This is a genomic window from Sphingobacterium chungjuense (assembly GCF_011316935.1).
In the GTDB taxonomy this organism is placed as follows: Bacteria; Bacteroidota; Bacteroidia; order Sphingobacteriales; family Sphingobacteriaceae; genus Sphingobacterium; species Sphingobacterium chungjuense.
In genome coordinates this window covers 173015-230685 of sequence record NZ_WLYS01000004.1, presented here as the reverse complement: position 1 = coordinate 230685, position 57671 = coordinate 173015, and the positions used below count along the sequence as shown (strand labels likewise).

General features: G+C 41.6%; 43 protein-coding genes (2 of these 43 running past the window's edge). 28 read left to right on the top strand and 15 right to left on the bottom strand.

Annotated elements, in window-relative coordinates; translation table 11 throughout:
- Positions 1–65, top strand: partial view of an APC family permease gene (locus tag GKO22_RS11635; RefSeq protein WP_166335222.1) — the 3' portion only. Its footprint begins 1336 nt before the window's first position; the window shows 65 of its 1401 coding nt (coding positions 1337–1401); its start codon lies off the left edge, out of view; it ends in the stop codon at positions 63–65.
- 177 nt (positions 66–242) lie between these two features.
- Here the strand turns inward: GKO22_RS11635 and GKO22_RS11630 are convergent, their stop codons facing one another.
- Complete coding sequence (locus GKO22_RS11630) at positions 243–650, bottom strand: hypothetical protein (protein ID WP_166335220.1); 408 nt, start codon at positions 648–650, stop codon at positions 243–245.
- Between the two features lie 493 nt (positions 651–1143).
- Between GKO22_RS11630 and GKO22_RS11625 the strand changes: the two genes are divergently transcribed.
- Complete coding sequence (locus tag GKO22_RS11625; protein WP_166335218.1) at positions 1144–1461, top strand: DMT family transporter; 318 nt, start codon at positions 1144–1146, stop codon at positions 1459–1461.
- A gap of 98 nt (positions 1462–1559) precedes the next feature.
- Here the strand turns inward: GKO22_RS11625 and GKO22_RS11620 are convergent, their stop codons facing one another.
- From GKO22_RS11620 to rplM, 7 genes are all read right to left on the bottom strand, one after another.
- Positions 1560–2249, bottom strand: coding sequence for a DUF3823 domain-containing protein (locus GKO22_RS11620; RefSeq protein ID WP_166335216.1), 690 nt, complete (start codon positions 2247–2249; stop codon positions 1560–1562).
- Positions 2250–2265: 16 nt separating this feature from the next.
- A complete protein-coding gene (locus GKO22_RS11615) occupies positions 2266–4059 on the bottom strand; it encodes a RagB/SusD family nutrient uptake outer membrane protein (RefSeq protein WP_240920279.1) in 1794 nt (597 codons plus the stop codon).
- A 91-nt stretch (positions 4060–4150) separates the two neighbouring features.
- Positions 4151–7246 (bottom strand): SusC/RagA family TonB-linked outer membrane protein, encoded by a 3096-nt coding sequence (locus GKO22_RS11610; protein ID WP_206367887.1) that lies wholly within the window; start codon positions 7244–7246, stop codon positions 4151–4153.
- A 793-nt stretch (positions 7247–8039) separates the two neighbouring features.
- Positions 8040–8876: a translation elongation factor Ts gene (tsf, locus tag GKO22_RS11605; protein WP_166335210.1), complete on the bottom strand. Its 837-nt coding sequence runs from the start codon at positions 8874–8876 to the stop codon at positions 8040–8042.
- A 176-nt stretch (positions 8877–9052) separates the two neighbouring features.
- Positions 9053–9865: a 30S ribosomal protein S2 gene (rpsB, locus tag GKO22_RS11600; RefSeq protein ID WP_116774196.1), complete on the bottom strand. Its 813-nt coding sequence runs from the start codon at positions 9863–9865 to the stop codon at positions 9053–9055.
- A gap of 18 nt (positions 9866–9883) precedes the next feature.
- On the bottom strand, positions 9884–10270 hold the full coding sequence (gene rpsI / locus GKO22_RS11595; protein ID WP_116774197.1) for a 30S ribosomal protein S9: 387 nt from the start codon (positions 10268–10270) through the stop codon (positions 9884–9886).
- 11 nt (positions 10271–10281) lie between these two features.
- Positions 10282–10725: a 50S ribosomal protein L13 gene (rplM, locus tag GKO22_RS11590; RefSeq protein ID WP_166335208.1), complete on the bottom strand. Its 444-nt coding sequence runs from the start codon at positions 10723–10725 to the stop codon at positions 10282–10284.
- Positions 10726–11045: 320 nt separating this feature from the next.
- Here rplM and GKO22_RS11585 point away from each other — a divergent pair, with 320 nt between their 5' ends.
- From GKO22_RS11585 to GKO22_RS11550, 8 genes are all read left to right on the top strand, one after another.
- Positions 11046–12434: a porin gene (locus tag GKO22_RS11585; RefSeq protein ID WP_166335206.1), complete on the top strand. Its 1389-nt coding sequence runs from the start codon at positions 11046–11048 to the stop codon at positions 12432–12434.
- Positions 12435–12490: 56 nt separating this feature from the next.
- On the top strand, positions 12491–14035 hold the full coding sequence (locus GKO22_RS11580) for an MFS transporter (RefSeq protein WP_166335204.1): 1545 nt from the start codon (positions 12491–12493) through the stop codon (positions 14033–14035).
- 40 nt (positions 14036–14075) lie between these two features.
- Positions 14076–14297 carry a DUF6814 family protein gene (locus tag GKO22_RS11575; protein WP_166335203.1) on the top strand — a complete coding sequence of 74 codons (222 nt, stop codon included), beginning with the start codon at positions 14076–14078 and terminating at the stop codon, positions 14295–14297.
- A gap of 303 nt (positions 14298–14600) precedes the next feature.
- Positions 14601–16256 carry a tetratricopeptide repeat protein gene (locus tag GKO22_RS11570; RefSeq protein ID WP_166335201.1) on the top strand — a complete coding sequence of 552 codons (1656 nt, stop codon included), beginning with the start codon at positions 14601–14603 and terminating at the stop codon, positions 16254–16256.
- Positions 16234–16995, top strand: a complete 762-nt coding sequence (locus tag GKO22_RS11565; protein ID WP_166335199.1) for a DUF4292 domain-containing protein — start codon at positions 16234–16236, stop codon at positions 16993–16995. The genes GKO22_RS11570 and GKO22_RS11565 overlap by 23 nt, the downstream gene beginning before the upstream one ends.
- Positions 16996–17129: 134 nt before the next feature.
- Positions 17130–18395, top strand: a complete 1266-nt coding sequence (locus GKO22_RS11560; RefSeq protein ID WP_166335197.1) for a murein hydrolase activator EnvC family protein — start codon at positions 17130–17132, stop codon at positions 18393–18395.
- Between the two features lie 101 nt (positions 18396–18496).
- Positions 18497–18715, top strand: coding sequence for a twin-arginine translocase TatA/TatE family subunit (locus GKO22_RS11555; protein WP_166335195.1), 219 nt, complete (start codon positions 18497–18499; stop codon positions 18713–18715).
- 136 nt (positions 18716–18851) lie between these two features.
- Positions 18852–20294 (top strand): lytic transglycosylase domain-containing protein, encoded by a 1443-nt coding sequence (locus GKO22_RS11550; RefSeq protein ID WP_166335193.1) that lies wholly within the window; start codon positions 18852–18854, stop codon positions 20292–20294.
- A gap of 5 nt (positions 20295–20299) precedes the next feature.
- Here the strand turns inward: GKO22_RS11550 and GKO22_RS11545 are convergent, their stop codons facing one another.
- Together GKO22_RS11545 and GKO22_RS11540 are read right to left on the bottom strand one after the other, a co-directional pair.
- Positions 20300–20818 carry a phosphoribosyltransferase family protein gene (locus GKO22_RS11545; protein WP_166335191.1) on the bottom strand — a complete coding sequence of 173 codons (519 nt, stop codon included), beginning with the start codon at positions 20816–20818 and terminating at the stop codon, positions 20300–20302.
- A gap of 109 nt (positions 20819–20927) precedes the next feature.
- Positions 20928–21503: a C40 family peptidase gene (locus GKO22_RS11540; protein ID WP_116774211.1), complete on the bottom strand. Its 576-nt coding sequence runs from the start codon at positions 21501–21503 to the stop codon at positions 20928–20930.
- A 431-nt stretch (positions 21504–21934) separates the two neighbouring features.
- Between GKO22_RS11540 and thrA the strand changes: the two genes are divergently transcribed.
- The 3 genes from thrA to thrC all read left to right on the top strand — a co-directional run bounded on the left by thrA (position 21935) and on the right by thrC (position 26738).
- Positions 21935–24382 carry a bifunctional aspartate kinase/homoserine dehydrogenase I gene (gene thrA, locus GKO22_RS11535; protein WP_166335190.1) on the top strand — a complete coding sequence of 816 codons (2448 nt, stop codon included), beginning with the start codon at positions 21935–21937 and terminating at the stop codon, positions 24380–24382.
- An 86-nt stretch (positions 24383–24468) separates the two neighbouring features.
- Positions 24469–25416: a homoserine kinase gene (locus GKO22_RS11530; protein ID WP_240920278.1), complete on the top strand. Its 948-nt coding sequence runs from the start codon at positions 24469–24471 to the stop codon at positions 25414–25416.
- 14 nt (positions 25417–25430) lie between these two features.
- Positions 25431–26738 (top strand): threonine synthase, encoded by a 1308-nt coding sequence (gene thrC / locus GKO22_RS11525; protein ID WP_166335188.1) that lies wholly within the window; start codon positions 25431–25433, stop codon positions 26736–26738.
- 14 nt (positions 26739–26752) lie between these two features.
- Here the strand turns inward: thrC and GKO22_RS11520 are convergent, their stop codons facing one another.
- Positions 26753–28015 (bottom strand): DUF819 family protein, encoded by a 1263-nt coding sequence (locus GKO22_RS11520; RefSeq protein WP_166335186.1) that lies wholly within the window; start codon positions 28013–28015, stop codon positions 26753–26755.
- A gap of 100 nt (positions 28016–28115) precedes the next feature.
- On the opposite strand from GKO22_RS11520, the gene GKO22_RS11515 reads away from it, so the two are divergent.
- From GKO22_RS11515 to GKO22_RS11495, 5 genes are read left to right on the top strand one after another with little or no spacing between them, the layout of a single operon-like run.
- Positions 28116–29099 (top strand): 2-hydroxyacid dehydrogenase, encoded by a 984-nt coding sequence (locus GKO22_RS11515; RefSeq protein ID WP_166335185.1) that lies wholly within the window; start codon positions 28116–28118, stop codon positions 29097–29099.
- Between the two features lie 49 nt (positions 29100–29148).
- Complete coding sequence (locus tag GKO22_RS11510; protein ID WP_166335183.1) at positions 29149–29949, top strand: PorV/PorQ family protein; 801 nt, start codon at positions 29149–29151, stop codon at positions 29947–29949.
- Positions 29939–31993, top strand: coding sequence for a ComEA family DNA-binding protein (locus GKO22_RS11505; RefSeq protein ID WP_166335181.1), 2055 nt, complete (start codon positions 29939–29941; stop codon positions 31991–31993). Before GKO22_RS11510 ends, GKO22_RS11505 begins: the two co-directional genes overlap by 11 nt.
- Positions 31987–34050, top strand: coding sequence for a ComEC/Rec2 family competence protein (locus GKO22_RS11500; RefSeq protein ID WP_166335180.1), 2064 nt, complete (start codon positions 31987–31989; stop codon positions 34048–34050). Before GKO22_RS11505 ends, GKO22_RS11500 begins: the two co-directional genes overlap by 7 nt.
- Positions 34051–35952, top strand: a complete 1902-nt coding sequence (locus GKO22_RS11495; protein ID WP_166335178.1) for a RecQ family ATP-dependent DNA helicase — start codon at positions 34051–34053, stop codon at positions 35950–35952.
- Positions 35953–35966: 14 nt separating this feature from the next.
- Here the strand turns inward: GKO22_RS11495 and GKO22_RS11490 are convergent, their stop codons facing one another.
- The 3 genes from GKO22_RS11490 to GKO22_RS11480 are packed head-to-tail and all read right to left on the bottom strand — an operon-like array spanning position 35967 to position 38637.
- Positions 35967–36713: a LytR/AlgR family response regulator transcription factor gene (locus GKO22_RS11490; RefSeq protein WP_166335176.1), complete on the bottom strand. Its 747-nt coding sequence runs from the start codon at positions 36711–36713 to the stop codon at positions 35967–35969.
- Entirely contained in the window at positions 36706–37749 is a 1044-nt protein-coding gene (locus GKO22_RS11485; protein ID WP_166335175.1) for a sensor histidine kinase, read from the bottom strand. The genes GKO22_RS11490 and GKO22_RS11485 overlap by 8 nt, the downstream gene beginning before the upstream one ends.
- 12 nt (positions 37750–37761) lie before the next feature.
- Positions 37762–38637 (bottom strand): LiaF transmembrane domain-containing protein, encoded by an 876-nt coding sequence (locus GKO22_RS11480; protein WP_166335173.1) that lies wholly within the window; start codon positions 38635–38637, stop codon positions 37762–37764.
- 273 nt (positions 38638–38910) lie between these two features.
- Between GKO22_RS11480 and GKO22_RS11475 the strand changes: the two genes are divergently transcribed.
- The 5 genes from GKO22_RS11475 to rseP all read left to right on the top strand — a co-directional run bounded on the left by GKO22_RS11475 (position 38911) and on the right by rseP (position 44873).
- Positions 38911–39252: a DUF3276 family protein gene (locus GKO22_RS11475; protein ID WP_166335171.1), complete on the top strand. Its 342-nt coding sequence runs from the start codon at positions 38911–38913 to the stop codon at positions 39250–39252.
- Between the two features lie 126 nt (positions 39253–39378).
- A complete protein-coding gene (locus tag GKO22_RS11470; protein WP_166335169.1) occupies positions 39379–41496 on the top strand; it encodes a S9 family peptidase in 2118 nt (705 codons plus the stop codon).
- Between the two features lie 23 nt (positions 41497–41519).
- A complete protein-coding gene (locus GKO22_RS11465) occupies positions 41520–42314 on the top strand; it encodes a hypothetical protein (protein ID WP_166335168.1) in 795 nt (264 codons plus the stop codon).
- 11 nt (positions 42315–42325) lie between these two features.
- Positions 42326–43480 carry a 1-deoxy-D-xylulose-5-phosphate reductoisomerase gene (locus tag GKO22_RS11460; protein ID WP_166335166.1) on the top strand — a complete coding sequence of 385 codons (1155 nt, stop codon included), beginning with the start codon at positions 42326–42328 and terminating at the stop codon, positions 43478–43480.
- Positions 43481–43541: 61 nt separating this feature from the next.
- Positions 43542–44873: an RIP metalloprotease RseP gene (rseP, locus tag GKO22_RS11455; protein ID WP_166335164.1), complete on the top strand. Its 1332-nt coding sequence runs from the start codon at positions 43542–43544 to the stop codon at positions 44871–44873.
- Positions 44874–44963: 90 nt separating this feature from the next.
- On the opposite strand, the gene trmD is transcribed toward rseP, so the two are convergent.
- Positions 44964–45641 (bottom strand): tRNA (guanosine(37)-N1)-methyltransferase TrmD, encoded by a 678-nt coding sequence (gene trmD, locus GKO22_RS11450; protein ID WP_166335162.1) that lies wholly within the window; start codon positions 45639–45641, stop codon positions 44964–44966.
- A gap of 390 nt (positions 45642–46031) precedes the next feature.
- On the opposite strand from trmD, the gene GKO22_RS11445 reads away from it, so the two are divergent.
- The 5 genes from GKO22_RS11445 to GKO22_RS11425 all read left to right on the top strand — a co-directional run.
- On the top strand, positions 46032–49163 hold the full coding sequence (locus tag GKO22_RS11445; protein ID WP_166335160.1) for a SusC/RagA family TonB-linked outer membrane protein: 3132 nt from the start codon (positions 46032–46034) through the stop codon (positions 49161–49163).
- Between the two features lie 15 nt (positions 49164–49178).
- A complete protein-coding gene (locus GKO22_RS11440; RefSeq protein ID WP_166335158.1) occupies positions 49179–50672 on the top strand; it encodes a RagB/SusD family nutrient uptake outer membrane protein in 1494 nt (497 codons plus the stop codon).
- An 860-nt stretch (positions 50673–51532) separates the two neighbouring features.
- The gene (locus GKO22_RS11435) at positions 51533–54538 is read left to right on the top strand and encodes a SusC/RagA family TonB-linked outer membrane protein (protein ID WP_166335157.1); all 3006 of its coding nucleotides are present in this window, start codon (positions 51533–51535) and stop codon (positions 54536–54538) included.
- Positions 54539–54550: 12 nt separating this feature from the next.
- Positions 54551–55915, top strand: a complete 1365-nt coding sequence (locus tag GKO22_RS11430; protein ID WP_166335155.1) for a RagB/SusD family nutrient uptake outer membrane protein — start codon at positions 54551–54553, stop codon at positions 55913–55915.
- 312 nt (positions 55916–56227) lie between these two features.
- On the top strand, positions 56228–57671 hold the beginning of the coding sequence (locus GKO22_RS11425) for a SusC/RagA family TonB-linked outer membrane protein (protein WP_166335153.1). The gene runs 1628 nt beyond the window's last position; only the first 1444 of its 3072 coding nucleotides appear in the window; the start codon lies at positions 56228–56230; the stop codon falls past the right edge of the window.

Here is a 57671-nt window from a genome sequence, read left to right as displayed (position 1 = left end):
CAGGCTTAATGATTGCAATGACGGGCATACCTATTTATTTCCTGCTCCAGCGAAAGCGAACCTGAAATAAACTGAAGGTTATCATTCCTGTACAGAATAAGCGGAATTGCTAAAATATGGTTTCTGAAAATCCAATCTAAGTATATCAGGGCAGTAATCCGCCAAATAATAATGGTTGGAGAGCCGATTTACGATTTGGTTTGATAATCAAAAATGCTAATACGACCTTGCAATCAGTCGTATCAGTTTAATATTTCTTTCTTTTGATTTCGTAGATACATCGCATGCAATCCCATCTCTTGATTGGTGGATACCGCTACAGAGAACGATTGGTCTGGCGCTTCAAACATGTACATATCACCGATCTTGCCCGATAGTTTGTAACGCTCGGCATAAAATCTAGCTACGTCTGATGCAATATTTATCTCCTGCATATTAAACATCAAAATGCAAGAGTTTAGCTCACCATCTTGAAATGCATACAGCAGTTCTCTAACTTTAGTACTCTGGCCTGAATATAATATTCCGCCTGCACTTTCGCGTAACAAACCTCTGGTCTCAAAAGATTTGATTTGATATTTTTGGAGACCAAAGCCTACGAGGGGTTCCATAATATCATGGAAGTGTTGCTCAACCGCTGTTTTTCCCATAATCTAATAATTATAAATATTGTATTAATTGCTTTGATTTAGTGCTGGTCTATTTCGTTTTTGTCGCCGATCATCTACGTACGGGCTACTCAATTATTCGTAATAACGAGATGCGACAAAATTGAATTTGGAGTTATTTAAATTCCAATTGAACTTTGGCAATACCTACTTTAAACGTTGTGTGATTATAAACCTTAAAAAATTATTATTGCTTCAGTTTGCAGTAGCAAATGAAGTGATTTTACTTGTATATATGAATTTTTACTTTAAAAAAGGTTTAATCTTGTACGTAAATAATTTAATACTATATGCAATATTTGCACTTATGAGTCCTTATGATGATTTAAACTTAACGGTAAGATTGTAACAATTTACTCTGTATCTCGTGGTCTTATCGACGCTTCGGTGTCTAAGTCGGAAGTTTCGGTCAGAATTTTTAGTGTTACTAAGTTCAATTGTCGATTATTGTGCCAGTATTCAAATAATAAATTTCATGAATTGGTTAGCATTAGTTTTCGCAGGGCTATTCGAGATTGGATGGCCAATTGGTTTGAAGATGGCGCAAAATCCCGGAGCCAATAAGTTGCCGTGGATTGCATTAGCCATATTTTCGATGGCGGTGAGTGGTACACTTCTTTTTATGGCGCAGAAGACGATTCCTATAGGTACAGCCTATGCGGTATGGACAGGAATTGGTGCCGTCGGAACGCTTGTTGTAGGTATATTGTTCTTTGGTGATTCTGCCAATATAGCTCGTATGCTATCAGCGTCACTTATTGTAGCCGGTATTATAGGCTTGAAACTGTTTTAGCAGATAATTTATAGGAATAGTAACTAAAAAGACTCTTAGCGAAAACTAAGAGTCTTTTTAATTTGAGCTATTGATTTACAATCTATAAATCAATTTCTTTATTCTATTAGCGATCTGATTTTGATTACTTGCGAATAAATAGACTGATCTTTACCGGCTGCTCGTAGCCCAATTCTAGCATACAATGCTCGGCCATTTTTGAAATCAGCATTCTCGGTCAAATCTAATGATTCCGTTATGAGTACCCCAGTGTTTACATTGCTTAAGTCGCGTCTGGCAGTGTAAGAAACATCATCTACAAATAAGGTTCGTCCAACCACAATCGTGGCATAATCGATATCCCATCCCTGCGTTACTTGGTTGACCTGAAAGCTTGCGGACAAACTTCCTCCATTGAGCGCTAGCGAGACGTTAGACAACGTAAATAATGGTGTGACTTCTAGATCCACATCGGTAACGCCTTGAAGGCGAACTACGGTCGTATCCCGATCGTTTACCCAGGGTCCATTATTATTTCTTGTTACTAGTTTATATTCTCCATCAAATATTTTGATTTCAAAAGTTCCGTCTTGTGTAACGTATACGGGGACAGGATTTCTTAACTCATAGCCATCTTGGAATAGCTGCAATTGTACAGCTTCACCTGTGCCTCTTACGCCAACCGCCTCGCCATTGTAGACTACGCGTCCGCGAATAGTCGATTCAGGTTCGTCACGATTGTCCAATCCACAACTAACAATCGTTAGTACAGTAAAGATGGATAAGGTATATAATATATTTTTCATCATAATTCAAATTAATAGGCTACTGAAAAGGGTTTAGTACAATCTTTGGATTCGCATTCTGCCAGCCCAAATCAATGAAATTATAGTAGTTGCGCAATTCGAAAAACCTTGGATGTAACGAATTACTGAACGTTAGGCGATCAAATACGTATTTTCCATCATTTGGCGTGCCAGGAGCGACCACAAGGTAAGGGAACAATGCCCAGTGCTGAGCGGTAGCACTATTCACCACGCCATTCCAGATGATATGTGCGCGGCGGAAACGCTTCAAATCCCAATAACGATGGTTTTCAAAAGCAAATTCTACACGTCTTTCTTGGATAATATCGTCTATAGATATGGCGGCCAAAGGTTGGATGCCCGCCCGACTGCGAATTTGATTGATATAACTCAATGCAATACTCTGTTGTCCTAATTCTAAAGCAGCTTCTGCAGCAATTAATACGGCTTCCGCGAACCGGAATCTGGGAAACCACATATCACTATTGCGCCCTCGGGTGGAAGCGCCGGGCGTCTCGTCTAAAAACTTGCGGAAGAAGAAACCACTCTTATTGATGAACTGTTCGTTAGAACGGTTTGGGCCGTTGGCTGATGTAATTACTCGGCCAGCATTATCCGTTTCTCCTGGCGTGCTGGTCACCGTTTGCCAAGTACCATTGTTCCAAACTTTTTGTCCTGCTTGGATTTCGACGGCAGTACCCCGAAATAAAGCATTCGGCAAGATGACCGAACCGCCTAAGCGCGCATCCTTATTGGCAAAGGCATCCAATGGATCATCGTAAAAAATAAAATTACCTTGATCGTCTCGAATTTTGATATCACCATTGCGATTATTCACATATTCGAAATCTTCTACCAGATTTAAGATAGGGCCTGCTGCGGCACGATCAATATCTTCGGCATGAGATCCAGGGATATTCATGGTCGTAAAATTAACCTGCTGTCCCTCGCCTGGATAGCCGTGATCTCGTGCCCAAATCACTTCCGTATTATTGGTTTTGACACTAAGCGCCTCATAGAAATTGCGCTCTAGATCATCAGGCTTAGTTAGTTGTAGGCTATAAGGACTCGTATTGATGACTTCTTGCGCCGCTTGCAATGCCGTTTCGTAATAGCCATTCGCTAAGTTTGCCGGAATACCCACTTCACCGCCTGACGTCCGGATAGGACTTGTCATTTTATTATTGTAATTCGCTAGCGAGCCGGCATAGATGGCCGATCTAGCTTTCAACATCAGTGCTACCCAGCGATTGGCGCGTGCCGCATTGGTATTGGTGCTTGCAGGAAGCATAAGCGATGCTGCTTCACATTCGGCAATGATATAATCATACATTTCGGCTTCCGTAGCGCGCGGATACTGTAATGAGCCTACATCCATGCCGCTGATGTACTCAAACACTTCATCGCCGACAATAGGCATGCCGCCAAGTCCGCGGCACATGTTGAAATAGGTCCATGCGCGCAGAAATCTCACCTCGCCTTCATATTCTTGTTTTTCGGTATCATTTAATACAGTTGATTCGCGCAGACCCTTTAGGAATTGATTGAAGTTGCGTATCAATTCATAGTTGGATACGCGCCAATGCTCGTTGCCGAAGTTTTGCATATTGTCTGGTCCTTGATCGGATTTTCCCGCTTCGTCTAAAACTGTAAACGAGTACCAGTCACCGATATGCTGCCCCCAAGTCACTCGGCCATAAAAATTGGCCAATACGGATCGTATCATAACTTTGTCGCCAAAGATCTGATCGTCTGTAAGAATTTGATCGGGCTGCCTTTCTAGAAAGTCTGAACAACTTTGTAGATGTATCATGCTACAGAAGAGCAATATTATCTTGAAAATTGATATAGAAGTAGTTTTCATATTCATTTCTTTTTATGCTAATACGGATTATCCCAATATCTTAAAACCTAATATTGACCCCTAAGTTCATGATGCGAAAGGTCGGATAGCCTAAGCCATTGGTAGCATCCATTTCTGGATCAATTCCAATCAGGTTTGTCCAAGTAAATAAGTTCTGTCCAGAAAAATATACACGAAGTCCAGACATGGATAGAGGCTCTAATAAACGTTGTGGGAGCGAATAGCCGAAATCTAGGTTCCTCAATTTGATGTATCGTACAGATTGCTTCCAGAAGTCGCTGTTCCAGTAATTGCTGTGTGCACTATTACCAATGAGTGGCATAGGATAATCTCCGGGGATCAATTCGCTGTTGGCGTCCCAGATATCGGATAGTTTCCACGTGTTATCAAAATAATATTGTGGATTATTTCCACCATCATGGAATGGATTACGCATTTCCCATTCTTTGTAAAAGGTGTTGAGGCCACCTCCTGAAAAATCCAATGCCAAATCAAATCCTTTATACCCAAATGAAAAATTAAGACCAAAATTAAGAATCGGTGTAGAGTCTTGACGGTATCCGATAGGGCGTTCGTCCAAATGATTGATCACACCATCACCGTTCTGATCTACATACTTGATATCACCCGGTCTTAGCGTACGGTTACCTTGTCTGTCATTATCTACTGACCAGCTAGCGATCTCTTCCCAACTTTGGAATTGACCGTCCGACTCTAAACCCCAATTGAGGTAACCATATCGTTGTACGAGCGAACTGCGGTATTCATCCCACGAATTACTAAAACGCGGGCGATAGCGATTCCAATCATAAAAGCGTGAATAGGTTACGTTACCCGCAAGGGAGTAAGTGAAATCATTAAGTCGATCTGTCCACCGTACAACTCCTTCAAATCCTCTCAGTTTATCCGAGTTTAGGTTCTCGTTTGGTAAACCAAATCCGACTTCCATAGGCAACAAAACATCATAGCGAGCGGCAGGCAAGCCAGTAAGATGTCTTTGAAATAGTTCAAAAGTTGTCGTTAAACGGTTTTGTAACATGCCCGCATCAAAAGCGATATTCACCATTTCGGCGCGTAACCAAGATAGCGTAGTTACGGGCAATCCGCGGGGTTGTGTACCTAGCACATATTCTCCATCGATGATTGCTCCCCCTTGACGGTAATTGTAGCCTGCTAAATAATCGAATGGTGCATACCCTGGCGTATCATCTTGTCCCACGATTCCGTAGGAACCTCTCAGTTTAAAGTGATTAACGAACTTTCCGATGCGGCTATTTTTCCAAAAATTTTCTTCAGAAGGAACCCAACCCGCCGTGACACCGGGGAAGAATCCCCACCGATCGTTAGTCGGAAATTTCCAAGAACCGTCCAATCGGCCAATAAGTTCCAACAAATACTTTCCTTGATAATCATAATTGATTTTACTGATGTAACCAAGTCGTGCTTGCGGATTGTCGCCCACATCCGAATACTGATCCATATTGTGGAAATAAATCAAATTCAATGCATTGGCATCCGGTATGGTGTGTAACCAACTGGTGGGTTCTGTACGGAGAATGCTCTCCATACCTGCAAGTACGGACAGGTTGTGCCCACTAAAGTTTTTGTCATATTGTAATTGGATGTTGGAAATCATCTCTTCCTCGTGTCCCATTCTGCGTTCGCGCCATGGATTGTTGTTTTGAAAGATCACCGGATAGGTGTCTGTCGCTTCATCATAACCATACAATTGATAGGTAAATTCGTGATTTTCCATCCGCTGATTGTTGTAAGAATACCCGACTAATCCTCTTGCTTTCAGCCCTTCGAATATTTCATAAGAAGCATCAAAATTCAATTGAATTACACGCCTAGTATCTTTAAATTTTCCAGCAAGATCATAAGTTAACCAACCGAAATTGGTGCCCGGATCATTGGACGTTAATGTTGGATAATCAGGATTGCCATTGGCAAACGGACCAATGGTGGGTAAGTTTCTGAATGTAGCAAAGCGCGGTAGCCACAAGTCATCTTCGCCCGGTACGCCCGGGTTCACTTTTGTCTGATGTCTGGCATTCATGGTAGCGCGTACCTGAAATTTATCCGTTATGTTGGTGGTGATGTTCATTTGTACGTTTGTACGGTTGAAACCACCATAATTCTTAATGACATCTTTCTGATTAAGATTACCTACACTAAAAAAATAGCTGATCTTGTCTGAACCACCCGAAACGTTAGCATTGATGTAGTTTTGAGGAGCAGTTTTCCAGATGAAGTCGTACCAGTCAAATGGTTCATATCCTTTTTCTGTACCCATGCGCCATTTTGCTAAGTCGCTTTCCGTATACCTATAATTACTTACTCCTTGTACCGTTTCTGATTGGATGTAATTTTCGATATAGGTTACGGCATCTGCTGGTCGTGGAAATGTGGATAGATTCTGTAATCCAAAATTAGAGGTCAAACTGACGGTATTTTTCGTATTGAGTCCACCACGCTTGGTCGTAACGACTATAACGCCATTGGCGGCGCGCACACCGTATATGGCTGCTGAGGCATCTTTTAACACCGAAATGGACTCTATATCATTGAAGTCTAAATTGTTGAATTGAGCAGCATCTTTTTGCACACCATCAATCACATATAATGGATTGCCCATGTTACGTATTTGAATATTGGTCGTAGCTCCAGGTCTACCGTCGGTTTGTCGAAAATTCAAACCCGGAATTTTACCAACGAGTGCTCCAGATACATTAGGCGATAGAGATCTACTGATATCTTTGGATCCGATCACCGAAATAGAACCGGTTAGCGATTCTTTCTTTTGCGTCATTCCGAAACCCGTGACCACCACTTCTTCGAGTGCAGTTTCATCTTCTTCCATCACTACGTTGATACTGTTGCTGCCTGCTGTTACGTTGCGTTCTACAGGATGGTGTCCTATATATTGGAAAACCAAGACGGCATTTTGAGGATTTCTAAGCGTAATGTTGTATGCTCCATTTTGATCTGTAGTTACGCTATTATTAGTTCCTTTTTCGGTTACGGTGACACCAGTCAAAGTCGCATTTTGAGTATTGGTAACTACACCGCTAAATGGACGTTGAACAGCAAGTAGTTTTGATTCAATTTTCCGCTCGCCCCGAGCAAGTGCCACATGAGTAGGGATTAGAAAGTATAAACACAGTATAGGTAAGAGTTTGAGTATAATGCCGCATCTCTTACAGCACATTTTGCAGCGTACCCTTTGATTTTGATTCAAATCATTTACATTCATAATCTATTAGGTTAATTATTAGTAATAACAGCTTGTTCATGAGCATGAACAAATTTGTTTAATGATTGTACTAACTCTCGAAAGCAGATGGAGAGTAGCCTATGATTAGCTTTATTTTGGAGTTGATTTTATCCGGAGCGTGATCGTCCCTTTCTGTATACATAATTCAAAACCTGTCTTGCAACAGCCGACGCAGTCGTCAAATAATAAAAGGTTTTAGCTCTCATAAGTCATATTTAGCAAGTAGTTTATTTTGGCGTTAGTATGCAATGAACTTCGCCGATGTCTAGCCATCGTTCGGGGTTTATTACTTTATTACAGGTACTCTTTTAGGAAAATGATTTACTAAAGAAACACGTGGTTTACTGGGTTAGCAGTTTTGAAAACCACCATCAATTGCAATGGTCTTCAAGTACTAAATTTCATGAAGTGCAGATAAATAAAATTGCACATCTGTCTCAAATACTTACCATTCCGTCTCATGTGTGTCTCAAATGAGAAAACGGTATTCGCCTGCGTGATACGAAAAGTATTTCAGTGAGGGGAGCTACTGAGTGGATAATTCAGCCATCATTTGGTTGATGTTTGGTGGTATTTATGAGGTTGCTCTACGCAAAAAAAAACCCTGTATCGGTATTCCGATACAGGGTTTTCAAGGTTATTTTCTTTAAAACTATGCGCCTAATTGCACGCGTTTGAAAGCAGTAACTGTCAAACCTTTGCTTACGCTATCTAAGAATTGAGCGATAGATTTCGAAGAATCTTTCACAAATTCTTGGTTCAACAAGGTGTTGTCTTTGTAGAATTTGTTCAATTTTCCAGAAGCGATTTTTTCTACCATTTCTTCTGGTTTACCTTCCGCACGGATTTGCTCTTTCGCAATTTCCAACTCACGCTCGATCGTTTGAGAATCTACGCCGTCTTTGTCGATTGCTACAGGGTTCATTGCTGCAATTTGCATGGCTACATCTCTACCAGCTTCTTCTACGCCAGCAGCATCAGCAGAAAGACCTACTAATACGCCCAAACGGTAGTTACCGTGAACGTAAGCTACTACTTTATCAGCAGTTACTACTTCGTATTTAGAAACGTCGATTTTCTCACCGATTACACCAGTTTGCTCGATCAAGTATTCTGCTACTTTGCGACCGTCCAATTCAAGACCTTTCAACTCTTCTAAAGATGCAGGTTGGCTAGTCAATGCTAAGTCAGCGATTTTTTCAGCGAAAGCGACGAAGTCAGCATTTTTAGCTACGAAGTCAGTCTCACAGTTTACTTCTACTACGATACCTGATTTGCCATCAGCAGTAGATTTAGCAATGATAACACCTTCGTTAGAGTCACGATCTTGACGGCTAGCAGCTACTTTAGCACCTTTTTTACGAAGGTAATCTACTGCAGCTTCGAAGTCACCATTAGCCTCTACTAAAGCTTTTTTACAATCCATCATACCTGCGCCGGTTTGTTGACGCAATTTGTTTACATCTGATGCAGAAATTTGTACTGACATGATATGTTTATTTTATAGTTTAGATCTGTTTCCTGACCAACAAAATAAGGTACTGATATGACCTGATTGTTAGCCTAATAATGAATAAGTAAAAAACCGGAGAGGCAAGCTAGTTTACAGAAGCAGAAGCTTCCAGAAACGAGCACTTGTCTGTCCGGCTTTAGTCGGTAGAATGATTATTCTACGTCTTTTGCTTTACGAGTGCGTTTTCCGGCAGTTGCATCTTCCGCAACTTCTGCGCCGTTATCGATAGCTGCTTTAGAAGCGGCTGCTTCTTTCTCAGCCTCATCTTCTTTATCGCGCTTACGCTCATCAAGACCTTCTTGAATTGCTTTACCAATTACTTCTGCAATCAGGTTGATCGACTTAGTCGCGTCATCATTCGCAGGGATTGGGAAATCAATGTTAGTAGGGTCAGAGTTGGTATCAACCATCGCAAAAGTAGGAATGTTTAATTTCATTGCTTCTGCAACGGCGATGTGCTCTTTCTTAACGTCTACGATGAATAATGCAGCTGGAAGACGGTTTAGGTCAGCAATACCTCCAAGAAGGTTTTCTAACTTGATACGCTCACGCTGAATCATTAATTTCTCTTTTTTAGATAATACGTCGTAAGTACCGTCTTTTTGCATCTTGTCAATGTTACCCATCTTCTTGATAGACTTGCGTACGGTTGCGAAGTTGGTAAGCATACCACCTAACCAACGCTCTGTAACGAAAGGCATGCTAACATCTTTCGCTTGTTGCGCGATGATTTCTTTAGCTTGTTTTTTCGTTGCTACGAATAATACTTTACGACCTGATTTTACGATTTGTTTGATAGCTGAAGCAGCTTCTTCCAATTTCGTAAGTGTTTTGTTCAAGTCAATGATGTGGATGCCATTACGCTCCATGAAAATGTACTTAGACATTTTCGGATCCCATTTACGGGTAAGGTGACCAAAGTGCACACCTGCATCCAATAAATCTTGATATGTTGTTCTTGCCATTTTGTGATCCTCCTTTGATTAACGTTTACTGAATTGGAATCTTCTACGCGCTTTGCGACGTCCTGGTTTCTTACGCTCAACCATACGGTCATCGCGTGTCATCAAACCTTTAGCACGTAAAGCTGGTTTCACTTCCGGGTCTAATTCTACCAATGCTTTAGCGATTGCCAGACGTACAGCTTCTGCTTGTCCTTTAACGCCTCCACCTTGTACGTTTACTTTAACATCAAAGTTGGCCAATGATTCTGCTACATTCAAAGATTGAGTAGCAATGTATTGCAATGGCAAAGTTGGAAAATATACCGTGTAGTCTTTACCGTTCACGGTAATGTTACCGCTACCTGCAGCTAAGTAGATGCGGGCAACAGCAGTCTTTCTTCTACCTGAAGTATTAGTTGTTGACATAATGAATCTCCTTAAAATTTAACAGTTTTTGGATTTTGTGCCTCGTGCTTGTGCTCAGAACCAGCATAAACAAAAAGGTTTCTGAATAGCTCACGGCCCAAACGGTTTTTAGGCAACATACCACGTACCGCTTTCTCAATGATGCGCTCTGGGTGTTTTGCCATTAATTCTTTTGGAGAAACAAAACGTTGACCACCTGGGTAGCCTGTGTAGCGAACATATACTTTGTCGCCCAATTTGTTTCCTGTCAACTTAATTTTGTCTGCGTTGATAACGATTACATTATCTCCACAGTCTACGTGTGGGGTGAATGTAGGCTTGTGTTTGCCGCGGATCACTTTCGCAATCTCGCTTGCCAAGCGCCCCAAAATCTCTCCTTCAGCGTCAACAACGATCCATTCCTTGTTTACGGTGTTTTTGTTAGCAGAGACAGTTTTGTAACTTAACGTATTCACTTGCTTTTGTTTTAATAAATTAATTGATAAATTCTATCCTTCCTGTACTCACTACAATAAGGTCTGCAAAGGTAAGCAATAATTCTTAGATCATACAATGAATTTTAATAATGTAAAACTGTTTTCGACGTAGCTGTCAATTCAGACATGCAACATTATATTTAATGATATTAAATTTTCTAATTTATTATTTAATTATTAAATTGGTTTATTATTTTAATTCATAATGGTTTTCGCTATTATGTTTAATCTTCGCAAGATACTATCACAGCTAGTATATAGTTGCACGCTAACCAATTTGATAACCAACACGATTCGATATGAAGTTTTTTATGGGTATACTATGTTTGGTTTTTCTGAGCCAAGCAGGTTTTGGGCAGGGATCTTCGGAGTACGATTCTGGCATCAAATTAGACTTAAATGAAGATGGATCAAAATACGTCCGATTTGTAATCTGGAATCAGATATGGGCAAGATCTACCCAAAGCAATCCAGGATCAATGATTAATGGCGAAGAGGCTAATAGAAGTTATGATGTCGCCAATCGCCGCCTAAGGTTCCTGATGTATGCGCAACTCACGCCTCGTTATCTTGTATTTACACATGTTGGTGTCAACAATCAGTCTTTTGTAGGAGGCGGTGCGCCTGGTCCCGATGCACTTGGAACGGGTGCAAATGGTGCCGGCAAAAAGCCTGGAATATTTTTCCACGACGCATGGAATGAATATGCTGTCATATTACCGTCTGCTGATAAGCCTTTTAGTTTGTCGATCGGTGGTGGTCTGCATTATTACACAGGGCTATCACGATCTACGATGACTTCAACACTGAATATCATGACGCTCGACGCGCCGATATTCAATTGGCCACTAATCGAAAATTCGGATCAGTTTGCACGTCAGATGGGTTTATTTGCAAAAGGTAAATATGGCCCTTTAGAATATCGATTTAGTGTGAATAAACCATTCGCTACGAATCTAACTCCTTTAAACGCCGCAAGCCCAGATCAGGCCATCGCAGTCGACAATAATGGAAACGCGCGACTATCCACGGGTGGCTATGTGGAATACCAATTTTTGGAAAGAGAATCTAACCTATTGCCGTTCAAAACCGGATCGTATCTCGGCACGAAAAGAGTATTTAATCTGGGAGTCGGTTTTTACAATGCAGCAAGATCTACCCGTAGTATGGTAGCTGGAGACATCCGTCAACACGCTATGAAATTATATTCTGCAGATGCTTTCTTGGATTTGCCGATTGGCACGCCAGAACGAAAAGCTGCCTTAACGATGTATTCTGTATTCTACAATTACAACATGGGGCCAAACTACCTTAGGAATTTGGGGCTTATGAATTTAGCCGTCGAAGATCCAAATTTTACTGGATCTCGTGCGTTGGCAGGTCCGGGCAACCTCCAACCCATGATTGGTACCGGCAATATATGGTATACACAGGCGGGTTATCTTATCCCGACATGGAAAGAAAAGCCAAAAGTTCGTTTGCAGCCTTTCGGAGCTTATACGTACAAAAATTTTGAACAATTGCAATCCGCAAGTTCGCAGTTCGATATAGGTGCTAATCTGCTCTTAGATGGACATCACGCCAAAATTACGGGACAATACTCTACAAGACCTATCTTTCGTGCAATTGGTGGCGAGCGAGATGGGTCTCGAGGAGATTTTATCGTCCAGTTACATATTTATTTATAAAACCAGATCTATTCGAGAAGATTTTTAACTTTAAATAACCAAAAAAACTAAATTTTATGAGCAATGCTAATCCGCAGAAGCCTAGTAGTATATGGAGCGTTATTACCGCTTCTTCTATGGGCACGTTGATCGAATGGTACGATTTCTATATTTTCGGAAGTCTAGCCGTTGTGCTTTCTACTAAGTTTTTTCCTGCAGACAATCCTACCGCAGCATTTCTGTCTACATTAGCCACCTTTGCGGCTGGTTTTGTCGTTCGCCCTTTTGGTGCGTTGTTCTTTGGTCGTTTAGGTGATATCATCGGCCGAAAGTACACGTTCATGGTCACCTTGTTATTGATGGGTGGAGCCACCTTCATTATCGGCTGTGTACCGAGTTTTGAAACTATTGGATATGCCGCACCATTTATTGTCTTATTGATGCGTTTGCTCCAAGGTTTAGCCTTGGGGGGCGAATACGGTGGAGCAGCTACGTACGTAGCTGAACACGCGCCTAAAGGACAGAAAGGATTTTGGACTTCTTGGATTCAAACGACAGCTACGGTCGGTCTATTTATATCGCTGCTAGTCATTCTGTTTACCAGAACCATGCTCACGCCAGAGCAATTTGATTTGTGGGGCTGGCGTATCCCTTTTTGGGTATCAATCTTGATGGTCTACGTGTCTTACCTGATTCGTAAGAATATGAGCGAATCCCCAGCCTTTGCGAAAGCAAAATCGGAAGGTAAAACATCTTCTAACCCGCTCAAAGAAAGTTTTGGCAACAGATACAATCTCAAGTTTGTATTGCTTGCTTTGTTTGGTGCAGCCATGGGGCAAGGAGTGATCTGGTATACCGGTCAGTTTTATGCTATGAGCTTTTTAGAACGCGTCATGTCTGTAAACCCCGAACAGGTGATTACGATTTTAGTGATGGCTTTGTTAGGAGGCACACCTTTCTTCATCTTCTTTGGTTGGTTGAGTGATAAAATTGGTCGAAAGGCGGTGATGATGTCTGGTATGCTGATCGCTATTCTATCGTACCGCGCGATTTATGAAAAAATGTACCAAACGACCAATCTGGAGCATAAAACAGAAATGGTAGAACAACGAACGGAAACCAATGCGCTAAAGAAGTTGGGAGATACGCAGGATTCGGTGTTTACAACGACACGGTATTTTGAAGACGGTACTACCGTTAAGGAAACGCGTACCTTACATCTGGAAAATGGTGTGGCGAAGATCGTTAGTGGAAAAACGCAGATAACACAGGCTAAATCTATAGAGGTGAATAGTGCTGACAAATGGAGTTTGACTTTTCTGGTTTGGATACAGGTACTGTTTGTGACAATGGTTTATGGGCCAATTGCAGCTTTTTTGGTCGAACTCTTTCCAGTACGCATACGGTATACTTCGATGTCTTTGCCTTATCATATTGGAAACGGAATTTTTGGAGGGTTGTTGCCTGCGATCTCAACCTACTTCGTTTCCAATGCGCAAAGTGAGGGTAAGATCGATTTTTATCTAGAAGGACTTTGGTATCCAATTATTATAGGTGCTATCTGTTTTGTAATCGGAGTAATCTATATCACCAAAAAGATGACCACGCGGTATACAGATTAACGAATTGATTTTTTTAATAGTTGATGTAAACGAAATTAATATGAATGCGATAAAAAGATTTTTAGGAATAGTTTGGATTCTTTTGGCTGTGGGCATGGGCTATTTTCTAGTCACTTTTGGCTGGCCAAAATTCGTGTCGGGTACGCAAGATGGCCTCGTTTTTGGAATTATTATTTTGTTTGTGCTATTGCCTCTGATTGTGCTCGGACTCCTAGTATTTGGTTATTATGCGCTAATTGGTGAGTACACACAAGAAGAATAAGGGTAAATTGGTTGTTGTACTAATTGCTGCGCAGCAACCAATTTTTCTAATGCCACGTCCGATGTGATTCTGCTCAGGACAGGATAGTTGTATTTGCCGTTTTTTCGGTCATTTGTTAATTTTTTGCTAAACCAAAAAACGAGATGCTGTTTAGAACTTTATTATTTTACTTTTGTTTAAACTATCTTTAGGATAATTTAATAAATAAGATTCCAATAATATTAGTTCAAGTTCAATCCATATATGTTTTCAAATTCTTTTCAACGGATTCTTCTGTTATCAGTCCTGTTCGTATGCACGATTTTGACCAAATCAGAGGCACAACAAGCAACGCCAGATTCTGCTTATCAGCAGAAATTGATCGAATTCCAACAATTACTGCAAGCAGGACAGGTAAACGAGGGTGCTGAGTTATTGGATAACCTTATTCAGGAATATCCCGAATACTCGGAAGCATATTACGCGAAGTCCTTATTGTATGCGCAAATGGGCGATGTAGAAGGCAGCTTGCCATTTGCCCAACAAGCTATTCGTCTCAAACCCAAAGATCTCACCTACAATAATCACCTACTTGGTATTTACAAAACGATGGGAGATGGCGAGGCGATCGTGCGTACGCTCAATGAGCTTTTACAGTATTATCCGAACAATCCGGTGATCCTGCGCGAAAAGATGTTGATGCTGCATGCATCCGATAAATCCGAAGAAGCATTGGCTGTATATGACGAAGCGATTGAAGCAATTGGTGATTCGGATACGCTAGATGTGGTAAAAGCCGAAGTGTTGATTGATATGGGTAAGCTGAAAGAAGCACGCACCTTATTACAGAAATGGTATCACGAACGTTCACCGATACGCGAGGTGTATGGTACATTGGCTTTCGTAAACAATAACCTGGGGCAAGGAAAACAATCTATCCAAGTGTTGGAAGACGGTTTGACTTTTACGAAGAATGATTTTCTATATTTTGACTTAGCTGATATTTATAATAATCAGAAAAAGCCGCAGCGAGCATATGCGGCACTGCAAGAAGCTTTTCGTTCGGAAAGCATTCCTTATCCCGAAAAACACCGCGTGATGACGCAGATCGCAGCTAGTCCAGATATGTTGACCTTGCCGCAAAAACAAGATTTGGCGAATATGCTGGTGTTGAAATACCCCCGCATAGCAGAGAACTATAATTTTAAGGCAGACATCCTTTGGCAAAGTCAAAATTTGGCGGAGGCCAAATCATTGTATCTGACCTCGTTGGGTATCAATCCACGGCAGGCAGATACGTGGAGGAAATTGATGAATGTGGAGATGGCGGCCAATCAACTCAGCGAAAGTATTATGCACGGGCAAGAAGCTTTGATCCATTTTCCGGATAATGCGATCTTGTTTTACTTTACTGGAGTTGCTTATTTCATGAATAACGATACGACTGCAGCACGTGAATATTTAGAAGCAGCCTTGGATAATAGTGCCAATGAAAATGATTATGTTAAATCGATGATCTACGGCTCGCTAGGCGATTTGTACCACTCTCTAGATATGATAAAGGTGTCTGATGCCGCTTATCAGGAAGCTATTGCGTTGGATAGCACGAATGCATCTGCTTTAAATAACTTGGCTTATTACTGGTCAATTCGCAAAGAAAATTTGGATCAAGCTGCTGCATATGCTAAGCAAGCCACTGAGCTAGAGCCAACTTCCAATACGTTTATGGATACCTATGCTTGGGTATTATTTCAGCAAGGAAATTACCAAGAAGCACAGGTCTGGATTGAAAAAGCGATGAAAGGCGAAAAGCCTTCTGCTGTCTTGCTAGAGCATCATGGCGATATTCTAGCTAAACTAGGCAAAACGAAAAATGCGGTTGCACAATGGCAGAAAGCATTAAACCTAGCCCATGAAGACAAGTCTGTAGATGTAGATAAATTAAAAGAAAAGATCCGTGAGAAGAAGTTTATTGACTAAATACATTTGCGCGTTGCTTGCTGTTGTGGTTTTCGCGTCGTCCTGTTCATCTCGCCGGAAGACGGCAAAAGGAGCAGAAGTGCCGACAGCAGATGTCGCTACGGATAACTCCATCAAGACATTTGAGATGAGCAATCTCGATTATTTTACATTCTCTGGCAGAGCAAAGGCCAAGGTGACGATGGATAAAAATAGCCACGATGCGACCACCCACATTCGAATAGAGCGAGATAAAGCCATTTGGATATCCGTTACGGCCTTACTAAATATTGAAGTAGCACGTGTATTAATCACGCCAGATAGTATCAAGATACAGACGAAGTATCCGAAAAAGGAATTAATTACGCGCCCATTCTCTTATGTATATAACTACGTCAATCCCGGATTGACTTTTAAGGCATTGCAAGATATTTTGGTAGGAAATCTTTCGCCTGAACTTTTGCGCTCATCACAGGTTCAGGTTGCTAGTAGCGGCGATGACGTCATCATTGTAGGATCGAAGAACAATGTGACATTCCAATACGGTATGAATCCACAAAATCGACCTTATGCCACCAAAATAGAAGACAAGCAATTAGGTCAAATCTTGGACGCGTCGTACGATCAATATGGCTCATTCGATGGGCACGTATTTCCACAGCGCTTTATCCTGAACGTGCAGGGAGAAGGTTTGCAGGTTAAAGCAGATTTACAATACAACCGTGTACAATTCAATGAAAAGTTGGATATGCCTTTTTAGACTTTCAAATGCGGATGTTCTGTTAAATTTCGTAAAATGTCAAAAAAAGACCTATCCCCGTGTCAGCTTAACTGATTAATATCGTTAATTTTGCCTCTTTACAAATGATTGGATAGCTAGTTCCGGTAACTCTTATGATCAAAAAAATAATCTTCAGTATAGCTTTCGTGTGTTTTGCAGTGGGTTTGTCCTTCGGACAAAGCAGTGCTGAGCTGAAGAAGCAAAGAGAAAGAATCGATGCTGAAATCGCGACGATACAGAAAGGATTACGTGCCAAATTGCAAGAGAAGTTGCTTTCCCAAAATGAAGTAACTGCATTGAGCAAGCAGTTGAATTTGCGCGAAGATAAAATCGGAACGATCAATAAAGAGTTGCAAATCATCAGTAATCAGATCACTAAAAATACACGGGAAGTAGCAGCACTCGAAGCCGAACTGGAAAAGATGCGCCAAGATTATAAGAAAATGATCTTGTTCGCTTTTCGTAATAAGAATGCCTATAACAAGATGATGTTCATCTTCGCATCGCGAGATTTCAATCAAGGTTTCAAGCGGGTAAAGTATTTGCAGCAGTTCAATGATGCTAGAAAGATCAAGGCTGCTGAAATCGAAGGAACACAAAAACAGATACAACTTAAACTTGCTCAATTAGAAGTAGACAAACAAACTCAGGCCAAGTTATTGGCAGAGCAACGTGCGGAGCGCGATGTCATCTCTAAAGATAGAGCCAATCACCAGCAAGAATTAAGCAAATTAGTGCGCGAAGAACGCGGTTTCCAGAGCCAATTGACAAGCAAGCAACAAGAGAAAAAACGACTAGATGCTGCTATCCGTAATGCCATTGCGCGTGAAGTAGCTGCCGCAAAACGCTTGGAAGAAGAGCGCCGACGCAAACTAGCGGAAGAAGAAGCCAAACGATCGGGTACCACAGTGGTAGAAGCCGAGAAGAAAATTGCCGAAAAAACAGGTTCTAATGTGTTGAACAGCACGCCAGAAGCCACACGTCTATCAGCCGACTTTAAGTCGAATCGTGGTCGCCTTCCATGGCCAGTAGCACAAGGAAATATCATCAGTGCTTTCGGGCGCAAGACCGTAGAGCGCGGTGTTACAGTAGATGATTTAGATGTCGGTATTCGCACAGGATCAAATGCATCAGTTCGTGCTGTTTTCGATGGCGAAGTGGCACAAGCACTGCCAGGGTTGATCGTGATACGACATGGTGAATTCTTTACCACGTATTCTAACTTAAAGTCGCATTCGGTGCGTCGTGGAGAGAAAATATCTCGAGGTCAAACCATCGGTACAGTAGACGATGATCCAGACCGTGGCTTCCCGGTACTTAACTTTGGCGTGTACCAAGGGCAAAATCCACAAGATCCTTCCGGATGGTTGGCGCGTTAGGAATTAATATAATAGTAACAAAATAATTGAAATATTAGTATTATTCCCTGATAGTGACTACATTTGAGTTCAGTGTTATGGGATAATTAGGAACAGATATTATGAATACAGCACATTTAGCGTTTATAGGAACGCAAGAAATTATCATTATTGTCGTCATCGTTCTACTTCTTTTTGGAGGTAAGAAAATTCCTGAATTGATGCGTGGATTGGGTAGAGGTGTAAAGGAATTTAAAGAGGGGCAACGTGAGGAGCCTACCGCTGAGGATACTGATACAACACATACCAGAAGAAATGACTCGATCAACGATCCAAGATAATCGGATCTTGAATAGATAACGGCCAAAAAGTTCTGCTAGCCAATCGCTAGCAGAACTTTTTGGCTTTTTGTATTTATAGTGTTGGCATGTAAGGCATCAGGTCAACGCCCATTTTATGTAATCACACCCATGTATAATGGACAATAAGACAAGCTTATTACTATTGATGTTGGTGATGGTCTTCCAAACGACCACAGCACAAAAAAGAGCAAGAAATGTATTGCGACAGCCATTGCAGCAGTCGATACAAAAGCAATTTGAACAGGAGCGAGAATCTGTCGTATTGCAGCTCGATTCCATCAAAGAAGCACATGGTGCGCAGGTCGACTTCTCCTACGATGATGTGCTGATAGGGCAGCGTATCCAACGGATGCAAAAAACCATTCCATTAGAATATAATCATCTGGTTAAAGCCTATCTAGACAAGTACATTTCCAGAAATTACAAACCTTATATGGAGAAATTATTGGGTTTGAGCGAATATTATTTCCCGATATACGAGCAGATTTTTGAAGAAACTCACGTGCCCGACGAAGTCAAATATTTATCGGTGGTAGAGTCATCGCTGAATCCGCACACTTTGTCTTCTTCTGGCGCTTTAGGCCCTTGGCAGTTTATCTATGGTACGGCAAAAGGTTATAACCTAGCGATGGATGGTTATGTAGACGAACGCAAAGATGTGTATCTCAGTACGTATGCCGTCTCTAAATACCTAACCGAAGCTTATGATGAATTCAATGATTGGTTGTTGGCTTTAGCATCGTACAATTGTGGTCGTGGTTGTGTAAGACGTGCCATACAACGCTCTGGTATGCACGCGCCGACCTTCTGGGAATTGTCTCCTTATTTGCCGCAAGAAACGCGTAATTACATCCCTAAATATATTGCCATTTCCTATGTCTTGAAGCATGCAGAATCACATCAGCTAGTTGCACAGGCTACTGATCTACAATCTCCATATCGTGTGTTGATGGTGGATCGACAAGTAGACTTAAATCAATTGGCTCAAGCGGTAGATTGTTCTTTGGAGGTAATGCAAGCCTATAACCCAGCTTTTAAACGAAAGCAGGTGAACGGTACGGTAGAACAACCTAAAAGACTCATCGTGCCCATGCTAGAAGGTGCTAATGATTCACTTCTTTACGTAGCACTTCATCAGCAAACTAATCCAATGATGGATAAAAAGTTGGCTGGAGTACATTATACGGTGAAGGCGGGCGAAACATTGGCCACAATTGCCAGAAAGCATGATGTGACTGTGTCAGAACTGTTAGCATGGAATGACCTTTCTTCCAAAAGTGTCACCGTTGGCAAAACTTTATGGATTGAAAAAGAAGAAGCTCAGCGTGTCGACACGAAATTGGCTTCAAATGTGAGCAAAGCAAAAGCAACGGTAGCACCGGTGAAACAGACCGCTTATGTCGTACATACGGTCAAAAAGGGAGATACGTTGACCGGGATTGCATCTCGCTACAAAGGAGCGACGATCGCACAACTAAAAGCCGATAACAATATCAAAAATAACCACCTGTCTATCGGTCAGAAGATCAAAGTTGCTCAAGTGAAAGGAAGAATCTAATGCGATTAAGCGAGGTAAGCGGCATCTGAAGCCACACCATCATGTTCTTCAAATTCTACCTCCACATGCTCTTTCAAAATAGTGGAAAGCTTTAAGCCATAGTAATCACTGAAAATAGGGAAGGAGTGGTGGCTGCGGTCTATCAGTACTGCTGTACGCATTTTCTTTAAAGGGATGTTTAAGAATAGTCCTAAACCGTAAGCCAAAGTTCGGCCACTATTTAATACATCATCTACCAACACGATTACTTTATCTTGTGCGATGGTCAGATCTTGATCGGCGCTGGCATCCAGCTGTCGTTTCAATTTGTCGATGGTTACGCGCATCAGCTCGATATTGATCTGCGGAGCGATCTCCTGCAACAATTTTTGCAAACGTTGTGCAAATACATAACCTCTATCGGCAATCCCTACAAGCACGATATCTGTTTCATCAAAATTATCTTCGATGATCTGATAAGCGATACGTTTAGACTTTTGATGAATCTGTTCTTTATTTAAAATTAGGGTTTTCGTTGCCGACATAGTGTAATGGTATTGAATGCTATAAAAATAGCAAATCTTTCAAATAAAAAAGTCTGAATGTGATGTACATTCAGACTTAAAATATCGTAAAACTCCTACGGAGAATGGATTAGTTCAGGTTATCATCTTCGTCGCTTCCGATGTTGGCCATCATCACACGATCTTGATCTACTTTAGGGCGTCCGCCACTAAAGTAATAACGACGCCAATAAGCTTCATCCAGATTACTCACCATCACTCCTTTACTAGAAGATGCGTGTGCAAACTGATTATCTCCCAAATAAACACCCACATGTGTTATGCTTTTGCTGCGGATTTTGAAGAATACTAAATCACCCGCTTGAAGGTCATTTTTTTGTACAGTCGTCACATTGGCATACTGATTGCGACTGTTATAACCAATGGTGGTGTTGAATACATTTTCATACACAGCCAACGAAAACTTAGAGCAATCAATACCACGCTTGGAATCTCCACCTAGTCTATAAGGTGTGCCGATCCACTCGTAAACAAATTGATAAAGTTTGGTATTGGTAGTAGCGTTAACAGCAACGCCCATAATTTGTGAAAAGTACTCTTTCGCCAGATTATCAGGGTCAGAGGATTTTGTTTGTGTTGTTTGTGCCTGCGACACTAGACATAAGCCTATGAAAAGCATTGCTGCTACTAGTTTCTTTGTTTTCATTAAATCGCGTTTTCGCTGATGAATAAATGGATTACTAGGTGTAAATCCCCTAGCTCTCTATGTATTTATCACAAATGTAATGTATAGATACGCGAGTTGCAAGAGAAATTATTTCATTTCTATGATATTTCTTCCAAACAGGTAGTTACCCCCTCATCTCGCTAAAAAGAATTAGCCTTTAAGCTCTCTATTGAGTAATTGTTTAATTTTCGACAAAATGTTTGGATTATTTAAAATAATATCCTTTATTTGTTGTAAGAATTTTATTTGACATGCAATCATCGATCACTATTATTACAATTATTACCACCGGGATTAGTTCGCCGGAGGAAGTTTTTGTATGGTAGCGACTCAACGTACTTAATTATACAAAGCCTTCCTCCGCAAAGAGGAAGGCTTTTTTTTATGGTGTTATTTATCGCAATTATTATATGAAAGTTTTGAAATTTGGCGGCACATCAGTGGGTTCGGTAGAAAGTATCCGATCCGTACTAGCGATTATCAAGAAGTCTTACGAAAGTGGAGAACAACCTATCGTGGTATTGTCGGCCATGTCTGGCATTACCAATACCTTACAAGCGATGGCCGAAGATGCTGCCGCTGGAAATTCGTTTGAAGCAGGACTTGCCGAGATGGAAGCCAAACATTTTGATGTGGTGAAAAATTTGATTCCAGTCAAATTCCAAAATCCAGTATTCACACGACTAAAACTTTTGTTTAATGAAATCGATGCCCTGCTACAAGGTGTAGCTGTATTGCAGGAGTTGAGTTTACAGAGTAAGGATTTGTTGATATCCTACGGAGAACGCTGTTCAAGCTATATGGTATCCAAGATCATGGAGCAGGAAATCCCCCATGTTTCGTTTATAGATGCTTCGTCGTACATCAAGACCGATTCAAATTTTGGACAGGCTAACGTAGATCAAGAACGTACGATACCATTGATTCAGGCATTGAATTACACACACGCCGATAAACTACTTTTTGTGACGGGATTTATTGGTTCGAATGATGCTGGCCGTGTCACCACATTAGGAAGAGGCGGTTCAGATTATACAGCAGCGATTTTCGGTGCGGCGCTAGATGCCGAGCGGATTGAGATCTGGACCGACGTAGATGGTATGCTGACAGCAGATCCACGCATTGTGTCCAAAGCCTTTCCTTTATCTACGCTATCCTATACGGAAGCGATGGAGCTTTCTTATTTTGGTGCCAAGGTGATTTACCCACCAACGATGTTGCCGGCTTTCACCAAAAAAATACCGATCGTGATACGCAATACCTTCAACCCAGATTTTGCGGGAACAGTTATTCAGTTCGAAAGCGAGAAATCACCGTACCCGATCAAAGGTATTTCGTCTATTGGCGACATCTCGGTGATCAATATGATTGGTAGCGGCATGATTGGTCGTACTGGTTTTAGTGGTCGACTATTTAGCTTATTGGCGCGCGAGCAGATCAACGTGATCTTAATTACGCAGTCTTCTTCTGAGCATAGCATCACTTTTGCTGTGAGTCCGCAAGACACGCAAAAAGCACAGCAATTAATCTATCAAGAATTTGAACTGGAGATCGGAGCTGGAAAACTGATCTTGCCCGAGCCGGAGTCTGGATTATCGGTTTTAGCCATCGTGGGTGAAAATATGAAACGCACGCCGGGTATGTCGGGCAAGCTGTTTCAGGCCTTGGCGCGCAACGGAATCAATGTTCGCGCGATCGCGCAAGGATCTTCCGAGTTGAATATCTCCGTGATCATCGATAAGGAAAATTTGGGTAAAGCATTGAATGCAGTGCACGATTCCTTTTTTGCTACGTTGAATAAAACACTGCATGTATTTAGCCTCGGAACAGGCAATATCGGTGCAACTTTGTACCAGCAATTGCGCGAGCAACACGATTTTCTGGTAGAGCATAATGACATTGATATTAAGGTAGTGGGCATCGCCAATTCCAGAAAAATGCATTTTGATGTGTCGGGGATTGATCTTGCTGATTGGGAATCCGCCTTAGAAGCGCAAGGCGAAGTATCTGACCTAGCTGTTTTTGTAGAACGCATGAAGCTGTTCAACTTGCCGAACTGTGTATTTATCGATAACACAGCCAGCGCCTTGCCTTCTACCTATTACGAGGAGATTTTTAAATCTAGCATTTCGATCGTTACCTGTAATAAGATTGCGAACTCTGGTTCGTTCGCCAATTACAAGCTATTGCGCGATACCGCACGTCGTTTTGGTGTAGATTTCTACTATGAGACCAATGTGGGAGCTGGCTTGCCAATTGTACGCGTGCTCAAAGATTTGATGATGAGCGGCGACCGACTGTTAAAAATAGAGGCGATTCTCTCGGGAACGATTTCCTACATCTTCAACAATTTTGTAGAAGGCGTTTCCTTCTACGATGTGGTCAAGCAAGCGCAGGAATTGGGCTATACTGAGCCAGATCCGCGGGATGATTTGGGCGGTGTGGATTTTATGCGTAAAATGTTGATCCTCGCTCGCGATGCCGGACATGAAATCGAACCGGAAGACGTGGTGTTAGGCAATATCCTCCCAGCATCTTGTTTAGCAGCGACTTCAGTGCCCGATTTCTATGCCGAGCTTCAAAAGTCAGACGCTTATTTTAATGATTTACGCGATCAGGCTGCCGCCGAAAATAAAGTGTTGCGTTATATCGGTAAGCTGGCTGATGGTAAAGTGTTTATCGAGCTGGAAATGGTCGGTGCCGATCATCCGTTTTACTCCCTATCAGGTAGTGACAATGTCATATCCTTTACCACAGAACGATACAAAGTGCGTCCATTAGTGGTGAAAGGGCCTGGTGCTGGTGCTGAGGTAACCGCCGCAGGCGTATTTTCAGACTTAGTGAACATTGGTGCATAATAATTAAAAAACCAAACGAGTAATCTAGAAGAAACAATATGAATGATGATAAAAGTGCTGACTTCATGATAGATCAGCGAATAAATATGGAAAATATCCGAGAGCAGGTACGCGTGTTCGCGCCAGCGACCGTAGCCAATATGATCTGTGGATTTGATATTCTGGGATTTGCGGTGGATGCACCAGGCGACGAGGTAACGATGACCAAAGTGGAACAGCTAGGCGTACGCATTACGTCGATCAAAGGCGACGATGGTCGGCTTCCGTCAGATCCAGATCAAAATACAGTAAGCGCTTGCGCAATGAAAGTTTTGGAAGACCTAGGGCTTGCTGATGAATTCGGAATTGAGATCGAATTGGTGAAGCACATGCCGATCGGAAGTGGCTTAGGTTCTAGTTCGGCGAGCACCGTGGCTGGCGTTTTTGCGATCAATGCCTTATTGGGAAATCCATTAACAAAAGAAGAATTATTGCCTTATTGTATCGAGGGTGAAAGACTAGCCTGCGGACATGGACATGCCGATAACGTAGCGCCCGCTTTGATGGGCGGGATAACATTAGTACGCTCCTATGAGCCATTAGATATTGTGGCGCTGCCTGTGCCAGACGGCATGTATGCCGGAATCGTATTTCCACATGTGGATGTACCGACTAGAGATGCGCGCCAATTAATCAAAGACCGCGTTGCGCTTAAAGATGCCGTGGTGCAATGGGGAAATGTGGCCGGTTTAATCGCCGGTTTGTATCGCAATGACTTCGCATTGATCGGTCGTAGTATGCAAGATGTGATCATCGAGCCGGTGCGCGCGATCTTGATTCCACAATTTGCCGAGATGAAAGAAATTGCTTTGTCGCATGGCGCATTGAGCTTTGGTATTTCGGGATCCGGTCCTTCCGTGGTAGCTATTACGCAAAGCGAAGAAGTGGCTCAAACTATTACCCAAGAAATTAAAAAACACCTTGATCAGCAGGAAATAGATAGCAATACCTATGTTTCTGCCGTTAATACACAAGGTCCAAGATTGTTAGATTAAACACGCCACGCAAGATGAAATTTTACAGTACCAATAATAAAGCATTACGCACTGATTTTAAAAATGCAGTTTTCCATTCGTTACCAGCGGATAAGGGATTGTATATGCCCGAAGAGATTCCGAAGTTGGATCCACTTTTTATCAAAAACATCACGCAATATTCCCTGCAGGAAATTGCGCTAGAAATTGCCAAACTCTATGTAGGCGATGATATTCCGGCAGCGGCATTAAAAGATATCGTAGCAGATGCCATCAACTTTGATGCACCTATTCATTTTTTGGATAGCGAAATGGGCGTACTCGAACTTTTTCATGGACCATCTTATGCATTCAAAGATTTTGGCGCACGGTTTATGAGTCGTATCATGGGATATTTCTCCCAAGAAGATGATCAGCTGTTGGATGTATTGGTGGCGACTTCGGGCGATACCGGTGGTGCCGTGGCATTAGGTTTTCTCGGTGTGCCGGGCACGCGCGTTACGATTCTATATCCAAAAGGTAAAGTTTCTAAAGTGCAGGAACAGCAACTGACTACCAACGGACAGAACATTCGCGCCATTGAAGTGGATGGCACATTCGACGATTGCCAAGCATTAGTAAAGCAAGCATTCAATGATCCAGAAGTCAATCAACAATTGCGACTTACCTCCGCCAATTCTATCAATATTTCTCGTTTGATTCCACAAACTTTTTATTATTTCTGGGCCTACGCGCAACTGCGTATACAAGGTATATCGGAAGTCGTTTTTACGGTGCCAAGTGGTAATTACGGCAATATCGGCGCTGGATTGCTCGCTTATAAAATGGGTTTACCAGTGAAGAATTTCGTGGCGGCGACCAATGCAAATGATACCGTGCCGCGCTTCTTGACGTCTGGCAAGTACGAACCAAAACCATCGGTACAAACGTTGGCGAATGCCATGGATGTTGGCGATCCAAGTAATTGGGTTCGGATTCAAGATTTGTTTGATCACGATTTGCCGACTTTGCAAAACTTAATTCATACCTATACCTACAACGACGAAGAAACTTTAGCAGGTGTGCAGGAAATGTATGATCAATACGCATATGTGGCTTGTCCGCATACGGCTATCGCGTATTTGGCCGCAAAAGCGCACCGCGCTGAACACCCGGGAACATATGCGTCTGTGCTGCTTTCTACCGCCCATCCGTGTAAATTTCCAGATGCGATTCCAGCATCGCTTTTTAAGGAAGTTAGGTTGCCAGCAGGAGCAGATCATTTAGAACATGGTGAAAAACAGGCTGTGCCTATGTCAGCCAGTTATGATGCTTTTAAAAATTACTTGATTACGAATAAATAAAGTACGAGATAAAATTAAGGAGATACCAGCTGCATCAATAAGGCCGTAAGCCACCCGGCATACGTGCCTATGGCATAGCTGAACACACATAGTAAAACAGCCGCAGAGATCAACGAAGGATGGAAAGCCGAAGCAGTGACAGAAGCTGAAGCTACACCTCCTACGTTGGCCATGCTGCCCAACGCAAAGTAGAAGAACGGTATTTTAAATAGTCGGCCTACCAAGAATAACAATAGTGCATGAAAAAATAACCACAGAAAACCGACTAAAAATAAGCCTGGATTGTCACTAATGGCCAAAATATCCATTTGCATACCAATCGTGACGATCAGCATATAAAGTAATACAGTCGCTAGCTTTGAAGCTCCCGCAAATTCTAGCCGTCGTGCAGGCGTAAAGGAAAGTCCGATTCCGATGAGCGTAGCAAACAGTATAATCCAGAAGAAGGTATTGGTCAAAGAGAAATTGGCCAGTGCAGGATGATAAGTTTGGATGTACTCGGCTATTGGCTCCGCCAAAAAAGTGGCCAAACCGGTACCACCCAGAGCAAAGCTTAGCATGAGAATCAAATCTTTTACTTCTGGACTGCGTTTGTTTTGCAGTTCGCGCTGTTGCATTTTTTTAGTTAACAAAGCCACATCATGGCTGTCCGCTCGAAACCAGCGATCGACCTTTTCGAAGCGCGAAGCGCCGTACAGGAGCAAAGCCATCCAAGAATACGCCACAAATACATCGACCGCAATGATGGCAGAGAAAAGTTTGGGTGATGGCTGTACGATTTCCCGCACGGCTAACTGATTGGCGCTGCCACCAATCCACGAACCGGCCAACGTGCCCAATCCACGCCAAACGGCATCGGTGCCTACACCACCAACCGTTTCTGGAGAAATAAATGCCGTAATCCACACGGCGAGCGGACCGCCCAATACAATGCCGATCGTTCCCGTGATAAACATGATGCCTGCTCTTTTTCGTAATGACCACAATTCTTTGAGGTCGAGATTCAGCAAAAAGAGAATAAGGCAAGATGGCAATAGGTACCGACTGCCAATCTGGGGTAAAGGTGAATTCGCACCATCAAACACATTAGCAGAATTCAAGATACCGGGTAAAAAGTAGCAGAGCAGTAGTGGCGGTATAATCCGGTAAAATCCTACGATGTATTTATTTTGTAGCGACGAGCTATAAAATACAAATCCCAAAATCAGCATTAATATTCCTAGAATGACCGCTTGATCAGTAATCAGAGGTGCTGCGTATAGAATCGGGTATTGCATGGGGAACATAATTTAGCTAAATTGTTCTGAAAGTAAGCATTTCTATTCATTTCGACTGCTACCTAGTCACGATGTGGGTAAATAAGATTTAAAAAAAGCTATGACGACAAAAAAAGTATTTATTACCAAAGATATTCCCACAAAAGGAATCCAATTATTAGAAGAAGCTGGTTTAGAAGTTGTAGTGCATCAGGGAAACAGTACTTTAACGGAAGCAGAATTAATAGAAGCCTGTCAAGAGGCAGATCTACTTCTCAACGTAGGACAATTACCCATTACAAAGTCTTTTTTGGAAGTCAGTTCGCATTTGAAAGGTATTGCATTAGCCAGCGTTGGTTATGATCACGTCGATTTAGAAACTGCAACGTCGTTGGGCATTCCAGTTTCGAATACGCCTGATGTGCTTAGTGGCGCTACGGCCGATGTGGCTTTTCTTTTGATGCTCGCTGTATCTCGCAAAGCATTTTTCAGATCCAAGGAGGTCATGGATGGAAAATGGAAAGGATTCGGATTCACCGAAGAGTTGGGTATTGAATTAAACGGTAAGACTTTGGGCATCTTGGGGCTTGGACGTATTGGTGCAGAAATGGCTAAAAAAGCCAAGGGTGCTTATAGTATGAACATCATCTACCACAATAGAAATCGGAATCCAGAAGCAGAAGAGGCTCTCGATGCCAAATATGTGAGTTTTGAAGAATTGCTTGCTCAAAGTGATGTGCTATCGGTACACACCAATCTATCGGAGGAGACCAAGCACAAATTTAATAAAGAAGCGTTTGCCAAGATGAAATCATCTGCCATATTCGTCAATACGGCTCGTGGTGCGATTCATCATGAAGCAGATCTGGCAGATGCCTTGCGTGATGGACAGATTTGGGGTGCAGGATTGGACGTGACTGATCCAGAACCGATGACCGCAGATAGCCCCTTGTTACAAATGTCGAATGTATGCGTATTACCACACATCGGATCTGCAACGATCGAGACACGTACAGCTATGGCCGAAATGGCAGCAAAAAATCTGTTGGCTGCAATAGACGATCAACAAATGCCGCAGATAGTTAATGCAGATATTTACAAATAAAAGTGTTTAATAATTTTTAAAGAAATATATTTACCTAATTATTAATTTGGTGAATGTGTTTCGGTTGCTCTTCTTATTATTAACGGTTACACGCCTTTCGGCGCAGCCCTTTCAAGCGCCTGCGCTGTTGGGTATGGGCAATACTGCTGCCGCATACCAAGGCATACATAGTCCGGTGGCCAATCCTGCCGGAATGGCTCGCCTGCAAAGTTATTCGATTAGCGCCGCTTACCAAAGGCATTACGCTCTGTCAGATTTATACAGCTATGGTGCATACGGCGTATTGCCCATCTTCAAAACTGGCGCAGTAGGTGTGCAAATCTATCAATACAATAGCTCTGATGTATTGCAGCAAACGACTTGGGACGTGAGCTATGCCTACCCTTTCGCCAATAATTGGAGCGCGGCGTTCGGATTCCAACAACGTCGCGTGGCTTGGGAAGACATTTCATCAATGGCTACGAATAGTGTAAGCGCAGGAATTCAATATCATCGCAACAACTTAGTGATCGGCGGGTATTTTCACGAGCTTAATCTATCGAATTCCGACCATGCCCTCTTACCGCGACAGGCACCGGAAGTGGTATTGGGAATGAGCTATTTGTTTTCGGAACAGCTTTGCTTTACGACAGATATTTTTTGGGAGCGCGATCAAAATCCTCAGCTCCGAACAGGTTTATCGTATCAATTGCATCGATATTTTCGTTTTCGAGGAGGGATTTCGTCACAACCGGTGCAGTATTATTTGGGCGTGGGATTAACAGATCGTCAGATTCAACTGGATATCGCCGCCTCCATACATCGCGAATTGGGCGCTTCGCCGCAATTAGGTTTGTCCTATGTTTTCTAAGCGACATACACTTTGGGCTTGTTTGCTATCACTGGTCTTTTTTAAAGCGCAAGCGCAACGATTAGAAGATGCTTTTATGGAAGAACAACTGCTGGAGCAGCTGGTGGAAGATTTAGCACCCGATATGGATGTGAGCGAAATCTTGGAACGACTTCGGCAGTATCTGATCCGCCCTATTGATCTTAATAAAGCTACCGAGCAAGACTTTGCCGCTTTGGTATTCTTGACTCCATTACAAATTAATAATCTACTTCTGCATCGCCAGCAAAGTGGTCAATATCTCTCCACGCTGGAACTGCAAGCCGTAGATGGCTTTGATCTGCAAACGGTGCGTTTGCTGCAGCGATTTGTACGCTTAAATACGCCAAGCGAGTGGCAACGTCAGTCTTTGCGCAACACGATGCAAAAGAGCCATTACGAAATCATGGTGCGGTATGGTCGTGTTTTGGAGGCACAGCAAGGTTATCAGATCACGGATGAAAATCGTTCGCGTTATTTGGGTTCTCCAGATCGCGTAGCAGTGCGATTACGCATGAACTATGAGAATCGCCTGGAGGTGGCGGTGAATATGAATAAACATGCTGGCGAACCTTTCTTCCGGTACGAACAGCGCTACGGCTTTGATTTCTATTCGGCGAGCGTACTGATTAAAGATGTCGGTATTTTTAAACGAATCGTGGTTGGTGATTATGCCTTGCAACTGGGGCAAGGATTGATTTTGTGGAACGGATTGCATTTTGGCAAAGGCGCATGGATGGCGAGCGTCGCTCGGCAAGGTGTGGGATTATTACCTTACAAATCTCTCAATCAAAGTAATTTTATGCGTGGTGCATCGGCTGTCATTGCCCAGCATAATTGGTCATTCACCCCTTTTATCGCTTGGAATAAGTTAAATGGAAATGTAATAGAACTGGATGGCCAACGGGAGATTCGTACCATCAATTACTCGGGATACAGCCGTACACCGACTGAGCAAGACTATCGACGAGCGATCAATCAATATGTTTACGGAACGAACATCGCTTATCAGCGAAATCGCGTCAAATTTGGCGCAACCTGGTTATCGACTACATTCGACGGATACATACAACCCAATGATGAATTGCGCAATCGTTTTGCTTTTGAGGGTAATCAACTCACCAATGTAGGCGTTTACTATAACTACACTTTTGGGAATACCTACCTGTATGGAGAAGCGGCACACAGCTTGGGTAGTGGCTACGCCACGAATAATGGGTTCATGGCTAGTCTGCATCCGAAGCTGACTGTGGTGGTAAATCATCGATATTATGAAGCGAACTATCATCAGTTCTTCGCACAATCGATTAGCGAGTTGTCGACTTTGGGGAATGAGCGCGGTCTCTACACGGGATTGATGTATCATCCATCTCGCAAAATTGAATGGGTAAATTATCTGGATGCGTTTAGCTTTCCTTGGTTGCGCTTTCGGGCAGATGCGCCATCATCAGGCGTCGATTTTCTATCTCAACTTTCGTACATCTGGTACAAGCAGGGGCGATTAATCTTTCGATTCCGGCATCGCCTGCGGCAAGAAAATGTCACGGATCCTACCCGACCCGAAAGTTTGCAGGCTGACATGATTCGGAATCAAGGGCGGATAGATTTTCAATATAAATTGAATGAAATCTGGGCGATAAGATCCAGAGCAGAGGTGTCTTACTATTTTAAAGAACTCACTTCCCGTGAATTTGGCGTGTTGTTTTTCCAAGATCTTTTGTGGAGCAGTCGCAACAATAAAGTATCAGGAAATGTGCGCTTAGCGTATTTTAATACGGAATCTTTTGACTCTCGTATTTATGCCTACGAGCAAGATGTACTGTATGCCGCTTCGTTTCCTGTGTATTCGGGTACAGGTTGGCGTTCGTATGCTAATGTCCGTTGGCGTGTTTCGAGGCGAACAGATCTTTGGGCACGCTACGCCATCACTAAATTGCCAGGTGTAGAAAGTATCGGCTCGCAACTGGATCGAATTGAGGGTGATCAACGTAGCGAAGTGAAATTGCAACTTAGATATAGATGGTAACGCGACCGATTATATCACTAGAATCCGGCTCTCTGCCATTTCTGAAGCTTTTGATCAGCTATCTACTAGGAATCATTGTGGCGCAATATCTTTCGTGGAGCTCTGCCTTAGTACTATTTTCGACTGGCGTGTTACTGAGCTTGCTATTGTTGTTGCTGGTTTCCCCAACACTAAACTTTCCTGCTAAGAAGATGACCTTCATTCTATATGTGAGTTGGATCGCATTAGGATTGATGCTCTATGGTCGTTCTTTGCCTGAAACCAAAGCAGACTATGTGGCTGATCAAAATTTTAGTCAATTGATTGGAGAAGTGGCAGAAGAGCCATTAGTAAAGAAAGGCTCGATTCGACTTCGAGTGGATTTGCAAGCGGGGATTGATTCTTTGGGCAAATCACACCGAGTTTCTGGGCGTGTACTACTTACTCTGTACCAAGATAGTGCTACCACGCTATTGCCAAGATATGGCGATGAAGTGCAATTCCCCGCGAATTTACGGCGCGTAGCGCCGCCATACAATCCCAACGAATTTGATTACAGAAACTACTTGGCCAATCGTGGGATTTATCATCAGCGACGCTTATCCGCCGACCAACTTTTTATCCTACAATCGCAAACAAATTGGTACACCTATGTGCTATCTTTAAAAGAGCGGGTTGTTGCACAATTTCGATCCAACATTACCGATCAAACTGCGTTTTCTGTCGCAGCAGCTCTGGTGTTTGGTTACCGTGCCGAGATGGATCCTGAAATTTATACCGCGTTTACCGATACAGGGACGATTCATATTCTCAGCGTTTCGGGCTTGCATGTGAGTATGGTCTTTATCTTGTTGAGTTTTGTTTTGCGACCGTTGGATAGATGGACGTATGGCAAATCGCTCCGCTTTACTTTGGTATTGTCTTTTATCTGGTTGTACGTGGTGCTTACGGGTATGGCGCCACCCATATTGCGAGCCGGCATCATGATTAGTTTCTTGGTCTTGAGTCAATGGATTGGCCGTCGGCAACATAGTTTGAATGCGCTGTTTGCTTCTGGCTTTTGCCTCTTATGGTACGATCCGAAGATGCTCTTTGATGTAGGCTTTCAGTTGTCTTACCTTGCGATGTTGGGTATATTTCTGATCTTTCCATTGTTGCGGTCGCTATATCTTCCGCACAATCGCTGGTTGCGAATTTTAGTAGAATATAGTTATATCTCGATAGCTGCTCAACTCGTAACGACACCGTTAACATTGTATTACTTTGGACAATTCCCCAATTATTTTCTGCTGGCAAATTTGTTGATCACAATACCAGCTACAGTGATCATGTATCTTGGCGTTGGGCTGATGTTGTTGCCCATTCCAATGGTCGCGCAGTTACTCGGTATGCTAGAAAATTTGGCAATCCATGTGATGATTTCCACTTTAAAATGGATTGGCAATTTACCTGGAGCGACTTGGCAAGGAATTTCTTTTATCATGTCACAAGTGGTTTTGCTGTTTGGAGTAGTTTCATCCATTTTTGTGGCGGTGAATTACCGCTCAAAGCGAGCCTTGGGTACACTATGCACTGCTATGTTTTTTTTGGCGAGTATATCTTTCTGGCAATGGTACCAAAAGATAAATTACAGCAATTTACATGTTTATCAGCTGCGTCAACATGTGGCAGTCGCTTGGTATCAACCCGAGCGAGTGGTACTCTTTAGCACCTTGGATTCCTTGGAATATGCCAGTATTCAGTACGCGGTGATGCCGGATCTAACATCTTATCGAACCAAAGATCAGATAGAATTCGTGCGTATTTCGGCGCAGCAAAATGTTTTATTAGCAGTAGATGACAAGAAATTGTATGTGTGGAATGAAGGGAATTACGATCCGCCAGCAGATGCCGGATTGATCTTAATTCGAAACAATCGGACATTGACATCGGAAAATAGCTGTCAGTCCACATTGCATGTGTTAGATGGTAGCAACAGTAATTATGCTGTCGCAAAAAATGCCACCATGCTGCAAGACGAAAACGTCGATTACTATACCTTAAAGGATAATTTTGCTTATGTTTGGAAGACAGAATAGATGAATCCGACCAGCCTTTCTATATTAAAACAGTATTGGGGATACGACCAATTCAGACCACTTCAAGAGGAGATTATCCACGAAGTGCTGATGGGGCAAGATACACTCGCGCTGATGCCAACCGGCGGTGGCAAATCCATTTGTTTTCAAGTGCCTGCTATGCTGCAAGAAGGAATTTGCATCGTGATTTCTCCATTGATTGCGTTGATGAAGGATCAAGTAGAACGATTGCGTAAGCAAGATATTCAAGCGGTAGCGATCTATTCGGGCATGACGAAGCGCGAGGTGGACATCACACTTGATAACTGCATCTTTGGCAATATCAAATTCTTGTATTTATCGCCCGAACGTTTGTATTCGGATATCGTTTGGGAACGGTTGCGGCACATGAAAGTCAATCTTTTTGCGATTGATGAAGCGCATTGTATCTCAGAATGGGGCTATGACTTCCGGCCACCATATCTGCAACTACATAGATTGCGAGAACTGCATCCCAAGATTCCATTTTTAGCGCTCACAGCGACAGCCACCAAACGGGTGATTGTCGATATTCAGGAGAAGCTATTATTTCCGAAGCCGAATGTATTGACCAAGAGTTTTCAGCGTGAAAATCTGGGTTACATGGTGCTGCCAGAAGAAGACAAGATGGGTAGGATGTTGCGCGTGATCCAAAAAATCGGCGGCAGCGGAATCGTGTATGTACGCAATCGGCGCGAAACGCAAGAAGTTTCCCGTTACCTGATGAATCAAGGAATCTCGGCCGATTTTTATCACGCAGGATTGGATATGCCAACCCGTAGCGAAAAGCAGCAGCGCTGGGCGAGTAATGCGACGCGCGTGATTGTGGCTACGAATGCCTTCGGAATGGGGATCGACAAAGCCGATGTGCGCTTTGTCATTCATCTGGATATTCCTGATTCGCTCGAAGCGTATTATCAAGAAGCCGGTAGGGCAGGGCGTGATGGCAAGAAAGCATTCCCCGTGCTTTTATACAATCAAGAAGACCGCGATCGGCTTTGGACAAACCTGGAATCATCCTTTCCTACTGTCGATTTCATTCAGCAAGTCTATCATCAGCTCGCCAACTATTTTCAGATTGCTTATGGCGCTGGAGTGGGAACGGTGTTGTCTTTTGACGTAGTCGATTTTGCTAAAAAATATAATCTAGGTGTGCTGCCGACTCTAAGCGCATTGAAATTTCTGGAGCGCGATGGATGGCTGAGTCTTTCCGAGGCAGTATTTATTCCTTCGCGATTGAAATTCGAAGTAGACTATCAAGAATTATACAAATTTCAAGTTCAATCTGCGAAGTTCGATCCGCTGATCAAACGGATTTTGAGAAGCTACGGTGGCGCTTTTGATCTTTTCGTGCCCATCAACGAATATGAGTTTGCCAAGGCGCTACTGGTACCATATCAAGAAGTTGTGCATATGCTGCAAACCATGCAACAGATGGAATTGATCACTTACATGCCCAAAACGGATACGCCGCAACTACAGTTTTTGCGCCCTCGGATCGATCGCAAAAATCTGCATGTTGATACTGCATTTATTCGAGAACGTCGTCGGATCAAAGAGGAGCAAACCAAGGCAATTTATCATTATCTCGATACGGAAAATTGTCGCAGTATCGCATTATTGACTTATTTTGGTGAACACACCGCAATGCCATGCGGCGTGTGCGATCTGTGTTTGGTGCGTGCGCATAAAGGAAAGATTTCTTCCCAGATTAAGGAGCAAATGAAGAACGTACTGCTAGAAAAACCTTTGCCGCTGAAAGAACTCATTGATCAAATCAACATTGGCTCCGAGAAAGCGAAACTGGAGGTGTTCAGAAAATTGCTGGATGAAGAACAAATCATGCTCAAAGAAGATGTATATTATTGGAGTGTGGGGTTTTAATAACCCCACCTTTTTTAAATACCGATTACTTGTTTCAATCGTGCGTAACCCGATTTGCTGATATTCACCTTATCCCCGGAATGTAGAATCGCAATGTAACTGTCTTTTTCCATTGGTTCAATCTTAGCGAGTTGATCTACTTTGATCATAAATGATCGGTGTATCCTAACAAATTGTTTTGCATCTAATTGTTTCTCAAACGAACTCATCGTTTTATTCTTTAAAAACATACCATCGGTGGTGTGGATCTTGACATAATCGTCGTAAGCTTCCAAGAAATTGATTTGCTGTACGGGTATGATTTTGATCTGAGAACCGTTTTTCACCACGATGCGCTCCAAACCTTGTTCTTCCATAGATTCTTGTAGCTGTTCGCTAGTTTTCTTGGCTTTTGTTTCGGTCGAAGTCGTAAAATTACTTCTGAATTTATCTAAGCTTTTCTCAAAACGATCTGGACTGATGGGTTTTAAAAGATAATCAATAGCATTTTTCTCAAACGCTTTGATTGCAAACTCATCAAACGCTGTCGTAAAGATGATATGCGGTTGATCGTCTAATAACTCCAACATTTCGAAACCAGTCAATTTAGGCATTTGAATATCTAAAAATACTAAGTCCGGTTTGTGCTGTTGTATGGCTTTTACGCCTTCGAAGCCATCGTTGCACTCGGCTACCACCTCAAAATCGGGATGCGATTGCAAGTATTCTAACAAAATGCTTCGTGCTAAGGGTTCGTCGTCAATCAGAATGGTCTTAATCATATTGAGGTATTCTTAAAGTGGATATAAAGGTACTGTTATCGGTACTGGTAGTTAGTAAATCGGTACGGCCAAATAATAGGTATAGGCGTCGTTGTATACTGGAAAGGCCAAATCCCGTGCCGCGCTTGTTTTCAAACTGGTCTACATCAAAAGGATTTGTGATCACAATGAATAGCATGTTTTCTTCTTTATAAGCATCAATGGTAATCAACACATCGCCCGTGACATTATATAATCCAAATTTAATGGCATTCTCCAATATCGGTTGAATAATCATGACGGGCACTTTCGACTCTAAAATGGACTCATCATAATCAAAAATCGTTTTTAGCCGATGTCCAAAACGTACTTTTTCAATGTCTAAGTATAATCGCAAGTGTTTCAATTCATCTTCTAAAAGGATAAATTGCTTTTCATCTTTTCGCAATGTACCGCGTAGAAAATCAGATAATTGAAAGGTCATGCTTCTGGCTTCCTGTGGCTTGCTGCCGATCAGCGCGATGATCGAGTTGAGGCTGTTAAACAGGAAATGCGGTTGCAATTGCTGGCGGAGGTTATACAATTCCGCATCGCGCACCATACGCTCCGATTGCGCTTTGCGTTCTTTGTTTTCTTCATATTCTTCCTGAATGTTCCAGAAAATATTGATGATCATGATACAGGTGATCACCAAAAAATTGATAACAAAACGAAAAGGCATGCTAAACGTCAGGTAAATCACCTGTTCTGGCGAGAAAACCTGCAAAAGACAAAAACGCGTGCAGAAAACACTGATGGCACTAAAGATGATGGCAAAACTAAAGAGCTTCCAAAACTGCTTATTCTTCGGAAGATAGAATTGTAACGACGTGTAAATTAGGTACGATGTGCCCGTAATCACTAAAGCACTGATAGCACCATCATATAGGATCGTTTCATAAGGAACTTTGACCCACCACAATAGTCCATAAACGACCAAAAAGTACAAAACACAAATAATCCACGATGAAGTGTGGATCAGCCATTTTTTCGATTTAGGATACTGCGTTTGCGTCATAAAAAATACTTATCAGTTGTTTTTAATCGTCAATCCGCCAAAAATGGATGTTCCAGTGATGTAAATCTTTTTGTTCTTATCGGTCGTGATATCCAACATAGGTCGTCTGTCGTCCAGTTCCCCAAATATGGACGCTACATTGCTGGATACCTGCCAATGTGGGGGAATAATGATTTTCGTACTGCCGAAAAGTTGAAATGTATCCAGCACCACAGCTTGCTTAATATCAGCCTGCAAAAAATTGATTTTAGTGCTGCCAAATACGCTGGTAATCGTGCCGCCAAGGAAGTTCGTAGTTAGTAGGGATTTCTTCGTGTCGCTAAAGAATGTGTCCACTTTTAAATAACTATCATGCTGCGCACTATAATTCGCATAAGAGGCAGAGCCTGTAGACAAATAAGGGTCTACAGGCTGTTCTGCTGTTTTGTATTGGCCTGTTGGCGGATAAATCTCACCGCTGGCATAATCTGGATCTACGCGTTTGTCCCAGTCGTACTCATCATCCGGACGCGGACGTATTGGATCTTCTGGTGGTACAGATGGTAGCACGCGATTACGCTTGATCAGATAGATACCGATTGCGATTACCATAGCCGGGATAAAAAACTTTCCGAAAGACATGCCGATTAAATCTTTTAGCAAAAAGATCGAACCAATCGCGATCAATATAACAGACGATTTCTTTTGAAACTTAGAATTTACACCAATCACCAAACCAATGACTATCAGGATCATTTCCCATCCGAAAATCCAACGTGGGAAGATGTCCAATCGCATATTCTTCAATAGCAATGCGAGGCCAAACAGAATGATGAACGCACCTGCGAAATTTGTCGTGTTGTTCGACTTTGGTGGGCGGCTATCGTTATTTTTGTTTTGTGTACTCATGACGTTGTGTTTTTGTTCCTTTGATGATTCGAAAGTAGATCGAAAAATTCAGCTTAGCGAGCTGAAATAGGCATCTTAAGGTTTTTTTTCGGTGAACGAGCGCTATCAATCGGTGAAAAAATTTAAGCCCATCGCACACCAAAGTCATTTCAATTACGCGAATATGTAAAAATTAATTTACTTTTTTTCGGACGAAATTTGGCCTGATGATTTTATTTATTATATATTTATAGAAGAAATTAAAGCATAAACTTAATTTATCTGACTAATCTAATGGGAGATTTTGAAAACAAAGAACGCGAAGAGGTATTTTCAAAAAAGGTGAGAGCGGGGAAACGTACTTATTTTTTTGATGTCAAAGCAACTCGGTCAAACGATTACTATGTAACCATCACAGAAAGCAAAAAACGTTTCGAAGACGGGCAATTTATCAAACACAAGATCTTTCTTTACAAAGAGGATTTTGAGAAATTCGCAGAAGGTTTACAAGATGTCGTTAGTTATATCAAAAACAACCAAGATGTAGTTGAGAAAAGATATGAGGGTGGCCAAGAAGAGGTGTCGTACGAAAGAACGGGGACCTATGGTGACGCCAAAGAAAACTTTTCCTTTTAAAATATGATTATCAAAGATAGATAAGCCACACCATTTGCGTGTGGCTTTTTTTATGTACTATCTTTCGGCAATGCCTGTTGCAGTGCCATATTTTTTCTATTTTCGTAGCAAAACATTAATCTTACTATGTATAAGTTGTCTATAGCAGCGATGATGCTGTGTTTTCTTGCCGTTGGTAAATCAGAAGCGCAAACCAAAAGATTGAATTTTGCACAATCTTGGGGTCAGGAAGCTTCTCTCACCAAACCGATGAAGCAATACAGAGGTTGGGCAGATGACAATCATTACCTAGTAGGTGAACATAATGCATTGCACAAGGTGCACGTAAAGACAGGCACAGCGACACCGTATAGCTACCCCGCAGATGAATCTACCAAGGTTTCTGTAGAGAACAAAGATGTCGTCATTACACTTGCCGACGGACAGTCGCGTCAACTGACGCAATCCCCTGAGATAGAAGAAAAGAATCCGACCTTATCGCCAGACGGGAAATATGTCGCATACACCAGAGAGAATGATTTGTATGCTGTCGAAGTGGCCTCGGGCAAAGAGATACGTTACACCACCGATGGTTCGGATGTGGTGTACAATGGTTGGTCATCGTGGGTGTATTACGAAGAGATCTTAGGCCGATCTACCAATTACAAAGCGTTCTGGTGGTCGCCCGATAGCAAACGTTTGGCATTTATGCGATTCGATGATTCAGAAGTGCCGATGTTCCCCATTTATGCTTCGCCGGGTCAGCATGGTTATGTAGAGAAAACACGTTATCCGAAAGCAGGTGACAAAAATCCTGGCGTTCGTGTTGGATTTGTCCAAGTAGCAGGATCACCGGTGGTGTGGGCAGATTTTAATGAAGAAGAAGATCAATATTTTGGTCAACCTTACTGGAGCTTCAATAGCGAATCGATCATGGTGCAGTGGATGAATCGCGATCAGACCAATCTAAAATTCTACCAAGTAAATCCTGTCGATGGCACCAAAGTCGCAACATACGACGAGACGCAGCCGACTTGGATCAACTTGGATCACGATGAGCGCATTACGTATCTGGCCGATAACAAACATTATATCTTAAAATCAGATAAAACCGGTTGGGCACATTATTACCTCTACAATCTGGACGGTACATTGGTGAACGCACTTACGGCTGGCGACTGGCAGGTGAGTAGCATCGCACACATAGACGAGAAGAATAAAGTTTTCTACTTCACCGCTCGAAAAGAAAATTCGGCGACATCGGATCTATACCGCGTCGATTTTAATGGTAAGAATTTTAAACGCTTGACTTTCGGCGATTATACGCATAAAGTAAAGGTGTCACCCAATGGCAAATATTTTATCACAGAATACTCTAATGTAGAGACACCTACTAAAGTAGCTTTGGTTGATCTAAACGGTAAAATAGTGCGCGAGCTGGAAGACAGTAAATCGGCTGATTTTGACCAATACAATGTCGGGAAAACGGCTTATTTCACCATCCCATCTGCCGATGGACAGTATGGTTTGCCGGTTATCGTGACTTATCCAACAGATTTTGACGAAACGAAGGAATATCCGGTTATCATGAGCATTTATGGTGGGCCAGATGCCGGTAGCGTGCGTAATACTTGGAAAGGCACCGCGAAGCAATATTGGGCAAATGAAGGAATTATTCAAATCGAATGTGATCATCGCGCCTCTGGTCATTTTGGAAAGCAAGGCGTAGCTTTGATGCATCGCAAGTTAGGACATTGGGAACTGATCGATTATGGTACAGTGGCGCAATGGTTGAAAGCAAAACCTTGGGTAGCTAAAAATAAATTACTAATCACGGGCCATAGCTACGGTGGATATGTTGTGACGATGGCACTGACAAAAGGATCTGCCGATTTTGACTACGGTATCGCAGGCGCGCCTGTCACCAGCTGGGAATTGTATGATTCGCACTATACCGAGCGTTGGATGGATACACCACAAGATAATCCAGATGGTTATAAAGAAGGATCAGTCCTAACGTATGTAAATGGCTATAAAGGCGGCCTGCGTTTGATGCATGGTGATTTGGATGATAATGTACATCTGCAGAACTCGATCCAACTGGTAGATGCCTTGACCGATCGCGATGTGCCTTTTGAATTTATGATTTATCCGGGCAGCAGACATGGTTTTGAGCGTCGGAAATCAGCGTACGACTTCAAAGAACGCGTTCGCTTTTATTATGAATATTTGTTAGAAAAACCAGTTCCAAAAGAACTGAAATAGCACCTTATTATTAGACGCCTATTATGTCTATGTTACAATTTTTAAAGGAGAGCACATTCCGCGCAAATGACGTCATCACGCGCAGTATAAGTATATTGAGCCGGCATTATATCTCGATTGCCGGCTTGTGTTTACTCTTGTTTTTGGTTTCCAATCTGTCGACCCTGTTATCCATCTATTTCGACGGTTATGCGAATCTCGTGAAGGTGGGCATGTTACTGTTATTTGTATTCTTATACTTTAGTCTGCAACTCGTGCTGTTGAAGCGTGCTGTGCATTTGGTGAAAGAAGAGCCTTCGATCGGCATATGGAAATATTTGCCTTCATTTTGGCAGTTTTCACAATACATTGGCGGTCTGATTGTGTATTCTGTATTGGCAGGATTTGTCTATCTGCTCATGTATGTGTTATGTTTTCCATTGCTTTATTTAGGTGTCGAAATGGATACCGTACGGAATGAAATACATCCTTTCTTGACCGGTATCGTTATGTTGCTCGTAGTTTTGCGTACGATATTCTATCCGTTTTTTATCATTGAGCAGCAGGCTGGAACTTTTAAAGCCTATAAATTTAGTGTTGCACTGACTCGCGGTAATGTTTTTCGACTAGCTGTCATTGTATTAGCAGTAGCTTTTACACATTTACTGATGGTGAGTGCAGAGTATTTTGATTACTTTTTGGTGGCCAAAATCTTCAGTGTAATCAACTCTTTTGTCATGATTCCAATGGTGAGCATCGTCATGTCGGTCGTGTATGTAGATATGATGAAAAACTATGCAGGAAGTGACGATCCTTCGTTGATGGATAATTTAATATAGTGTTGAACGATTTGAAGAAAAAAAATATTGCCATTCTAGGCTCAACGGGAAGTATTGGTACACAAGCTTTGGAAGTTGTGGATGCGTTCCCAGATCAATTTATAGTCAGTGTACTGACGGGTGGTCGTAATATCGATTTGTTAATAGCGCAGGCTATTCGATATAAACCTAAGTATGTGGTTGTCGCGCATGATGATGCGGTGCAACAAGTAAAAGGAAATCTTGCTGGACTAAACATCACCGTTCTTTCGGGGCAGGCGGGATTGGTCGAAGTGGTACAAGATCCGGAGATCGATTTAGTGCTGAATGCCATTGTAGGATCGGCGGGTCTGGAGCCTACTTGCAAAGCGATTTGCAGCGGAAAAGATATCGCCCTAGCAAACAAAGAAACGTTAGTAGTAGCGGGCGAACTCGTGATGGGATTAGTGAAAGAGCATGGCGTGCGTATGTTGCCGGTAGATTCAGAGCATTCTGCGATCTATCAGTGTTTGGTGGGGGAAGCGGAGAACCCAATAGAAAAGATTTATTTGACGGCATCAGGAGGTCCATTTCGCGGGAAAGATCGTGCTTTCTTAGAAACGGTTACGAAAGAGCAAGCGCTAAAACATCCCAACTGGAGCATGGGAGCGAAGATCACCATTGATTCCGCTTCGCTGATGAATAAGGGACTGGAGGTGATCGAAGCGAAATGGTTATTTGATCTAACAGCAGATCAAATTGATGTGGTCGTGCATCCCCAATCCATCATCCACTCGATGGTACAGTTTCAAGATGGATCTATCAAAGCACAGCTCGGACTGCCCGATATGAAATTGCCTATTCAATATGCGATGACCTATCCGGCTCGCTTAGGTAACAATTTTGAGCGATTTGACTTTGCAAAGTATGGATGTTTGGATTTTCATAAGCCGGATATGGAAACGTTTCGTAACTTGCAACTGGCATTTACCGCGATGGAAAATGGCGGTAATCAGCCCTGTGTATTAAATGCAGCAAATGAGGTCGTGGTTGAAGCATTTTTACAAGATCGAATCTCATTTTTGGGAATGAGTGACGTGATCGAGAAAACGCTGTCTAAAATCGGTAATCGAGCACCTACTACCTTGGAAGATTACATTTTGAGTGATCAAGAAGCCAGACGGGTAGCACATACCTTTTTAGATTAAATTACGTTATTAATGGTGATGTGGCTCGACAGGCCAGTTACAATATGATTTTAAATTTTCAATGGGAGTATTAGTAATGATTGGGCAGGTCCTCCTGGGACTGTCTTTGTTAATTGTATTGCACGAGTTAGGACATTTTCTTGCAGCACGTGCCTTTGGTATCAAAGTAGAAAAGTTCTACTTATTTTTTGATGCTTGGGGCGTTAAGCTATTTAAATTTAATTACAAAGGCTGTGAATACGGTATCGGCTGGCTTCCATTGGGTGGGTATGTCAAGATTTCGGGAATGGTCGATGAATCCATGGATACTGAGCAATTAAAGCAAGATCCACAACCTTGGGAATTCCGCTCTAAACCGGCTTGGCAACGTCTGATTGTGATGTTAGGTGGTATCATCGTGAATGTAATTGTCGGTGTATTTGTTTTTTGGATGTTGACCTTTCATTACGGTGTGACCGATATTGATAACACGAAGTTAGTAGATGGTGTTGTTCCTGGAATTGTGGGGAGAGCTGTTGGAATTGAAGCCGGAGATCGTATTTTGAAAGTAAATGGACAAGTGCCGCAACATTTCGCTCAAGATCTTTTGAATACAGATGTGCTTTTTGGGGGTGCGACACTTACAGTAGAACGTAATGGCCAATCTATTGATTTGATGATGCCAGCCGATATGGGCAATATGGTAGCCGAACACAAAGCAAATGAATTTATCCAGCCGCGTAGAAGAATTGCACGTATTGATGAAGTCGTTGCAGACCTTCCTGCGGCAAAGATGGGAATTTTGGCCGGCGATAGCATCGTAAGCTTGAATAATAAGCCTGTGCTTTTCCAAGATGAAGTGACCAATACGCTAACAGCTCAGGCGAATAAGCCGGTGCAGGTTGGCGTGATTCGAGATGGTCAATCTGTGGAATTAGCAGGAAAGGTTTCAGCAGAAGGGACTATTGGCGTCTTGTATAGCGTTGCTGGAAGTTCTCTGCCGATTGTACGTTACGATTATGGTTTCTGGGAAGCATTACCGCTAGGTTCGCAAAAAGCCTTTGGTGTAATTACAGATAATATCAAAGGTTTCGGGAAGATTTTTCGTGGCGATTTGAAGGCGGACAAGGCTTTATCCGGTCCGGTTGGTATTGCTACGATGTTTGGTACAGAAGTGGATTGGGCACGTTTCTGGAGTTTAGTCGGACTAATCTCTATGGCATTGGCTTTTATGAATTTGTTGCCAATTCCTGCTTTAGATGGTGGTCACGTGGTATTCTTATTAGTGGAGATGATTCAGGGTAAACCATTAAGCGATGCTTTTCTTGAAAAGGCGCAAATGGTAGGCTTTTTTATATTAGTAGCCTTAATGATCTTCGTCTTTGGGAATGATATCTTTAAGCTGACGCAGTAAAGTCGCAATTCGCCTTAGGCTAAAGGCTGATGCAGTGCGGTATAAAAGTAAACTCCCGATCTTCTTAAGGATCGGGAGTTTTTTTATGTATTAATCTTCCAATAAATCTGGTCGTCGTTCAGTGGTGCGCTGCAGCTGTTGTTCGTGTCGCCAGGCCGTAATCTTGGCTTCATTTCCACTTAAAAGAATATCTGGCACACGATGCCCACGCCATTCAGCAGGTCGCGTGTAAATCGGTGCATCCAACAATCCATCTTGAAATGAATCAGACAAGGCTGACGTTTCGTCTGAAAGCACTCCCGGAAGTAAACGTACGACGGCATCAACTACAATAGCAGCTGGCAGTTCTCCACCGGATAATACATAATCACCAACAGAGATCTCTTGCGTGACATATATATCTCTTATTCGCTGGTCAATGCCTTTATAATGTCCGCACAGAATCATTAAGTTTTTCTTTGCAGAATAGGCATTGGCAATGTCCTGATTCAGCGTTTTGCCATCGGGAGTCATGTAGATAATCTCATCGTATTCGCGTTCCGCCATTAATTTTTCTATACAATTGGCAAAAGGCTCGATCTGCATCACCATCCCCGATCCACCACCATACGGGTAATCATCCACCGACTTCTGTTTGTTGCTCGAGTATTCACGCAAATTATGCACGTGAATCTCCGCCAAACCTTTCTTCTGTGCACGCTGCAGAATAGAATGCGCGAATGGGCTGTCTAATAAATTGGGAAGTACCGTAATAATATCAAATCGCATGTTACAAAGGTAGGTCAAAATTGTGAGTAGCGGGAGATGTGCAGGTAGGTTTTGTTACATCATACGGCATCTGGTGATGAATGTTTAAATTTTTTAGGGGGTGATAGTGTCTTCTGTCTATATTTCTTATGCATCTGGCATATGTTTTTCCTAAGAAGCGCTGTTAGTTATTTGCATGGGTATTATGGAAAGCTTAGATGGCGACAGCAAGTAATTTGCTACTCATTAAAATACTGATGAGCTTTATGTTTTTACACGGTTGTTTGATGTTTTGAAAATTAACTATTTATTCAAATTGTTTAAATATAATTTCTTTTTGTGTTAAATTATTTCTTATAATTGTTTTTTATTAACAATTTTTAACCAAATAATATTTATAATTAATTGCTTATGAAACAAAAGCTACTATTGCTAATGTTGCTTTGCACAGCTGTAATTGCTAGTGCACAGTCACAAACGCATCGTGTTACTGGGAGAGTAAGTGGAGCGAATGATGGTAAGCCTATAAGTGGAGTCACTGTTTCCGTTGTCGGGACGAATATTGTTACACAGACTGATCAGGAAGGGAACTATGTTATCAACGTGTCTGACCGAGGAGTATTGAAGTTTTCTTATTTAGGATTTGCTACTCAGGAGGTAAATTCCAGATCGCGTAGAACAATTGATGTTCAGTTGACCTTAAGTGATAATAGTATTAGTGATATCGTAGTAACTGGATATACGGAAACGAAAAGAGAACGTTTTGCAGGTGCTGCTGTTCAGTTGAATGCTGCGGATGTAACAGAAAATAGGCCTGTAGCTTCGTTTACGCAGCTATTACAAGGTCGAGCTCCTGGGGTTTTAGTTAATTCCGGTACAGGACAGCCCGGTCGAAATGCTTCCATACGCATTCGCGGTGAACAATCAATACAAGGGGCTGGTGCACAGCCTTTGTACATAATTGATGGTGTACCAATTGATGATGCAACATTTCAGACCTTAAATCCTAATGATTTCGAAACATTTGCTATCCTTAAAGATGCCAACTCTACCGCAATGTACGGAGCTCGTGCCGGGGTAGGCGTAGTCGTAATCACTACGAAGAAGGGTCGTGCCGGCGAGACTCTTATAACTGCTCGCGCTCAGACAGGTGTTACTTACGCGCCAAATTTTTCGAGATTAAATATGATGAATACTCGCCAAATTTTAGATTATCAAGAACAAATTGGTCTTATCACAAATACGGCTGTGCTTATGCCTGGTTGGTTTTGGAGTAGACAAAATCCGAGAAACAGTGGCTTACCAGAAAGCACACTACAACGCTACGATTTGATGCTAGATAGTGTGCGGAATATTCAAACCAATTTGCGAGACATACTTTTTAGAAATGGTCTTTCGCAAATGTATGAGGTAAGCGCAAATGGAGGAGAGGAGCGCACACAATTCTTCACATCGGTGAATTATTTCAATCAAGAGGGTGTTGATCGTACTTCTGATTTAGAACGATTTACAGGGCGTATCAATTTAAGCCATAAAACAGGGAAGTTACAATTGCAATGGAATACACAAGGTGGATATTCCGTAATGCGGCAAGCTGTTGGTGATATCTTCGGTAACAGTCCTGTGAATCCATTTCAAATGATCTACCGTGGTATGCCATATGATAACCCCTATAACACAGATGGTAGTCTAAATTCTGGTCCAGGGCATACGCCACTTCAAACAAGGCAAATTGCGAATGTGCTTGAGCGCAACATGAGCACGATGGATCCGCTTAGGCAAATGAAAATAAATACCTCGTTAGTGCTCAATTATGATATTACGGATCATATTAAAATCAGAAATGCGACTGGTCTAGATGTGTCAAGTACTCTACGAGAGACTTATATAGATCCTGGGTCGTATAGTGGTAGTATTCAGGCGTTTCAGAACGGTTTGGCTAGAGAGAATCAGCAAAATTATTCTCAGATAATAAACACATCAAGCATTCATTACCAAAAGGATTTCGACGATGTGCATCATCTAAATGTGGGTGGCTTTTTCGAGGCTATTCGTACGTATTACAAAGGCATGGGTTTTGAATTGTTTAATCTAAATCCTGGAATGCCTTGGACTAGTCAAGGTGCAGGTGATTTACCAACTGCGGGAAATCCCACTATGCCACAGCGTGCCGCCAGCGCTCGCTCTGGGTATGGCATACGATCTTTCTTTGGATTAGCAGAGTATAGTTACTTAGATCGGATATCATTTAATGCCAATATAAGAAGAGATGGAACATCGCGGATCCTAAACTCAGATAATCGTAACATTACCACTTGGTCCATAGGTGGAATATGGAATATACACAATGAATCGTTTATGAAAAGTCAAACCCTTTTCAATAATCTGAATCTTCGTGCATCTTATGGTACTGTTCCAAATATATCAAGCATCCCTGTAAATTATTACACAATACAAGGTGCTACGGTTTTAGCACAAAATCGTGTGCCAAATTACGGTAGTCCTCAAGAAGCATCCTTTGGTACTACTAATTATTCCGGATCCCCCATCCCTGGTTTGGCACCATTGACCCCAGGAAATCCAAATCTTCGGATTGAGCGAATTCAGAAAATTAATATTGGTTTGGACGCAACGGCTTTTAATAATAGAGCCAATATGACCCTTGATATTTATAGGAATCGTACGATAGACTTGTTTGTGCGGCAGCCACTAAGTTCCACTTCGGGCTTCTCAAATTTGGATGTAAATGCTGGCCAAATGTCCAATAAAGGTATAGAAGGAAGTCTAGGTTACGATTTTATACGAAACCAAGATGTTTCCTTCAATATCACAGCGCAGCATTCTATCAATGTTAATCGTATTGATAATCTAGGTTTAGTTGATGAGTACTTCTTGGGTACATTTCTTATTAGAGAAGGTCTGCCTTACGGATCCCATTCTACGATTGACTATCTAGGTGCTCAGCCTTCGGATGGTCGACCAATGTATCGAACATTAGACGGAGGGATAACCACTGATGTTTCACAAGCTCCATCATTTGCAGAATTTGGCACTTTTATTCCTAAACACATGGGCGGAGTAAGTCTATCCCTTCGTTTTAAAGACTTTAGTTTGTCCACGCTTTTTAGCTATCAATTTGATGTAGTTAGAAGCAATAATACACGAAACTGGATTACTGGTGGAACTCCTGGTTTTGCAACCGCAGTTAATCAATCCACAGAGCTAATTGGAAATCAGTGGATGATGCCTGGAGACATTGCGTTTTATCAAAGTCCAGAATATGATCGGCAGTTTACTTCTGCAGACTTACAGAACGCTAAATTCTTGAGATGGCGAGATCTGAATGTGGCATACACCGTACCCGTTACCAAACTTGGCAAAATTAACTCTGTGTTCAAAGGTGCGCGTGTTTATGCTAATTTTCAGAACATAGCCATTTGGAGTCCGTGGAATGGGGTCGATCCAGAAGATAATAATAATATTAGTCTAGTAGAATATCCTAATCCGAGCATGGCGGTATTCGGTATTGATTTAAGGTTTTAAATTAAAGTTTTTGTCATGGATTTAATTAAAAAAGTAACTATTGCTGCCATTTGTACCATTTCCTATTTCTTAATATCCTGTTCTAATCTTTTGGATATAAGAGATACAGATTACATAGGAGGAGAGAATGCACTACGGACAGTCCAAGATACGGAGTCATTATTGATAGCGGCCTATGCTGCACTTCAAGATAGAGCTGTTCCGCTTCCAGTCCCGGAAACGGTAACTGACTATGAAATGAATATTAGATATAATGGTATATTGTCTGATGAATTAAAAACTGCTGAATTTTCATCTCTCAATACAATGCATGAATGGACTTTCGCCTTTGACGATGTAGGATTGAGAGGGAACTTCATGCCTAATGTAACTTACTATAGAGTGATTGATAGAGTGAATAGGGTATTGTTCGCGTTGCCTAATGTCATAGCGGAAGCACAAACTGATGAAGCTAGGCGTCAATTAATACGGGGCGAAGCCTTATTTTTAAGAGCTTTTTCTCATTTTGAATTATTTCGTTGCTTCTGTAGAAATTATGACCCTAACGGTTTGGGAATGCCCTATTTAGATCAGCCTCAATTTAATCCACAGGAGTTGCATGCACGGATAAATATGGGAGAATACTTTGCGGGAATCATTAGTGATTTAGAAGAAGCTAAAGATTTAGTAGCTAATAATTTGAATAACAAAGCTAGGACTAACAGAGTGACCGTTTCTGCATTACAGGCTAGGATAGCACTCTATATGCGTAATTGGGATCAAGCGGTCGTATATTCTACAGAGTATATAAACGCGTTGCCATTAGCAAATAGGGAAAGGTTTATCGATATTTGGACCGATCAAAATACAGATGAAGTTTCTTGGCAACTTACACGAACAACAGCAAATCGAGTTGGAAATTTTTTAAGAAGTATTTCTTCTACCTCTGCTGGCCAGGCTGTTTTAGGTACTTTAACATGGGTGCCTTCAGATAAATTGTGGAATGCTTATGATCCTTTGAATGATATTCGGTTTGAAGCTTATTTTATAGATGAACCATTGCTTAGTAGGGAGAATAGGTATTCAAGAATTTTACGAAAATATAATGGATCTGGCTATGCAACTACCAATGAAAATGTGGCGCATATAAAAGTTTTTAGAACAGCTGAAATGTATCTTATTCGTGCTGAATCATCTGCGGAGTTAGGTGATTTAGCGAATGCATCTGCTGATCTGAACTCTTTGAGAATTGCAAGAATAATCAATTTCAGTCCCGTTTCACTGTCTAGCCGTGAACATGCAATAGATGAAATTCTTTTAGAAAGATTTAAAGAGCTTGCGCTAGAAGGGCATCGTTTTTGGGATTTGAAACGCAGAAGTATGCCTGTAACCCGCTTGGATTCCGATGCGCCACAAACCACATCGCGAATACTTCCGGCAGATAATTTTAGATTTGTGCTACCAATCCCTCGTTGGGAAATGGAAGCTAATATATTAATGGAACAGAATGAAGGTTACGCTAGTAACTAATCTTAGTTGAACTTACAAATAACTAGTTTTTGAGGGTTATTGAAGAGTGGATTTATTACGAGATCGTCTAGCCCTACGGTCTAATAACGCAGTTGCGAATTTTGGGGCAGACCGAAACATACTGCCAATACCTCAGCGAGAGATTGATAATAATGTTGGTTTGCAAGGTCAGCAAAATCCGGGATATTAATTTCTATTGGTGATCATCTATAGGCTATCTCTTATTACAGAAGAGGCCTCTTATTACGCTTATCATATTATTATGATGCTTTTATAATTGTAGGGAGGGGCTATTTTAGTTCCTCCCTGTGGTTTATTCCAATATTTACCTTCCGGCACCTCAATCTTCAAAATCTCCAGTAATTCAAGTAAATTAGAAATTTTCATTTAATCATTTTTGTTCTGTGAATCAGAATCTTAACTTCTTTCTTTCAAGTTTTGTTTTTTTTGGTGTCGGTTATAATTTCGTCAATTCGTTGAATATTGTATAGAATAGTTGTAATTAATGATAATTCGATATTTAATCCCGTGTTTTTCTAAAGAAACCTAAATTTTAAAGGCAACAAGGTATGTTATTTCAAAAATCAATCTGTTATAACACAATTTTATGTGACAGAGTCGTAGATGATAAGTGAAAATGAAAAAAAAGTTAAATGCAGAACAATAAACTCAAGGTTGTTTTATATAATTTAAAAAGAAAATTAAATTCTTTCAGATATTGTTGTGTGTCGTTTTTGAAATAGTTCTGAAACTTTGGCAATAAGTGTTCCAAAATTTAATAATGCAGTGGATTTAACACTTTTTTGCATTATAAATTTTAATGTCTACTATTGGCCAATATTAACTAAACACACACACTTATGAAAAAACAATTACTCAGTTTTTTTGTGCTAAGCTTACTCTTTATAGGGATAGCGCATGCACAAAACCGTACGGTAACAGGTAATGTAACTGCAAGTGCAGAGCGTTCGCCCTTAAGCGGCGTTTCTGTAACAATTGTAGGTACGTCATCAGGTACGCAGACAGATGATTTGGGAAATTATTCTATCTCTGTTCCTGCAAATGCTACATTAAGGTTTTCTTATGTAGGTTTTAATTCTAAAAATGTTGTTGTTGGTACTCAATCAACGATTAATGTTGGATTAGATAACGAGTCTTCTTTAGATGAGGTAGTTGTAGTAGGTTACGGTACACAGTTAAAAAGAAACTTAACAACTTCTATATCTACAGTTGGAGCTGCTGAATTAAAAGATATTCCAGTTCCAAACATTCAACAAGTATTACAAGGTAAAACTGCTGGTGTGATGGTAACATCTGGTGGTGGTCGTCCTGGTGCGCCATTAGCGGTACAAATTCGTGGTCGTTCTTCGATCAACGCCGGTAACAATCCACTTTACGTAATTGATGGAGTAATTATGGCGTCTAACAATGATTTTACGCCTAATGCAGTTGGAGCTGGTATTTCTCCACTTGCTAACTTAAACTCGGAAGATATTGTTTCTGTTGAAGTCTTGAAAGATGCCGCAGCAGCTTCCATCTATGGATCAAGAGGTTCTAATGGTGTTGTTATTATTACAACAAAAGGTGGTAATAAATCGGGTAAATCGCAAATAGCTGCATCTACTTATACTGGATGGCAGTCTCTTACTAAAAAGCGTGATTTATTGAACTCGACAGAATATCGTACATTGTACAATGAAGCTGCTACTAACGCAGGTTTAGCTCCAGTGTTTACACAAGATCAAGTTGCTAACCCAGAAAATAATGTAAACTGGTTAGATGAAATCCTTGCAGACGAATCGAATGTGACTTCTGCTCAGGTTTCAGTAACTTCAGGTGGTAATGAAAATACGCAGTTTTATACGTCTTTCAATTACTTCAATCAAGATGGTATGCTTCAACGCGGTGGTTTTGAGCGTTATGCGGTAAGAGCTAATCTAACACACCGTATCAATGACTTTATCACCTTAGGAAGTAATACAGCACTTACTAGATCTATGAGAGATGAGACACCAGTTGATAACAGTATCTTTTCTCCATTTCCACGTGCTTTAGTTGCTAGACCGGATCAACCAATTTACAACCCAGATGGTACATTTGCAACAAATAGTTACAACAACCCTTTACACATGTTCCAATCACAGAATTTTGTGAATTTGGCCAATGTATTTAACTCTTCTTACTTGCAGTTTGATATCGTATCAGGATTGAAATTTAAAACGGCTGTTGGTATTGATTATAGTTTCCTAGATCAGCGTATTTACAATCCTATTACGTCTTTATCTGGAATGGGAAGTAATGGTTCAGCTGCTTCTGGTACAGCACAAACGCGCAACTTCTTAGCAACTCAAACTTTATCTTACGATAAGTCTTTCTATGACAATCGTCTAGATTTGAATGCGATTGCGGTGTATGAGTACCAAAGAAATCAACGTGAAAACAATCGTGTAGATGGAAATAACTTTCCATCGGATCTGACTCCTTATTTGACATCTGCTGCTGCTATCACTGGTGGTACAGCTAACTTTACAGAGTTTGCTTTAGCATCTGCGTTGGCTCGTATTAACTTAGGTTGGGACGGAAAGTATTTGTTCTCTGCTTCAATTCGTAGAGATGGATCATCTAAGTTTCCTGAGTCAGGTCGTTTCGGTTATTTCCCTTCAGTTTCTGCTGGTTGGGTAATGTCAGAAGAGAATTTCTTAAAAAATGTTGACGCGATTAGCTTACTGAAAGTACGTGCTTCTTATGGTTCTACTGGTAACCAAGAAGGAATTGGAAACTTTGCTTTCAGACGTACAATCGGTGGTGGATTCAACTATTTTGACTTACCAGGTTTTGGTCTTTCAGCAATTGGTAGTCCTAATTTGAAATGGGAAACTACTAATCAAGTAGATATAGGTATTGACTTAGGTTTGTTCAATAACAGATTAGAGATCGCAGCAGATTACTACAATAAAACCACTAAAGATTTATTGTTAAATAGACCTATTCCTTCTACAACAGGATTCTCTACAATCTTAGAGAATATTGGTAACATTAAAGGTTCTGGTTTTGATTTCCAAGTGACTTCACGCAATTTCAGAAATGCTGATTTTACATGGTCTACTTCATTGAATATTTCCACATACCGTAATGAGGTTACTAAATTATTTAATGATCAACCAATTGATCAAGGTTTCGTAGTTCGCCATGCAGTTGGACAGCCTTTAGGTTCATTCTTCTTAATCAAATCTCTAGGTGTAGATCCTGAGACAGGTGATATGATGTATGAAGACTTTGATGGATCAGGTACAATTACGTCAGCAGACAGACAGTTTATGGGTAATCCACTACCAAAATTCCACGGTGGCTTCACGAATAATTTCTCTTACAAAAACTTCGACTTAGATGTGTTTTTCCAATATAGCTATGGAAATGATATCTACAACCTGGGTGCAGAAGGTACTGGTGGTTACGGAAGTATGGGTGCCGTAGTAAGTGGTACTGCTCCAGCAACAAACATGTTCCGTGATTATTATTTGGACAGATGGACTCCTGAAAATATGAATGCAGAACAACCAAGAGCAGTAGGTGGTGTAAGAGGTACATTCAATTCTCAACGTTCTTCAAGATTCTTAGAAGATGGTTCGTATTTACGTCTTAAAACGTTGACATTAGGATATAATCTGCCAAAAAGCTTAATTCAGAACGCGAGATTCACTAACGTGAGAATCTATGCTAGTGCTTATAACTTGTTGACATTCACTAAATACACTGGTTTTGATCCAGAGGTTAGTTCGGAACTTACAGTATCAAATCTAGGTGTTGATCAAGGTTCTATTCCTCAGTTCAGAACATTCATGTTAGGTATCAATTTAGGACTATAAAAGACTTTAATAATGAAATTCAATATATTTAAAACAATATGTGCTGTCGGTATTGTAGCATTCCTGACATCATGTGATAGCAAATTGGAATTACTTCCAAGAGACGCTGTGTCTCCAGAGTTGGTAGGTGGTCCAGAAGGAGAGAAGCTACTAAACGGTATTTATGATGCATTTCAAAATGGTAATTTAGGTTCTGGTTATGCATACCTTAGTTACGTAACGGAAGATTTGTCAGCCGATAACTTGAAATACCGCGCTACGTTTTTCCAACATGGTGAGATTGATAACAATGCGATTTTATTAGAGAATGTTTTAGTATCTCGCTATTTCAATTTCCCTTATGTAGCGATTCAGCGTGCAAACGATTTAATTGAAATTGTAAATAATGCTGCTGGGATTGATGAAGCTAGTAAAACGAAACTTTTAGGTACAGCTTATTTCTTCAGGGCTTATGGATATTATCGCTTAGTTACCATTTTTGGTGCAGTTCCTATCGTTCCTAACAGAGATATTATAGAATTACCACGTAATTCAGTTGATGAAGTATACGCGCAGATAATCAGTGATCTAGAGGCTAGTATTGCAAATCCTGCACCGTTTTCAAATAGTAATTATGTCTCAGTCGAAGCTGCGAAAGCATTATTAGCGCGTGTTTATTTGATCAGAGGTGATAAAGCTTCTGCAAAACGTTATGCGTTAGAAGTCATCAACTCGGGTAAGTTTGCTATTGAGTCAAATTATGCTAGCATGTTTACTACTCCTTTCACTTCTAACGAGCACATCTTCAAAATTGCAAATACAGCGGTAGAGGGAGCAAATGCTTTGGATTTCTTCTTACAACACCCCGACATGCCAGGAGGTGGACGTGCCGAATTACCAGTTGACGAGAGTTTGATCGCGGCTTACGAATCTGGAGACACCCGTAAGGCTGCTTCTGTTACACAGATCGTAGCACCTGCGGCTAATCCAGGATGGTACTCAAAGAAGTATCAAGATCCATCTGGAAATGGCGCGCATCCTTACTATATTTTGCGTTTAGCGGAAATGTACTTAATTGCTGCTGAGGCTGATGTAGAAACTGCTCCGGCAACAGCATTAACAAATGTTAATATTGTGCGTACAAATAGAGGTCTTAACGCATTAACTTCTGTTACTCTTCAAGATATTATCAAAGAGAGACGTGTTGAGTTCGCTTTCGAGAATTTGAGATGGATGGATATGCGTCGTACTGCTTCAGTAGCAAATCCAGCTAAGTCAATGGCTACAGTATTTTTAGAAGCTAAGGGAAGAAGTGTTAATGATGAATTGTACCCAATTCCTCAATCAGCTATTAATACCAATCCATTACTATTGCCTAATAACCCAGGTTATAATTAGCGGTTTGGTTTAAATAGTCTTAATTACTATGAATTTAGAGGAGGGTCGCTTATGTAAATAAGCGACCTTTCTTTATTTTGTCGTAATTCGAGTGGAAGTGATAGTAAAATCTAGTGCTGCATTTGTTTTCGATTGCTTTTAGTTTGGAAATTGTGGTGATATTATGGAAAATGTGCCACGATATTCATTTTTTTTATAATTTATACCTCGTTGTTATGGATTTAACAATTATTTACTATGTTTGCAGCATTTAGTTTCAGCGCCTGCTGTATCTAAGAACTAACAACTACTATTTATTATTAATACACATCTATGCAAAAACAACTACTTAGCATTATTGTGCTTTTCTGCCTATCAATCGGTATGGCGCAAGCACAAAATCGAACGGTATCCGGTCGGATAACGGATCAAGAAGATGGTTCACCTGTAATCGGTGCATCCATTTTAATTGAGGGTACATCTATCGGTACCCAGACAGATCGTGATGGTCGTTACACAATTACATTTGCGCAAGCCTCCAAAAGATTGACGATCTCACATGTAGGTTATCTTTCTCAAACCATTTCTCTAACCAACCAAACAGTTGTAGATGTTAAATTAACCTCTGAAGCGTCCTATTTAGACGAGGTGGTGGTCACAGGATATGGCACACAACGTCGCGGAGATATTGCCGGTGCTATTTCCCGGGTTAATCCGAAAAATATCGAAAACATGCCTGTTCAATCGATTGACCGTGCTTTGCAAGGGCAAGCTTCAGGCGTACAAGTCAATGCTTCTAGCGGTGTACCAGGTGCGGCGGTTCAAATGCGTATTCGTGGTACCGGATCGATCTCTGCCGGTAATGAACCATTGTACATCGTAGATGGAGTACAGATGAATACCGGAACTTCTACCACTTTCGTCAACTCCAATCCATTGGCATTTTTGAATACCAATGACATCGAATCAATTTCCGTATTGAAAGATGGCGCAGCAGCAGCCATTTATGGTGCTCAAGCAGCCAATGGCGTGGTATTGATTACGACTAAAAAGGGTAAGGCTGGGCAAAGTCAGATTAACTTCAACACCTTCTTCGGGTGGACCGAACCGATGCCTTCTGTGAAGATGATGAATTCGCAGCAATTCGCGCAAGCGCGTGGTGAAGCCATTTGGAACAGAAACCCAACTAGAACCGATGAAGCAAATCGCAATGCTTGGTTAGATGCTTTAGGTTTACCTCGTACTACCACGGATGCCGAAATCGCTGCATTACCAACGTATGATTGGCAAGATGCTGCTTTTCGCAATGGTAAAAATCAAAACTACGAATTGTCGTTTTCTGGTGGTAGCGAACGTACGACCGTATTTATGTCTGGATCATATAATAAGCAGGAAGGCGCTGTGATTGGAATTGATTTCAGTCGTGGTACTGCATTGGCCAATATTAGCCACAAAGCTTTGGATTGGTTGACCGTCGATTTTAATGCCAAGTTATCATCTGTGACACAGAATGGTATCACAGGAAGTAACTCTTCGTCCGGAGCCTTTGCAGCACCGCAGTACTCAGCACCAATGATGCTACCATATGTACCGATCTATAACGAAGATGGTAGTTTTAATGCTCCTACGACAAACCTTCCAGGTGATATGGGGCACAATGCTATTTTTACAACATCTGTAAATACCATAAGAAGTAACACTAAGGCTGTAGTTGGTAACACGGCATTTACAGCACAAATCATGGACGGTTTGACGTTCCGCTCATTCTACGGTATTG

Bases quoted from the DNA above. Each gene is read 5' to 3' on its own strand.
- tsf (WP_166335210.1), bottom strand. From the start codon at position 8,876: ATGTCAGTACAAATTTCTGCATCAGATGTAAACAAATTGCGTCAACAA.
- GKO22_RS11625 (WP_166335218.1), top strand. From the start codon at position 1,144: ATGAATTGGTTAGCATTAGTTTTCGCAGGGCTATTCGAGATTGGATGG.
- GKO22_RS11630 (WP_166335220.1), bottom strand. From the start codon at position 650: ATGGGAAAAACAGCGGTTGAGCAACACTTCCATGATATTATGGAACCC.
- GKO22_RS11490 (WP_166335176.1), bottom strand. From the start codon at position 36,713: ATGATTAAGACCATTCTGATTGACGACGAACCCTTAGCACGAAGCATT.
- GKO22_RS11580 (WP_166335204.1), top strand. From the start codon at position 12,491: ATGAGCAATGCTAATCCGCAGAAGCCTAGTAGTATATGGAGCGTTATT.
- GKO22_RS11550 (WP_166335193.1), top strand. From the start codon at position 18,852: ATGGACAATAAGACAAGCTTATTACTATTGATGTTGGTGATGGTCTTC.
- GKO22_RS11430 (WP_166335155.1), top strand. From the start codon at position 54,551: ATGAAATTCAATATATTTAAAACAATATGTGCTGTCGGTATTGTAGCA.
- rpsB (WP_116774196.1), bottom strand. From the start codon at position 9,865: ATGGCAAGAACAACATATCAAGATTTATTGGATGCAGGTGTGCACTTT.
- GKO22_RS11585 (WP_166335206.1), top strand. From the start codon at position 11,046: ATGAAGTTTTTTATGGGTATACTATGTTTGGTTTTTCTGAGCCAAGCA.
- GKO22_RS11485 (WP_166335175.1), bottom strand. From the start codon at position 37,749: ATGACGCAAACGCAGTATCCTAAATCGAAAAAATGGCTGATCCACACT.
- thrC (WP_166335188.1), top strand. From the start codon at position 25,431: ATGAAATTTTACAGTACCAATAATAAAGCATTACGCACTGATTTTAAA.
- trmD (WP_166335162.1), bottom strand. From the start codon at position 45,641: ATGCGATTTGATATTATTACGGTACTTCCCAATTTATTAGACAGCCCA.
- GKO22_RS11465 (WP_166335168.1), top strand. From the start codon at position 41,520: ATGTCTATGTTACAATTTTTAAAGGAGAGCACATTCCGCGCAAATGAC.
- GKO22_RS11620 (WP_166335216.1), bottom strand. From the start codon at position 2,249: ATGATGAAAAATATATTATATACCTTATCCATCTTTACTGTACTAACG.
- GKO22_RS11530 (WP_240920278.1), top strand. From the start codon at position 24,469: ATGGAAAATATCCGAGAGCAGGTACGCGTGTTCGCGCCAGCGACCGTA.
- GKO22_RS11480 (WP_166335173.1), bottom strand. From the start codon at position 38,637: ATGAGTACACAAAACAAAAATAACGATAGCCGCCCACCAAAGTCGAAC.
- rpsI (WP_116774197.1), bottom strand. From the start codon at position 10,270: ATGTCAACAACTAATACTTCAGGTAGAAGAAAGACTGCTGTTGCCCGC.
- GKO22_RS11435 (WP_166335157.1), top strand. From the start codon at position 51,533: ATGAAAAAACAATTACTCAGTTTTTTTGTGCTAAGCTTACTCTTTATA.
- GKO22_RS11470 (WP_166335169.1), top strand. From the start codon at position 39,379: ATGTATAAGTTGTCTATAGCAGCGATGATGCTGTGTTTTCTTGCCGTT.
- GKO22_RS11515 (WP_166335185.1), top strand. From the start codon at position 28,116: ATGACGACAAAAAAAGTATTTATTACCAAAGATATTCCCACAAAAGGA.
- GKO22_RS11495 (WP_166335178.1), top strand. From the start codon at position 34,051: ATGAATCCGACCAGCCTTTCTATATTAAAACAGTATTGGGGATACGAC.
- GKO22_RS11540 (WP_116774211.1), bottom strand. From the start codon at position 21,503: ATGAAAACAAAGAAACTAGTAGCAGCAATGCTTTTCATAGGCTTATGT.
- GKO22_RS11505 (WP_166335181.1), top strand. From the start codon at position 29,939: ATGTTTTCTAAGCGACATACACTTTGGGCTTGTTTGCTATCACTGGTC.
- GKO22_RS11500 (WP_166335180.1), top strand. From the start codon at position 31,987: ATGGTAACGCGACCGATTATATCACTAGAATCCGGCTCTCTGCCATTT.
- GKO22_RS11575 (WP_166335203.1), top strand. From the start codon at position 14,076: ATGAATGCGATAAAAAGATTTTTAGGAATAGTTTGGATTCTTTTGGCT.
- GKO22_RS11555 (WP_166335195.1), top strand. From the start codon at position 18,497: ATGAATACAGCACATTTAGCGTTTATAGGAACGCAAGAAATTATCATT.
- GKO22_RS11445 (WP_166335160.1), top strand. From the start codon at position 46,032: ATGAAACAAAAGCTACTATTGCTAATGTTGCTTTGCACAGCTGTAATT.
- GKO22_RS11545 (WP_166335191.1), bottom strand. From the start codon at position 20,818: ATGTCGGCAACGAAAACCCTAATTTTAAATAAAGAACAGATTCATCAA.
- GKO22_RS11615 (WP_240920279.1), bottom strand. From the start codon at position 4,059: ATGATACATCTACAAAGTTGTTCAGACTTTCTAGAAAGGCAGCCCGAT.
- GKO22_RS11560 (WP_166335197.1), top strand. From the start codon at position 17,130: ATGATCAAAAAAATAATCTTCAGTATAGCTTTCGTGTGTTTTGCAGTG.
- GKO22_RS11440 (WP_166335158.1), top strand. From the start codon at position 49,179: ATGGATTTAATTAAAAAAGTAACTATTGCTGCCATTTGTACCATTTCC.
- thrA (WP_166335190.1), top strand. From the start codon at position 21,935: ATGAAAGTTTTGAAATTTGGCGGCACATCAGTGGGTTCGGTAGAAAGT.
- GKO22_RS11520 (WP_166335186.1), bottom strand. From the start codon at position 28,015: ATGCAATACCCGATTCTATACGCAGCACCTCTGATTACTGATCAAGCG.
- rseP (WP_166335164.1), top strand. From the start codon at position 43,542: ATGGGAGTATTAGTAATGATTGGGCAGGTCCTCCTGGGACTGTCTTTG.
- GKO22_RS11475 (WP_166335171.1), top strand. From the start codon at position 38,911: ATGGGAGATTTTGAAAACAAAGAACGCGAAGAGGTATTTTCAAAAAAG.